Annotated in this window: 47 protein-coding genes and 1 tRNA gene (1 of these 48 only partly in view); 19 read left to right on the forward strand and 29 right to left on the reverse strand. The window is 65.7% G+C overall.

Annotation, left to right across the window (positions count from 1 at the left end; genetic code table 11):
- Positions 1-252: 252 nt before the first annotated feature.
- The gene (locus AB4Y36_RS09555; protein ID WP_165822956.1) at positions 253-426 is read right to left on the reverse strand and encodes a hypothetical protein; all 174 of its coding nucleotides are present in this window, start codon (positions 424-426) and stop codon (positions 253-255) included.
- Between the two features lie 130 nt (positions 427-556).
- On the opposite strand from AB4Y36_RS09555, the gene AB4Y36_RS09560 reads away from it, so the two are divergent.
- The gene (locus tag AB4Y36_RS09560; RefSeq protein WP_176732998.1) at positions 557-727 is read left to right on the forward strand and encodes a hypothetical protein; all 171 of its coding nucleotides are present in this window, start codon (positions 557-559) and stop codon (positions 725-727) included.
- A gap of 25 nt (positions 728-752) precedes the next feature.
- Here the strand turns inward: AB4Y36_RS09560 and AB4Y36_RS09565 are convergent, their stop codons facing one another.
- The 4 genes from AB4Y36_RS09565 to AB4Y36_RS09580 all read right to left on the reverse strand — a co-directional run bounded on the left by AB4Y36_RS09565 (position 753) and on the right by AB4Y36_RS09580 (position 4,867).
- Positions 753-2,105 carry an MATE family efflux transporter gene (locus tag AB4Y36_RS09565; protein WP_368682836.1) on the reverse strand — a complete coding sequence of 451 codons (1,353 nt, stop codon included), beginning with the start codon at positions 2,103-2,105 and terminating at the stop codon, positions 753-755.
- A complete protein-coding gene (locus AB4Y36_RS09570; protein WP_069268696.1) occupies positions 2,102-2,410 on the reverse strand; it encodes a DUF2288 domain-containing protein in 309 nt (102 codons plus the stop codon). The genes AB4Y36_RS09565 and AB4Y36_RS09570 overlap by 4 nt, the downstream gene beginning before the upstream one ends.
- Positions 2,411-3,067: 657 nt before the next feature.
- A complete protein-coding gene (locus tag AB4Y36_RS09575) occupies positions 3,068-3,784 on the reverse strand; it encodes a peptidoglycan DD-metalloendopeptidase family protein (protein ID WP_069268695.1) in 717 nt (238 codons plus the stop codon).
- A gap of 168 nt (positions 3,785-3,952) precedes the next feature.
- Complete coding sequence (locus AB4Y36_RS09580) at positions 3,953-4,867, reverse strand: aldose epimerase (protein ID WP_368682837.1); 915 nt, start codon at positions 4,865-4,867, stop codon at positions 3,953-3,955.
- A gap of 498 nt (positions 4,868-5,365) precedes the next feature.
- On the opposite strand from AB4Y36_RS09580, the gene AB4Y36_RS09585 reads away from it, so the two are divergent.
- Both AB4Y36_RS09585 and AB4Y36_RS09590 read left to right on the forward strand, forming a co-directional pair.
- Complete coding sequence (locus tag AB4Y36_RS09585; RefSeq protein WP_069268693.1) at positions 5,366-6,196, forward strand: undecaprenyl-diphosphate phosphatase; 831 nt, start codon at positions 5,366-5,368, stop codon at positions 6,194-6,196.
- Positions 6,197-6,312: 116 nt separating this feature from the next.
- A tRNA-Arg gene (locus tag AB4Y36_RS09590) sits at positions 6,313-6,389 on the forward strand.
- A gap of 82 nt (positions 6,390-6,471) precedes the next feature.
- On the opposite strand, the gene AB4Y36_RS09595 is transcribed toward AB4Y36_RS09590, so the two are convergent.
- Positions 6,472-7,143, reverse strand: coding sequence for a PH domain-containing protein (locus AB4Y36_RS09595; RefSeq protein ID WP_368682838.1), 672 nt, complete (start codon positions 7,141-7,143; stop codon positions 6,472-6,474).
- A 32-nt stretch (positions 7,144-7,175) separates the two neighbouring features.
- Entirely contained in the window at positions 7,176-8,759 is a 1,584-nt protein-coding gene (locus tag AB4Y36_RS09600) for an acid phosphatase (protein WP_368682839.1), read from the reverse strand.
- 381 nt (positions 8,760-9,140) lie between these two features.
- Between AB4Y36_RS09600 and AB4Y36_RS09605 the strand changes: the two genes are divergently transcribed.
- Positions 9,141-10,463, forward strand: coding sequence for a cytochrome-c peroxidase (locus AB4Y36_RS09605; protein WP_368683072.1), 1,323 nt, complete (start codon positions 9,141-9,143; stop codon positions 10,461-10,463).
- Positions 10,464-10,482: 19 nt separating this feature from the next.
- On the opposite strand, the gene AB4Y36_RS09610 is transcribed toward AB4Y36_RS09605, so the two are convergent.
- Positions 10,483-10,725 carry a hypothetical protein gene (locus AB4Y36_RS09610; RefSeq protein WP_368682840.1) on the reverse strand — a complete coding sequence of 81 codons (243 nt, stop codon included), beginning with the start codon at positions 10,723-10,725 and terminating at the stop codon, positions 10,483-10,485.
- A gap of 190 nt (positions 10,726-10,915) precedes the next feature.
- Here AB4Y36_RS09610 and AB4Y36_RS09615 point away from each other — a divergent pair, with 190 nt between their 5' ends.
- Positions 10,916-11,314, forward strand: a complete 399-nt coding sequence (locus AB4Y36_RS09615) for an RT0821/Lpp0805 family surface protein (RefSeq protein WP_368682841.1) — start codon at positions 10,916-10,918, stop codon at positions 11,312-11,314.
- 7 nt (positions 11,315-11,321) lie between these two features.
- Positions 11,322-11,771, forward strand: a complete 450-nt coding sequence (locus tag AB4Y36_RS09620; protein WP_069268690.1) for an NUDIX domain-containing protein — start codon at positions 11,322-11,324, stop codon at positions 11,769-11,771.
- Positions 11,772-11,858: 87 nt separating this feature from the next.
- Here AB4Y36_RS09620 and AB4Y36_RS09625 read toward each other — a convergent pair whose 3' ends face one another.
- Positions 11,859-13,577 carry a glutamine--tRNA ligase/YqeY domain fusion protein gene (locus AB4Y36_RS09625; RefSeq protein WP_069268689.1) on the reverse strand — a complete coding sequence of 573 codons (1,719 nt, stop codon included), beginning with the start codon at positions 13,575-13,577 and terminating at the stop codon, positions 11,859-11,861.
- A gap of 156 nt (positions 13,578-13,733) precedes the next feature.
- Here AB4Y36_RS09625 and AB4Y36_RS09630 point away from each other — a divergent pair, with 156 nt between their 5' ends.
- Entirely contained in the window at positions 13,734-14,291 is a 558-nt protein-coding gene (locus AB4Y36_RS09630; RefSeq protein ID WP_368682842.1) for an RBBP9/YdeN family alpha/beta hydrolase, read from the forward strand.
- 24 nt (positions 14,292-14,315) lie between these two features.
- On the opposite strand, the gene AB4Y36_RS09635 is transcribed toward AB4Y36_RS09630, so the two are convergent.
- Positions 14,316-15,536 (reverse strand): CaiB/BaiF CoA-transferase family protein, encoded by a 1,221-nt coding sequence (locus AB4Y36_RS09635; protein ID WP_069268687.1) that lies wholly within the window; start codon positions 15,534-15,536, stop codon positions 14,316-14,318.
- A 326-nt stretch (positions 15,537-15,862) separates the two neighbouring features.
- On the opposite strand from AB4Y36_RS09635, the gene alaS reads away from it, so the two are divergent.
- A complete protein-coding gene (gene alaS, locus AB4Y36_RS09640; RefSeq protein ID WP_368682843.1) occupies positions 15,863-18,487 on the forward strand; it encodes an alanine--tRNA ligase in 2,625 nt (874 codons plus the stop codon).
- 82 nt (positions 18,488-18,569) lie between these two features.
- On the opposite strand, the gene AB4Y36_RS09645 is transcribed toward alaS, so the two are convergent.
- On the reverse strand, positions 18,570-19,508 hold the full coding sequence (locus AB4Y36_RS09645) for a LysR substrate-binding domain-containing protein (RefSeq protein ID WP_069268685.1): 939 nt from the start codon (positions 19,506-19,508) through the stop codon (positions 18,570-18,572).
- A gap of 97 nt (positions 19,509-19,605) precedes the next feature.
- On the opposite strand from AB4Y36_RS09645, the gene AB4Y36_RS09650 reads away from it, so the two are divergent.
- The 3 genes from AB4Y36_RS09650 to AB4Y36_RS09660 all read left to right on the forward strand — a co-directional run bounded on the left by AB4Y36_RS09650 (position 19,606) and on the right by AB4Y36_RS09660 (position 21,950).
- Positions 19,606-20,832 (forward strand): YbfB/YjiJ family MFS transporter, encoded by a 1,227-nt coding sequence (locus tag AB4Y36_RS09650; RefSeq protein WP_069268684.1) that lies wholly within the window; start codon positions 19,606-19,608, stop codon positions 20,830-20,832.
- 94 nt (positions 20,833-20,926) lie between these two features.
- Positions 20,927-21,457, forward strand: a complete 531-nt coding sequence (locus AB4Y36_RS09655; RefSeq protein WP_342945969.1) for an NUDIX domain-containing protein — start codon at positions 20,927-20,929, stop codon at positions 21,455-21,457.
- Positions 21,458-21,509: 52 nt separating this feature from the next.
- Positions 21,510-21,950, forward strand: coding sequence for a thioesterase family protein (locus AB4Y36_RS09660; protein ID WP_069268682.1), 441 nt, complete (start codon positions 21,510-21,512; stop codon positions 21,948-21,950).
- 85 nt (positions 21,951-22,035) lie between these two features.
- Here the strand turns inward: AB4Y36_RS09660 and AB4Y36_RS09665 are convergent, their stop codons facing one another.
- From AB4Y36_RS09665 to AB4Y36_RS09675, 3 genes are all read right to left on the reverse strand, one after another.
- On the reverse strand, positions 22,036-22,947 hold the full coding sequence (locus AB4Y36_RS09665; RefSeq protein ID WP_368682844.1) for a DUF4922 domain-containing protein: 912 nt from the start codon (positions 22,945-22,947) through the stop codon (positions 22,036-22,038).
- Between the two features lie 6 nt (positions 22,948-22,953).
- Complete coding sequence (locus tag AB4Y36_RS09670) at positions 22,954-23,439, reverse strand: adenosine-specific kinase (RefSeq protein ID WP_069268680.1); 486 nt, start codon at positions 23,437-23,439, stop codon at positions 22,954-22,956.
- A 213-nt stretch (positions 23,440-23,652) separates the two neighbouring features.
- A complete protein-coding gene (locus AB4Y36_RS09675; RefSeq protein ID WP_368682845.1) occupies positions 23,653-24,915 on the reverse strand; it encodes an MFS transporter in 1,263 nt (420 codons plus the stop codon).
- Between the two features lie 418 nt (positions 24,916-25,333).
- On the opposite strand from AB4Y36_RS09675, the gene AB4Y36_RS09680 reads away from it, so the two are divergent.
- Positions 25,334-27,016 carry a methyl-accepting chemotaxis protein gene (locus tag AB4Y36_RS09680; protein WP_368682846.1) on the forward strand — a complete coding sequence of 561 codons (1,683 nt, stop codon included), beginning with the start codon at positions 25,334-25,336 and terminating at the stop codon, positions 27,014-27,016.
- Positions 27,017-27,099: 83 nt separating this feature from the next.
- Here the strand turns inward: AB4Y36_RS09680 and iolB are convergent, their stop codons facing one another.
- The 7 genes from iolB to AB4Y36_RS09715 all read right to left on the reverse strand — a co-directional run bounded on the left by iolB (position 27,100) and on the right by AB4Y36_RS09715 (position 36,156).
- Positions 27,100-27,903, reverse strand: a complete 804-nt coding sequence (gene iolB / locus AB4Y36_RS09685; protein ID WP_069268677.1) for a 5-deoxy-glucuronate isomerase — start codon at positions 27,901-27,903, stop codon at positions 27,100-27,102.
- Positions 27,900-28,814, reverse strand: a complete 915-nt coding sequence (iolE, locus tag AB4Y36_RS09690; protein WP_368682847.1) for a myo-inosose-2 dehydratase — start codon at positions 28,812-28,814, stop codon at positions 27,900-27,902. Before iolE ends, iolB begins: the two co-directional genes overlap by 4 nt.
- A gap of 33 nt (positions 28,815-28,847) precedes the next feature.
- Positions 28,848-30,821, reverse strand: a complete 1,974-nt coding sequence (gene iolD, locus AB4Y36_RS09695; protein ID WP_368682848.1) for a 3D-(3,5/4)-trihydroxycyclohexane-1,2-dione acylhydrolase (decyclizing) — start codon at positions 30,819-30,821, stop codon at positions 28,848-28,850.
- Positions 30,818-32,833 (reverse strand): 5-dehydro-2-deoxygluconokinase, encoded by a 2,016-nt coding sequence (iolC, locus tag AB4Y36_RS09700; protein ID WP_368682849.1) that lies wholly within the window; start codon positions 32,831-32,833, stop codon positions 30,818-30,820. The genes iolD and iolC overlap by 4 nt, the downstream gene beginning before the upstream one ends.
- Before the next feature lie 37 nt (positions 32,834-32,870).
- Positions 32,871-33,680 (reverse strand): ATP-binding cassette domain-containing protein, encoded by an 810-nt coding sequence (locus tag AB4Y36_RS09705; protein ID WP_069268674.1) that lies wholly within the window; start codon positions 33,678-33,680, stop codon positions 32,871-32,873.
- Between the two features lie 13 nt (positions 33,681-33,693).
- On the reverse strand, positions 33,694-34,857 hold the full coding sequence (locus AB4Y36_RS09710) for an ABC transporter permease (RefSeq protein ID WP_342945963.1): 1,164 nt from the start codon (positions 34,855-34,857) through the stop codon (positions 33,694-33,696).
- Between the two features lie 237 nt (positions 34,858-35,094).
- A complete protein-coding gene (locus tag AB4Y36_RS09715) occupies positions 35,095-36,156 on the reverse strand; it encodes a sugar ABC transporter substrate-binding protein (RefSeq protein ID WP_069268672.1) in 1,062 nt (353 codons plus the stop codon).
- Positions 36,157-36,431: 275 nt separating this feature from the next.
- On the opposite strand from AB4Y36_RS09715, the gene AB4Y36_RS09720 reads away from it, so the two are divergent.
- The 4 genes from AB4Y36_RS09720 (at position 36,432) to AB4Y36_RS09735 (ending at position 39,770) form a co-directional block, all read left to right on the forward strand.
- The gene (locus AB4Y36_RS09720) at positions 36,432-37,322 is read left to right on the forward strand and encodes a MurR/RpiR family transcriptional regulator (protein WP_368682850.1); all 891 of its coding nucleotides are present in this window, start codon (positions 36,432-36,434) and stop codon (positions 37,320-37,322) included.
- Positions 37,315-38,337 (forward strand): inositol 2-dehydrogenase, encoded by a 1,023-nt coding sequence (gene iolG / locus AB4Y36_RS09725; RefSeq protein WP_368682851.1) that lies wholly within the window; start codon positions 37,315-37,317, stop codon positions 38,335-38,337. Before AB4Y36_RS09720 ends, iolG begins: the two co-directional genes overlap by 8 nt.
- A gap of 31 nt (positions 38,338-38,368) precedes the next feature.
- The gene (locus tag AB4Y36_RS09730) at positions 38,369-39,424 is read left to right on the forward strand and encodes a Gfo/Idh/MocA family oxidoreductase (protein WP_368682852.1); all 1,056 of its coding nucleotides are present in this window, start codon (positions 38,369-38,371) and stop codon (positions 39,422-39,424) included.
- Between the two features lie 118 nt (positions 39,425-39,542).
- A complete protein-coding gene (locus AB4Y36_RS09735) occupies positions 39,543-39,770 on the forward strand; it encodes a sulfurtransferase TusA family protein (protein WP_028208042.1) in 228 nt (75 codons plus the stop codon).
- 82 nt (positions 39,771-39,852) lie between these two features.
- Here AB4Y36_RS09735 and galU read toward each other — a convergent pair whose 3' ends face one another.
- Positions 39,853-40,734, reverse strand: coding sequence for a UTP--glucose-1-phosphate uridylyltransferase GalU (galU, locus tag AB4Y36_RS09740; RefSeq protein WP_368617752.1), 882 nt, complete (start codon positions 40,732-40,734; stop codon positions 39,853-39,855).
- Positions 40,735-40,812: 78 nt separating this feature from the next.
- Positions 40,813-43,680: a valine--tRNA ligase gene (locus AB4Y36_RS09745; protein ID WP_368682853.1), complete on the reverse strand. Its 2,868-nt coding sequence runs from the start codon at positions 43,678-43,680 to the stop codon at positions 40,813-40,815.
- Between the two features lie 271 nt (positions 43,681-43,951).
- Between AB4Y36_RS09745 and AB4Y36_RS09750 the strand changes: the two genes are divergently transcribed.
- Together AB4Y36_RS09750 and AB4Y36_RS09755 are read left to right on the forward strand one after the other, a co-directional pair.
- On the forward strand, positions 43,952-46,333 hold the full coding sequence (locus AB4Y36_RS09750; RefSeq protein ID WP_069268667.1) for a UvrD-helicase domain-containing protein: 2,382 nt from the start codon (positions 43,952-43,954) through the stop codon (positions 46,331-46,333).
- 43 nt (positions 46,334-46,376) lie between these two features.
- Positions 46,377-47,195, forward strand: a complete 819-nt coding sequence (locus AB4Y36_RS09755) for a 5'-methylthioadenosine/adenosylhomocysteine nucleosidase (protein ID WP_342945958.1) — start codon at positions 46,377-46,379, stop codon at positions 47,193-47,195.
- A gap of 19 nt (positions 47,196-47,214) precedes the next feature.
- Here the strand turns inward: AB4Y36_RS09755 and AB4Y36_RS09760 are convergent, their stop codons facing one another.
- The 6 genes from AB4Y36_RS09760 to AB4Y36_RS09785 form a co-directional block, all read right to left on the reverse strand.
- Positions 47,215-49,113: a propionate--CoA ligase gene (locus AB4Y36_RS09760; protein WP_368682854.1), complete on the reverse strand. Its 1,899-nt coding sequence runs from the start codon at positions 49,111-49,113 to the stop codon at positions 47,215-47,217.
- A gap of 176 nt (positions 49,114-49,289) precedes the next feature.
- The gene (locus tag AB4Y36_RS09765) at positions 49,290-49,886 is read right to left on the reverse strand and encodes a hydrogenase maturation protease (RefSeq protein WP_368682855.1); all 597 of its coding nucleotides are present in this window, start codon (positions 49,884-49,886) and stop codon (positions 49,290-49,292) included.
- A 304-nt stretch (positions 49,887-50,190) separates the two neighbouring features.
- Positions 50,191-51,054 (reverse strand): HlyD family secretion protein, encoded by an 864-nt coding sequence (locus tag AB4Y36_RS09770; protein WP_069268663.1) that lies wholly within the window; start codon positions 51,052-51,054, stop codon positions 50,191-50,193.
- 40 nt (positions 51,055-51,094) lie between these two features.
- Positions 51,095-51,295: a DUF1656 domain-containing protein gene (locus AB4Y36_RS09775; RefSeq protein WP_042271036.1), complete on the reverse strand. Its 201-nt coding sequence runs from the start codon at positions 51,293-51,295 to the stop codon at positions 51,095-51,097.
- Positions 51,285-53,528 carry an FUSC family protein gene (locus tag AB4Y36_RS09780; RefSeq protein WP_368682856.1) on the reverse strand — a complete coding sequence of 748 codons (2,244 nt, stop codon included), beginning with the start codon at positions 53,526-53,528 and terminating at the stop codon, positions 51,285-51,287. The genes AB4Y36_RS09775 and AB4Y36_RS09780 overlap by 11 nt, the downstream gene beginning before the upstream one ends.
- 11 nt (positions 53,529-53,539) lie before the next feature.
- Entirely contained in the window at positions 53,540-55,168 is a 1,629-nt protein-coding gene (locus AB4Y36_RS09785) for an efflux transporter outer membrane subunit (protein ID WP_368682857.1), read from the reverse strand.
- 156 nt (positions 55,169-55,324) lie between these two features.
- Here AB4Y36_RS09785 and AB4Y36_RS09790 point away from each other — a divergent pair, with 156 nt between their 5' ends.
- Positions 55,325-56,142, forward strand: partial view of a LysR family transcriptional regulator gene (locus tag AB4Y36_RS09790; RefSeq protein WP_069268660.1) — the 5' portion only. The gene runs 121 nt beyond the window's last position; the window shows 818 of its 939 coding nt (coding positions 1-818); it begins with the start codon at positions 55,325-55,327; the stop codon falls past the right edge of the window.

Genomic DNA, 56,142 nt, shown 5'->3' on the forward strand with positions numbered 1-56,142 from the left:
GAAACAGCTCCACGCCGATGATAGTGCGGATTGCCCGTGTGAAAGTAGGTAATCGTCAGGCTCCTTATGCTGTAACGTCCAGAACCCCGGTGTCTCCGAAAGAGAACCGGGGTTCTGGCGTTTGGGCGCGGGGAAAATAGAAGGCTATCTGCTCGTTCACTGAACGACGCAGCAAAGCCACCTCACGGCCAGCTCGACTGGCCGCGGTGAGAATGAGGCAAGGGGCGCGCCGACGCAGTGCCGGCGCTGGGTTCAGTGCCTGCGGCGAACCCGGTCGAGCACGTGATGCTCGGCCAGCCAGTGATGCATCATGCCTTCGCCGTCGTGCTCTTTCCGGTAGGCGCGCGATTCGAAAATCGATAGCCCGAGCAGAACCAGCAGACCTACAGCAAGACCGATCAGACCCGCAATAGTTTCGGCATCCATGGCAGCCTCCTGTCGATTGCAGCCATGTCCGTATCTTAGAACAGTGTCGCAACGGAAAAAATAGCGAATTCAGCCGCTTCGCTACTGGCCGGGGCGCCGCTGGATCACCATTCAGAAAGGATTTGAGGCGATGTACCGTGTTTATCTGGCCCTTGCAATGGCCGCTTTGCTCTCGGCGTGTGCCGACAACGCACCGACTCACCGCCACGGCACCCCGCCGCAGGATCCGCCCGACTACCACGGTGTGCCGACCGACGACCGGCCGCCGATGATGATCGACAACCCGCCGCCTGCACAGTAAGAGCCGACGCCTGGCGCGAGCGCCGTCAGTGCAACTGCACAGCCACAGGTACGATCGCGCCGCTGATGCGCGGTAGCAACGGCGAGAGCGTCAGCCCGCGCGCGGCCATGAAGACGAGCAGAGCGATCCACAACCCATGATTGCCGAGCGGCCCGACCAGCGCCCATGACGCGCACAAAAACACAGCCAGCGACACCGCCATGGCTTGCATGAGTTCGCGTGTGCGCGTCGCGCCGATGAATACGCCGTCCAGCAAAAAGCCCCAGACGGAGATGAGCGGCGAAAGCGCGGCCCATGGGAGGAATGCCTGAGCAGCGGCACGCACGGCCGGCTGGTTGGTAAGCTTCTCGATGATCCAGGGGCCGCAGGCCCAATAAACGAACGAAAAACCGAAGGCACCCAGCGCTGCCCAGAACAGGTTGACCTTCACGGCCTGGCGGAACGCATCGCGATTACCCGCGCCGATCGCCGCGCCTACCAGCGCTTCGGCCACATGGGCGAACCCGTCGAGACCGTAGGCCATGAAGGTCTGGAAGTTGAGGAGCAGGGCGTTCGCGGCAAGGATCGCGTCGCCTTGCTTCGCGCCCAGATGCGCGAACCACCCAAACGAGCCCAGCAGGCAAAGCGTACGCAAAAAGATATCGCGATTGATCGCGACGAGGCGTTTGAGCGCTGCCGGCTCGAGTACAGTTTGTAACGCGAGCGGCGCGAGCCCGCGAGGACGAAGCCTCCACAGTACGCCGGCACCGAACACAAAACCGAGCGTATCGGCCGTAGCCGTCGCCGCACCGATCCCGGCGATGCCCCACTGAAGCCCGTACACATAGGCGAGCACCGCAACGACGTTCGTCAGATTGATAAAGATCTGCGAAAGCAGCGCAATGCGCACGCGCTGAGTGCCGAGCAGATATCCGAGCACGACGTAATTCGCCAAAGCGAAAGGCGCAGAGCCGATACGCGCAAGACAATAGACCCCAGCGTTGTGTTGCACGTCTGCGCTGCCGCCGATGGCCGCAAGCGTGTACCGGATCAAAGGCGATTGAATCAGCAGGATCGCGGCGCCAATAGCGAATGCCAGTAGCAGGGCGCGCACGACATTCGCGCGCAATGCGGGGAGGTCGCGCGCGCCGTAGGCTTGCGCGACGAGCCCCGTCGTCCCCATGCGCAGGAAGCCGAAACCCCAAAACACGAAGTTGAAGAACAGGCCGCCTAGCGCGACGCCGCCAAGATCGGCCGCGCTGCCGAGGTGGCCTGCTACTGCCGTGTCTACGGCGCCGAGGATCGGTTGCGTGAGATTGGCGAGGACGATGGGGAACGCGAGCGTCAGCACGCGTCGATGCCAGCCTCGCTGGTCAGGCAGGGCCTCAGCGCCGCTCAAGCGCGTTCCTGCACGCACACCCACGGCGAGACGACGACCGCCCACAACTCCGGCTTGCGCGCCGAGTAATCGGCTGCGGTTTCTGCCGGCATACGTGCGACGAGGCCCGAAGACAGCCATTGCATGACGACCGCCCTGTCGTCGTTGGCGATCGCCTCCGCCACGCTGACGAGGTCGAGGTCGCGCGCCACGCTCAGCAACTTGCCTTGCGCGAAGAAACGTTCGAGATCCTGCCAGTCGATCTTGGCGGTTTCGCCGAGCAGCTTGGCGTACGTCGAACTGGGGTTGGCGTCTTCGATAGTCATGGTGATTGGAAATTCGTTGCGGCAGATACTATAAACGATAGTCTGCCAGCAGACCGGTGGTCGGTTAGCGAACGCTGGATCCGCGGTATTAATCACATTAATAAGTTGATATCCATGCTCGCGGCGCCAAAACGTAGACAATAAGCCACATTAAATCAGCAAACATCTGATCTAAGCGTGCGGCGCATTTGTGTTTCAAATCTGTACGTCACATCGAATAAATGCATTGTTGCGTGCGTTTGCACACTAACGCCGGCTGCTTCGAAAATGCGAAAAGCGCCGTGCTTTAAACCGACGATCGAGGCTCGCAAAATCCCTCGACAGGACCCTGTTGTTCAGCCTGAACGTCCCGCCCAGCAAGCCTTTGCGCTGGCTGGTGACTTGTCGTTGCGTGTCATTGAAACATGCGATCTTACGAGCAGCCGCAGATGATTCGGCATCCTCATTCGGTGCTGAAAAGTGATGCGACACATAATCCGTGCGCCGTAGCACATTTTCGCGCTAATTAAGTGATTGCGCCGCCGGAAGCCCGTTGATAGATTGCGATTCGGCGCATGGTAAACCGGTCCTTTGCCGATATGCGCCAAACCCCCGTTAGCCCGGCGCCATGCCGGGCTTTTTTTCGTCCATTGATTTGGCTGGCCGTAGCGGCCTTTCTCAACGTGCGGGAAGTTCTCGAGTCGGATCGATCGAGCGCCCCTGGTACCGTAGCTCGAAATGCAGCATCACGCGATCGTTGTCGGTGCTGCCCATTTCCGCGATCTTCTGCCCTTGCGCGACGCTCTGACCTTCCTTCACGAACAATGCCTGATTGTGCGCATAGGCCGTCAGGTAATCGCCGTTGTGCTTGATGATCAGCAAGTTACCGTAGCCACGCAGACCATTACCGGCATAGACCACGGTGCCGGGCGCCGCGGCGACGACGGGCGTGCCGGCCGCATTGGCGATGTCGATGCCTTTCGAGTTACGGCCGTCAAAGTTGCGGATGACCTGGCCGCTGGTCGGCCAGACGAGCGAAATCGACGGCGCAGCCGCCGCCGAAGGTGCGGATGAAGGCGCGGATGCGGTATCGGTTGTTTCGGCGCTCTCGCGCGGGGCAGTTGCTGCGCTACGCGGCGGCGCGGTGCGGGTGCTCGCTGTGCCGGCGGGCGGTTCGACGCGCAGGACCTGGCCGACTTCGATGGCGTCGGGGTTCGACAGATTGTTCCAGCGCACGATGTTCTGCACGGACTGGCGAGTGCTGCGCGCGATCTTGTACACGGTGTCGCCGCGTTCGACGCGATAAAAGCCGGGGCCGACCGGAGCCGATCCGCACGCCGCGAGCAGCGCAACGAGCGCTGCACATGCAATCCGTCTGATTCCTGGTGCCAACATTGAACCTCGCATGACCTTGCCTCGACGGACCACGGTCCGCCGCGCTGGCAAAACGCCTGATTTTAGCGGGTTTGCCAGCGCAACTGGGGTTTTGCCTGACGAATGACTGACGAAGTCGGCAGCATCCATACCGGCGCCGGCCCAGCACGGCGCCGCCGGTGCGCGCGATTAGCCGCCGAGCGCCTCGACGCCGATACGCAGCGTCGCCGTCTCCGTTTGACCCGGTGCGAGCCAGCGCAGGCCGAGGCCGTTGTGGATCGCGTCGGGCAGACCCAGCCAGGGTTCGACGCAGTAGAAGTCGGAGTCCGCGGCTTCCGTCCACGTCGTGACGGCGTACCAGGGAAGCGAGCCGGGCCGGTTCAGGTCGATCGTCACCGCGCGGCCGAGTCCTGGCGCCACGAGGTGCACCGGCGAGGCGGGCGGCGTTGGCTCGAGCACATGGAAGCGGTCGATGATGCTTGCGTCGTCGAGCCTGTATTGCGCTTTGCCGGGTTCGGGCGCACTGATCGAACCGTCCGCGAGCTGATGGCGGCGCTGGCTAGCCGGCAGGTCGAGCGTCGTCTGCGCGCGCTGGGCGTGGGGCAAGGCGAAGTAGAAGTGATGGCCCGCGTACCAGGGGAGCTGATTCGGGCCGGTATTAGTCGCGGCGAGCGTCACGTCGAGCGTATGCGCGTCGGCCAGCCGGTAGACCGCTTCGAAGCGAAAGGCGAACGGGTAGCCGGTGCGGGTGGCGTCGGAGTCGACGAGCGTCATCTGCAGGCCGTGCCCGTCGTCGTCGACTTGCGCCGCGAACGGCAGGTCGCGCGCGAAGCCGTGCATCGGCAGATCGCGGACGACGCCTTGAGCGTCGCGCCAACGCCCGATCTGGCCGTCGACACGATGGCGGCCAAGGAAGGGGAAGAGCAGCGGATTGCCGCCGCGCACACGTGCCGGCTCCGCCCAGTTCGCATTTTCCGGCCATACGATGACCGGCTGGCCGCCGACGTGCCACGAGAGCAAACGGCCGCCGGCCCACGGCGCGAAGCGCAGCGTCGAGGCACCGCGGCTGAGGGTGAGGATGTCCTGCTCTGGATGTGCGTTCATGGGCGGGCCTGGCGTGGGTGGAAGAAGGGTGGCGCGGATGCGCCGGACAGAGGCGGATTTTGCGCCGCTTTCTCATGCGTGAAAACCCTTGTCGGGAAAGCGTGGGTGTCGTTGGCGGACAAGAGTCAGCATAATCCGCATGACCGTGCGTTAGCGCACAGAGCATTTTCGCAGGAGACCTCCCCATGGACCTCGCAATGGCAATGAGCATGGCTCTGTTCAGCCTCTTTGTCGGTAGCAGCGCCTATTTCTTCTACAAGATGGCGCGCTGATCGCGCCGCGTTCCGTCCCCCTCGACCGGATTCCCGAGAGCGCGACACGCAGTTTCGCGCCAGGATCCCTGCATCCGCAGCCAACTTTGTTGCGACGCAGTAACTTTTCTGACAAATCCATCTCCAAGCTTGGCGCTGCAATACGGCCCAGGCATAATCGGTGCGCTTTGCCGCACCGGCTCCGCAACGGTCCGGCCCCTTACACCACCATTACGAGGATCCGCGCGTGAGTCTCTGGTTTCTATTCTTCCTGAGCGTGTTGCAAGGCGTCACCGAACTGTTCCCCGTGAGCAGCCTCGGCCATACACTGCTCGTGCCGGCACTGTTCGGCATGCACATCGACAAGCACGCGCCGCAATTGCTGCCGTTCCTCGTCGCATTGCACCTGGGGACCGCAGTTGCGCTGCTCTGGTATTTCCGCGAGCGCTGGGTCGCGTTGATCAGGGGCTTCTTTGCCTCGCTGGGCGGTCGCAAGAACGACGACGGGCACATGATGTGGGCGCTCATCATCGGTACGATTCCGACGGGTATCGTCGGCCTCGTGCTCGAAAAGCGCATCGAAGCCATCTTTCACGATCTGCGCATCGTCGCGGCTGCGTTGATGGTCAATGGCGTGCTGCTCTGGTTCGGCGATCGCCTCCAGCGTGCCCGTGCGCATCGTCCGCCGGAGAAACTCACGTTCCGCCAGGCCTTTCTCGTCGGCCTCGCGCAGATCGGCGCGCTCATTCCCGGCTTTTCACGCAGCGGCCTCACGATGATCGCCGGCAATGCAGCGGGCCTCACGGCAGAAAAGGCTGCGGAGTTCTCGTTCCTGCTCGGCACGCCGATCATCTTCGCGGCTGGCGTGCTCGAACTGCCCAAGCTGTTTCACGCGCGAGATCAGTTGATGACTGCGGTCGTTGGCGGCGTGCTCACGGGTATTGCGGCCTGGCTGAGCGTGAAGTTCCTGATGAGCTATTTCGAGGGACGCGGGCGCCTCGCATCGTTCGGTGCGTACTGCCTGATCGCGGGCGCGATTTTCCTTGGCTGGTTCGCGTTGCATCAGCAGCCGGTTTGATTTGGGCGCGAAGGCCCTTGGCAAGCGCGATGAGCGAGGCGCGACCGCGTGAGACGATCGCGGTATAATCCAGCCCCGTCTTCGCGAGGCCCGCTTGCGGCCTTGCGCACGTTCACGCGACAGTAGCTCAGCTGGATAGAGCATCGGCCTTCTAAGCCGAGGGTCGGGGGTTCGAGCCCCTCCTGTCGCGCCAGATCAAATAAACAAAAAGCCCGGCCTTCACTGCTGGGCTTTTTGCTTTTTCACACACCACGAATCCAGGCCGATTCAAACCTTCACGCCACGAGCCGCAACGGCACCGGCTCCTCGGCCGCCTGCGCGAGAAACACCAAACGGCGGAACTCGTTCGGATTCGAAATGCCGGGAATCGGCGTAGCGATCAAGCCACCGCCGCCCACGACGAGCGAGCCATAGTCGAATATCCGGCCGATCAGGCTTTGCTCGATCCGCACGCTCTCTATCTTCGCTAGCGTCAACTCCACCGTGTGACGACGGACCGCACCGAACCTGGCCACCACGCGCTTGTTGGTCACGGCGAATTCTGTCGTCCACCAGGCGAGTAGCGACGCACCGAACAGTCCCAGCCCTGCGGCAAAAAAACTCACCGCTGCGAGCGGCGACGTCCCCATGGTGCCGACGAGCACGCCCCAAATCATGAGCAGAAGGCTGAATGTGATACGCGGCCCCATCGCCCAGAAGCAGGGGTGTCCCTCGCAGACGATCCTTTCGCCTGGTAGGAGAGTCGATTCGACGTATTTCACAATGACCTCCGTCAAGATTTGTGCAGTAATTAATTTGTAAGGTAGTGCATCCTGCGGCGTAGGATCCGTGGTCAAACGTCGCGGCTCGACGCCCGGCGGACGCGCGGAGCGGGCAGGGGCGACGAATTCGCGGCGCAATAAAAAAGGGCAGCCCGAGGGCTGCCCTTCAAACCGGATGAGCAACATCCGGCAATCGATGGTCCGATGGCTTGTCGCGCTTAGAGCTTGACGTCGAGCGCGTTGGTCAGATCGCCCATCGGCTGGGCGCCGTTGGTCTTGAGTGCGGCGTCGCGGTTGGCAAGCCCCGGCAGCGTGGGCAGCGAGAAGCGGCGCGTGATGAGGCGCAGGATCGAGGTCGTGTCGTACTGCGTGTGGTCGACGTAGCCCTTTTTCGCGTACGGCGAAATGACGAGCGCCGGAATGCGCGAGCCCGGGCCCCAGCGGTCGCCCTTGGGCGGCGCAACGTGATCCCAGAAGCCGCCGTTTTCGTCGTAGGTGACGACCACGACCATGTTGTTCCACTGCGGGCTCTTCTGCAGATGCGCGATGACGTCCGCGATGTGCTGGTCGCCGCTCGCCACGTCCGTGTAGCCCGCGTGCTCGTTCAGGTTGCCCTGCGGCTTGTAGAACGCCACGGCAGGCAGCGCGCCTGCATCGATCGCCTTGATGAACTCGGTGCCGTCCATGCCGCCGTCGAGCAGGTGCTTCGCACGTGCGTCGGTGCCCGGCGCGTAGTTCGCGAAGTAGTTGAACGGCTGGTGGTGCGGCTGGAAGTTCGGCGCCGTCATGTTCGCGCCGTAGATCACGCCCGACGTGCTGTTCTGCGCCGCGCTCACGGCCGCGCCCCACGCGCCGCCGTACCACGCCCACGTCACGCCCGCGTTCGAAAGCAGATCGCCGATGTTCTGCGCCGTTTGCGCGGGCAGTGTGGAGGCGTTCGACGGGTCGGCCAGGTTCGTGTCACCGCCCGAAGCCGCTGCGTTGCCGCTCGGCTGATACGGCGGCTGCATTGTGTTGACCGCATAGAAGTCCGGCGTCAGATTGCCCGACTTCACGAATTTCGGCGCGCCGTCGAGCGCCGACTTCGGCGAGTTCGATGCGAGCGTGAGCGAGACGCCGTCGGCGTCCACGGTCGAGATCGTCGGCTTGGCCGGGTTCGTGTCCGCGTTCGCGTAGTACGGCGTGCACGCGCAGATCAGCCACTGGTGATTCAGGAACGAGCCGCCGAACGCGCCCATGAAGAAGTTGTCGGCGAGCGTGTATTGCTGGGCGATCTTCCAGAGCGGGAGCTTTTCGGCGCTCGTCGTGTAATGCCCCATCACGAGACCGCCGGAGTCGCCGTAGGCCGCGAACATGTCGTTCTTGCCGCCGTGGATCTGCATCTGGTTCTCGTAGAAACGGTGATACAGGTCGCGCGTCGTGACTGAGAGCGGCACGTTGTAGCCCTTCGCGTCGTCGATGGCGAACGGCGCATTCGGCATGTTCTCCGTCATCGCCGCGGTCACGACGGGCGTGACGCCCGTTTGCGTGAGACCGTTCCAGACGGTCGGCAGCGTGGCCAGCACGGAGCCGTCGCGATCGAGCTGCTGCGCGCTTTGCGCGCTCACGTTCTGCAGGCCGTTGGCGTTCGGGAAGCTGCCGTACAGGTTGTCGAAGCTGCGGTTTTCCGCGTAGATCACGACGATATTCTTCACCGACGAAAGGCCGGGCTTGCTGCTGTCGTTGCCGCCGCAAGCCGCGACGGCCAATACCGACGCCGCTATCGCGATCGGCGTGGCATAGAACCATTTTCTGTTGATCATTTTTCTCTCTCGCGTTGGGGGCCCGCATGGAGGCCGGCGCGAATGACACCGGCCTTCGGGCGAGGCGCAGTGTCGCAACGGAATTTGACAGCGATATGTAAAAAATTACATTTAGCTTTTTCGCGGCCTTTGTTTGCATGACATCTTACTTACGTCATGTCATTGGAGCGTCACATCGCCGACATACGCTTTCGCGACTTCGATGTGCGGCTGAGCGCATCGGTATTCGCACTGCAGCGGCGCGCCGCCACGCGCGCCGCGCTCAAGCTTCGGGGATCAGGCATGTTGCGTAGATTGGCGCGTCATTCGGCGCGAACGGAAGGTGAGACGCGGGCTCGAGCGCTCGGCGGCGCATGCCGCAACGCGGGCCTCCTCCTCGTGATGGCGGCGGGGCTGTCATTGCTGCTGACGGCATGCGACGGCAGCACGCCCGCTTCCGCAGACGCCGATACGACGACAGGTGCATCCGGCAGCGCCTCGCGTGCGAACGACGCCAATGCGAACGCACGCGCCGTACAGGGCGTGAAGCTCATGAAGATCGCGACGCCTGCACAAGGCGGCCAGACGCGTGCCGAGGTCTATGCGCAGGTGCGCCGCATGACGGCGCTCGGCAAGCAGATGTTCTTCGATCCGTCGCTCTCGGGTTCGGGCAAGATGGCATGCGCGTCGTGCCACAGCCCGGACCACGCGTTCACGCCGCCCAACTCGCTCGACGTGCAGATCGGCGGCGCCGACATGCGACGCCAGGGCATGCGCGCCGTGCCGACGCTCAAGTATCTGCAGGCGGTGCCGGCGTTCGCCGAGCACTATCACGACTCCGATGACGAAGGCGATGAAAGCGTCGATGCCGGTCCGACCGGCGGCCTCACGTGGGATGGCCGCGTCGATCGGGGCTCGGACCAGGCGCGCATCCCGTTGCTCTCGACGTTCGAGATGGCGAGTTCGCCGAAGAAGGTCGCCGAAGCCGTGCGCGCGGCACCCTACGCAGGGGCGTTCAGGGAGGCCTTCGGCGCGCGCGTCCTCGCCGACGACGACGCGACTTTCAAGGCCGTACTGAAGTCACTGGAGACATTCGAGCAGTCACCCGAGGTGTTCTATCCGTACACGAGCAAGTACGACGCGTACCTGGCCGGCAAGGCCACGCTCAGCGCCGCCGAACTGCGCGGGCTGCAGCTTTTCAACGACGAGAAGAAGGGCAATTGCGCGAGCTGCCATATCAGCCAGCGTGCAAAGGACGGCTCGCCGCCACAGTTCAGCGACTTCGGTCTGATCGCCGTGGGCGTGCCGCGCAACCGCACACTTGCCGTGAATCGCGACCGCAAGTTTTTCGATCTCGGCGCATGCGGTCCGGAGCGCACGGACCTCGACCATCGCGCGGAATTTTGCGGGCTCTTCCGCACGCCGACGCTGCGCAACATAGCGCTCAAGAAGTCGTTCTTCCACAACGGCATCTACCATTCGCTGGAAGACGTGCTGCGTTTCTACGCACGGCGCGACACGAATCCGGAAGCGTTCTATCCGATGGTGAAGGGCCGGGTGCAGAAGTTCGACGACTTGCCGCGACAGTATTGGGTGAATCTCAACACGGATCCGCCGTTCGATCGCAAGCCGGGCGACGAGCCGGTGTTCAGCGACGCCGAAATCAAGGACGTGCTTGCGTTTCTCGACACGCTCACCGACGGCTGGCAGCCGGGCGCGCACTGAGCGTGGACTGGGCGCAGCGTCAGACGCCTGCGATCAACAGGCAGGCGCCGGTGAGCACGAGGAAGGACGCGAGCAAGCCGACCGTGCCGATGCGCACCGTGGCGTCCGGCCAGCGCGGCGCGTGCTCGGGATGGAGCGTGAAGTTCGGGCCGCGCGCCTGATGTTTCGGCGTGTGCGTGTAGTGCGCGACGAAAGACATCAAGCCGACGCAGATGAGGGCCAGCAGGACCGCAAAGACCCTCAATGCGATGGCGTAGGTCATGTCAGATAAACCGCATGGGCTGTAAGTGGGCGAGGAAAGCTATCGTATTGATCGGCCCTCTCCCTCACCATCGGATCAATCCGAAAAGGACTCGCCCGCCCGCGCCCGTTCGGCCTTGCTGAACGAGCCAAAAAAGGGGCGCGTGTTATGCTTTTCGTCGATGCTTTCAGTCCGCCGAGGAGAACACATAATGTCCAGAATGCCCCGAACCCTTCACACGCTGAGCGCCCTGGGCGCGGCGCTCATTGTCGCCATTGGCATGGGCAGCGCGCATGCCGCCAACCTGGGCTTCCTGAACAACACACCCATGTCGTTCATGACCCAGGCGGACTACAACTCGCTCCAGAACGCCGTGCGCGATGCCGTCGAGCACAAGGCCGATGGCGAGAGCGCGTCATGGTCGAACGAAGGCTCGCGCAACGGCACGCGCATCACCTCGACCATCACGCCGTCGAATACGCAAAAGGAAGGCGCCAAGACGTGCCGCGATACGGAGGTCGTCATCAACGCGAAGGGCCAGTCGATGACACTGCGTCCGCACTTCTGCCGCACGGGCGAAGGCGCCTGGGTTTTCCAGAAGCAGCACTGAGCGCGCGGTGAACGGCAAGATCGTTTCGTGCGGCATTGTGCTGCTCGATCCTGAAGGCCGCGTGCTGCTTGCGCACGCTACCGGCACGAATCACTGGGACATTCCGAAGGGGCAGGGCGACCCCGGCGAGACCGAATCGCAGAGCGCGTGCCGCGAGATGGTCGAGGAGACCGGCATCGAAATCGCGGCGTCGCGCCTCGTCGATCTCGGGCGCTACCTGTACCGGCGCGACAAGGATCTGCATCTCTTTGCCGCGCGCGCGAGTGCCGATGAGCTCGATCTTTCGCGTTGCGTTTGCGTATCGCTCTTTCCGCGACGCGAGGACGGCGTGATGATTCCGGAAATGGACGCCTGGCGCTGGACCGTACCCGTTGAAGTGGATCGCTACGCGAGCCGCAGTCTCGCGCGGCTCTTTAGCACGTCGCTCTCGCTCGCGGATCTGCATCGCAGACTTTGAGCCGCTCCCGCCAGCCGCCGCCAAAATGAAAAAAGCCCGCACGAATCCGAGCGGGCTTTCTGTTTGCCGGCAGGCGCGGCGCGAGCCTTACTTGCCCCAGCTGTCGCGCAAACCGACGATGCGGTTGAATACCGGCGCACCCGGCTTCGAATCGTAGCGGTCGGCGACGAAGTAGCCATGGCGCTCGAACTGATAGCGGTCTTCCGGCGCGGCGTCGCGTGCGCCCGGTTCCAGATACGCTTGCACCACGCGCTTCGAATCCGGATTGAGCGCTTCGAGGAAGTCGCGGCCGCCCGCGTCGGGCTGCTCTTCGCGGAACAGGCGATCGTAGAGGCGCACTTCCGCCGGGCACGCATGCGCTGCGCTGACCCAGTGAATGTTGCCCTTGACCTTGTAGTTGTTCGCGCCTTCCGTGCCCGACTTGCTGTCCGGGAAGTAGTTGCAGTGCACGGCGATCACGTTGCCGTTCTCGTCCTTGTCCGCGCCCGTGCATTCGATCACGAAGCCATAGCGCAGACGCACCTTGTTGCCCGGGAACAGGCGGAAATAGCCCTTCGGCGGCGTTTCGTTGAAGTCTTCGCGCTCGATCCACAACTCGCGCGAGATCGGGAACGTGCGCAGGCCGCGCTCCGGATGATGCGGATGCACGGGGGCCGTGCAGTCTTCGCTCTGGCCTTCCGGATAGTTGTCGATGATGAGCTTGAGCGGGTCGAGCACGGCGGCGGTGCGCGGCGCCTTGTCGTCGAGGTCGTCGCGCAGCGCGCCTTCGAACACGCTCATGTCGATCCACGAATCGACCTTCGTCACGCCGATGCGCTCGCAGAACAGCTGGATCGCTTCGGGGGTGAAGCCGCGGCGGCGCACGCCGACGATGGTCGGCATACGCGGGTCGTCCCAGCCTTCCACGTGGCCTTCGGTCACCAGTTGCAGCAGCTTGCGCTTGCTCGTGATCGCGTAGGTGAGGTTCAGGCGCGAAAACTCGATTTGCTGCGGCAGCGGGCGCGTGAACACGCCGGCATCGGCCAGTTCATTGAGAACCCAGTCATACAGCGGGCGATGGTCTTCGAACTCGAGCGTGCACAGCGAATGCGTGATGTTTTCCAACGCGTCCGAAATGCAGTGCGTGTAGTCGTACATCGGGTACACGCACCACTTGTCGCCGGTGCGGTAGTGATGCGCGAAGCGGATGCGGTAGATCACCGGATCGCGCATATTGAAGTTCGGCGACGCCATGTCGATCTTCGCGCGCAGCACATGGGCGCCTTCCTCGAATTCGCCCGCCTTCATGCGGCGGAAGAGGTCGAGGTTTTCGTCGACGGAGCGATCGCGGAATGGCGAGTTCTTGCCGGCTTCGGTGGCGGAGCCGCGGTTCGCGCGCATCTCTTCCGGCGACTGGCTGTCCACGTACGCCTTGCCGCGCTGGATCAGCAGTTCGGCGAACTCGTAAAGCTTGTCGTAGTAGTCGCTCGCGTAGAAGAGGTATTCCTGATCTTCTTTCTTCCACTCGAAGCCGAGCCATTCGACGGCGTCGATGATCGAGTTGACGTATTCGACATCTTCCTTCTCCGGGTTCGTGTCGTCGAAGCGCAGGTGGCACACGCCGCCGTAGCTTTTCGCGACGCCGAAGTTCAGGCAGATGCTCTTCGCGTGGCCGATGTGAAGGTAGCCATTCGGCTCCGGCGGGAAGCGCGTTTCGACGCGCTGCGCCCACTTGCCCGAGCGGTTGTCGTCGTCGATGATGTTGCGGATGAAATTGGATGCCGCAGGCGCGTCCGTGCGGTCGGCGTCTTTACGTTCGGTATTCATGCGAAAAGGGAGTCGTTCGAGGGCGCCCGTCAAAAGGATCAAAGCGCGTAACTGGGCACCCGATGGTGTCTTCCATTCTACCTGACGCGACCCGCCGCGCCAGTCCCGGTGCCGGATCGTCGCGCGGACTACAACAAGCGAGGGGAAAACGTGACGATGAGCGAAACGGCTGTGCTGGTGCTGCCGGGCTACATGGATTCGGGGCCGGGGCACTGGCAGACGCGCTGGGAAGCCGCGCACGCGGGCTTTGCACGGGTGCAGATGCCCGACTGGATGCACCCGGACTGCGAGGCATGGTGCGCGGCGCTGGAGGCTGCCGTCCAGCGTGCGCCGGCTGGCGTGCGCTTCGCCGCTCACAGCCTCGGCTGCCTGAGCGTGGCGCACTGGGCCGCGCATCACGCGAGCGCGGCGACGCGCGCGAAGGTGGCCGGCGCGCTGCTGGTGGCGCTACCCGATCCGCACGGTCCCGAATTTCCGCGCGACGCGCGGGGCTTCGATCCGGTTCCGCTCACGGCGCTGCCGTTTGCGAGCATCGTCGTCGCCAGCAGCGACGATCCGTATGGCGGTGTGGCGTTTTCGCAGCGCTGCGCGCAGGCGTGGGGCAGCCGCTGGATCGAGATCGGCGCGCGCGGGCACATCAATGCGGACAGCGGGCTCGACGACTGGTCGCAAGGGCTGGCGTGGCTGATGTCGATGGGGAAAGAGGGCGGCTGAGCGGCCGCCCCGGGGGCCTTGCGGTTACACCACGCCCTTGCCGCGCAGCGCCGCCACGTGTTCCTCGCCGTAGCCGAGCACTTCGCGCAGTACCGCATCGGTATGCTCGCCGAGCGTGGGCGGATGGCTCGCCACGCGCGGCGGCGTTTCGCTCATGCGGATGGGGTTGCCCACCAGCCGCGCCGTGCCGCCCGAAGGGTGGGGCACGTCCACCTGCAGCCCGCGCGCGATCACCTGCTCGTTCTCGAACACTTCCGCGAGGTTGTTGATCGGCCCGCACGGCACGCCTGCCGCTTCGAGCGCGCCGATCCAGTCGGCTTTCGTGCGCGTGCGGATCAGGTCGGCGACGATCGGCACGAGCGTGTCGCGATGGCGCACCCGCGCCGGATTGGTCGCGAAGCGCTCGTCGTCGGCCAGCGCGGGCTGGCCCGCCACCTCGACGAACTTGCGGAACTGCCCGTCGTTGCCGACGGCGAGGATGATCCAGCTATCGGCCGTCTGGAAGGCCTGATAGGGCACGATGTTGGGATGCGCGTTGCCCCAGCGCGCGGGCGGATTGCCGCTCGCCAGGTAGTTCGAATTCATGTTCGCGAGCATCGCCACTTGCACGTCGAGCAGCGCCATGTCGATGTACTGGCCCACGCCCGTGCGGTCGCGGTGCGCGAGTGCCGTGAGCACGGCAATGGTCGAATACATGCCGGTCATGAGGTCGGCGATCGCGACGCCGGCCTTTTGGGGGCCACCGCCCGGCAGCGCGTCACGCTCGCCGGTGATGCTCATGAAGCCGCCCATGCCCTGCACGATGAAGTCGTAGCCCGCGCGCGAGGCGTAGGGCCCGGTCTGGCCGAAGCCGGTGACCGAGCAGTAGACAAGGTCGGGCTTGACCTCGCGTAGCGACGCGTAGTCGAGGCCGTATTTCTTCAACTGGCCCGCCTTGTAGTTCTCCAGCACGACATCGCTTTGTGCAGCCAGCTCGCGCACGATGCGCTGCCCCTCGGGCGTGGCGATATCCACCGTGACCGAGCGCTTGTTGCGGTTCGCGGCGAGGTAGTAGGCGGCCTCGGCGGTGTCCGCGCCATCGGGCGTCTTCAGGTACGGAGGGCCCCAGTGGCGGGTGTCGTCGCCGGCGCCGGGGCGCTCCACCTTGATCACGTCGGCGCCGAAGTCGGCGAGAGTCTGTGCACACCACGGTCCGGCAAGGACGCGGGTGAGATCGAGTACGCGGATATGGCTGAGTGCGCCCATGCTGTGTCTTCCAATGTCGTTCTAAGGCGGGCCGCGAGCGCGCGTGGTGCGCTGGCCGATGCCGCCCATAGTAAGCGAAAAGGCGCGGCATACGCCAATATTCGGTACAAAGTTCCGCACTGCGGAACAAAATCGATCGACGCATCGTGCTGCCTCGGGCCCTGTCGCGCCCATGCAAACCACGCCGGACGCGCCGCCGCGAGCGCGCGACGATCCCGTATAATCGTTCGATTCAGCACCGGGGTTTTCGCGAGTAATGTGGGCTCCGGGCGCGACCACGACAAAGATTCAGCACCGTACGCCCCAGGAAGGACCCAACGCACGCCATGAAAGCCGCCGACATCCGCGAGAAATTCCTCAAGTTCTTCGAATCGAAGGGCCACACGATCGTGCGCTCGTCGAGCCTCGTGCCGGGCAACGACCCCACACTGCTCTTCACCAACTCGGGCATGGTGCAGTTCAAGGACGTGTTCCTCGGCACCGAAAAGCGCCCGTACTCGCGCGCCACGACCGCGCAGCGCAGCGTGCGCGCAGGCGGCAAGCACAACGACCTCGAGAACGTCGGCTACACGGCGCGTCACCACACGTTCTTCGAGATGCTCGGCAACTTCTCGTTCGGCGACTACTTCAAGCGCGACGCGATCCACTACTGCTGGGAGCTGCTGACCAAGGTCTACGCGCTGCCCGCGGACAAGCTCACGGTCACCGTGTACAAGGAAGACGACGAAGCCTTCGACATCTGGGCGAAGGAAATCGGCGTGCCGGTGGAGCGCATCATCCGCATCGGCGACAACAAGGGCGCGCGCTACGCCTCGGACAACTTCTGGCAGATGGCCGACACCGGCCCCTGCGGTCCGTGCTCGGAAGTGTTCTACGACCACGGCCCGGAAATCTGGGGTGGCCCCCCGGGATCGCCTGAAGAAGACGGCGACCGCTTCATCGAGATCTGGAATCTCGTGTTCATGCAGTTCAACCGCGATGCCCAGGGCAACATGACGCCGCTGCCCAAGCAGTGCGTCGACACGGGCATGGGCCTCGAACGTCTCGCCGCGGTGCTGCAGCACGTGCACAGCAACTACGAGATCGACCTGTTCCAGAATCTCATCAAGGCGGCTTCGCGCGAAACGAATACGCCCGACCTCACGAACAACTCGCTGAAGGTCATTGCCGACCATATCCGCGCGTGCTCGTTCCTGATCGTCGACGGCGTGATCCCCGGCAACGAAGGCCGCGGCTACGTGCTGCGCCGTATCGTGCGCCGCGCGATCCGCCACGGCTACAAACTCGGCCAGAGGAGCGCGTTCTTCCACAAGCTGGTAGCGGATCTCGTCGCGGAAATGGGCGCTGCCTACCCGGAACTCGCCGAAGCGCAGCAGCGCGTGACGGACGTGCTGCGCCAGGAAGAAGAGCGCTTCTTCGAGACCATCGAGCACGGCATGTCGATTCTCGAAGCCGAACTCGCCGACCTCGAAGCCAAGGGCGGCAAGACGCTCTCGGGCGAACTCGCATTCAAGCTGCACGACACCTACGGCTTTCCGCTCGACCTCACGGCCGACGTTTGCCGCGAGCGCAACGTCACGGTCGACGAACCGGCGTTCGACGAAGCGATGGCGCGTCAGCGCGAGCAGGCGCGCGCGGCGGGCAAGTTCAAGATGACGCAGGGCCTCGAATACTCGGGCGCGAAGACGACGTTCCACGGCTACGAGGAAATCGCGTTCGACGACGCGAAGGTCGTCGCGCTCTATGTGGACGGCGCATCGGTCACCGAAGTGAAGACGGGCCAGGACGCCGTGGTCGTGCTCGACCACACGCCGTTCTACGCGGAATCGGGCGGCCAGGTGGGCGACCAGGGCGTGATCTCGAACGCGAGCATCCGTTTCGCCGTGGCCGACACGCTGAAGGTTCAAGCCGACGTGAGCGGTCACCACGGCACGTTGGAACAGGGCACGCTCAAGGTTGGCGACGTCGTGAAGGCGGAAATCGACGCGATCCTTCGCGCCCGCACGGCGCGCAACCACTCGGCCACGCACCTGATGCACAAGGCGCTGCGCGAAGTGCTCGGTTCGCACGTGCAGCAGAAGGGCTCGCTCGTCGATGCAGATAAAACCCGCTTCGACTTCGCGCACAATGCGCCGATGACGGACGACGAAATCCGCCGTGTCGAGCAGATCGTCAACGCGGAAGTGCTCGCGAACGCGCCCGGCATCGTGCGCGTGATGTCCTACGACGACGCAGTGAAGGGCGGCGCGATGGCGCTGTTCGGCGAGAAGTACGGCGACGAAGTGCGCGTGCTCGACCTCGGGTTCTCGCGCGAGCTGTGCGGCGGCACGCACGTCACGCGCAGCGGCGACATCGGCTTCTTCAAGATCGTGATGGAAGGCGGCGTGGCCGCGGGCATCCGCCGCGTGGAAGCGATCACGGGCGACAACGCCGTGCGCTTCGTGCAGGAGCTCGACGCGCGCGTGAATGCGGCAGCGGCGGCGCTCAAGGCGCAACCTTCGGAACTGACGCAGCGTATCGCGCAGGTGCAGGACCAGGTGAAGTCGCTCGAAAAGGAACTGGGCGCGCTCAAGTCGAAGCTCGCTTCGAGCCAGGGCGACGAACTCGTGGGGCAGGCCATCGAAGTGAACGGTGTGCACGTGCTGGCCGCGACGCTCGATGGCGCCGATTCGAAGACGCTGCGCGAGACCGTGGACAAGCTCAAGGACAAGCTCAAGAGCGCAGCCATCGTGCTGGCGGCTGTCGATGGCGGCAAGGTCAGCCTGATCGCGGGCGTGACCGCCGAGGCGAGCAAGAAGGTCAAGGCCGGCGAGCTCGTGAACTTCGTTGCCCAGCAGGTCGGCGGCAAGGGCGGCGGCCGTCCCGACATGGCGCAGGCAGGCGGCACCGAGCCGGCCAATCTGCCGGCCGCGCTCGCGGGCGTGAAGGGCTGGGTCGAAGCGAAGCTGTAATACGACGCGTCGCGGCGTGAACGCCGCTTTGCGACGAAGAAGGGCTGTCCGTGAGGGCAGCCCTTTTTGTTTCCTGCGCGGCTTATACGTGAAGGCCTGCGGGCGTAACTGCCGCTTCGGCTGCCAATGGCGCCGCCATGCTGCCCGTGCGTTGCGCATCCTCCAGCAGCGCTTCCTTCAACGCACCAAGCGCAGGCGAATAGTGGCCACGCCGCCAGGCGAGCAGCGTCTCGATCTGACCGAGCTTGCCAAGCGAATGAATCGTGACGTCGTCGGCGCTGCGTGGCAGTTCGAGCACCGAGCGCGGCGCGACGGCCACACCCGCGCCTGCCGCCACGCACGCAATGATCGCGTGATACGAGCCCAACTCCAGCACGCGGGACGGCCGGATGCCATGCTCCACATACCAGCGCTCGACATAGGCCCGATACGCGCAGCTGCGTTCGAACGCGACGAGCGTGGAGAGCGCGATATCGCCGGGCTGTCGGATCGGCCGGTGGCCGCGCGGCGTGATCATCACGAGTTCTTCGCGATAGACCGGCACGTGCTCGAATACCTCGGGGTCCGGCACCCCGTCGAGCGGCGTGGCGATCAGCGCCGCATCGATTGCGTATTCGCGCAGGCGCTCGATCATCGTGCCGGTCGTGCCCGTTTCCAGTTCGAGCGTGACCTCGGGCCACGTCTGGTGATAGCGCGCGAGCAGGCCGGGCAGACGGCTTGCTGCAGCGCTCTCCATGGTGCCCAGCCGCAGGCGTCCCGCCGGGCGACCGGCCTTGAGCGCATGGCGCGCCTCGTCCGCGAGCGCGAGCAGGCGCTCGGCGTAGGGCAGCAGGGTTTCGCCAGCGGGCGTGAGAATGAGGCGGCGGCCCTCGCGCGTGAAGAGCGGCGTGCCGAGTTGATCTTCGAGCTGCTTGATGCGCGTGGTCACGTTGGACTGCACGCGGTTGAGCTTGGCGGCGGCCCGCGTCACGCCGTTTTCCCGCACCACCGCCCGGAAAATCGCCAGTTCGGCGAGGTCCATAGTTCTCTCCTTGGGATGCATCGATTCATGATAATTCATTTTTCGTGAACGGTAGAATCGCCTACGATGGTAGGCAGTTGCTTAATCTGCTGATCTCATGAACGACTACGTCCCCGGCACCGTCCACGTTTCCGAAGCCCGCCCGCATGCCGGTCGGCGCGCGGCGTTGGCCTGCATGGTGAGCCTCGCCGTCGCGCTGGGTGTCGGGCGCTTCGCCTTCACGCCGCTCCTGCCGCTGATGCTGCACGGCGGCGCGCTCGACCTGCGTCACGGCGGCTGGCTCGCGTCGCTGAACTACGCGGGCTACTTCGTGGGCGCGATCAGCTGCGTCGCGCTGCGCATGGCCCCCGCGAAGATCGTGCGCGCGGGCCTCGTGGTCACGGTGCTCCTCACGCTCGCGATGGGCCTCACGCAGCAGTTCTGGATCTGGGCCGTGGTGCGCTTCGTGGCGGGCGCGGTGAGCGCGTGGACCTTCGTATTCGCCTCGCAGTGGGGCCTGCGGCGGCTCGCGCAGCTCGGCGCGAACGAGTGGGGCGGTGTGATCTACACCGGTCCCGGCGTCGGCATCATTGCGACCGGGCTGTTCGTGAGCGCGGCCGGCGGTCTCGGCGCGCGCACGGGCTGGATCGGCTTCGGGCTGATCAGCGCGCTGCTCGCCGCCGTCGTCTGGTCGACGTTTGGAGCAGACATGCGCGCGCTGGCGCCGCGTCCCGCCGCGCGTGCCTCGGCAAGCGTCGCGCACGCGCAGCGCGAAGGGCGCCGTGCCGACGCCTTCTGGCTCGTGCTGCTCTACGGCGTGCCGGGTTTCGGCTACATCATCACGGCGACGTTCCTGCCCGTGATCGCGCGCCATGCGCTGCCCGGCTCGGCCTGGCCCGACCTGTTCTGGCCGATGCTCGGCGCCGCGCTGATCGCGGGCGCGCTGCTGGCTGCGCGCCTCCCGCTCCACTGGGACAACCGCCTGATGCTGGCGGGCGCCTACGTGCTGCAGGCCGTGGGCATCGCGCTCGGCATCGTCTGGCCCAACGCCGCGGGCTTCTCGTTCGGCAGCGTGTTGATCGGGCTGCCGTTCACGGCGATCACGCTCTTCGCGATGCGCGAGGCGCGCCTGCTGCGCGGCGAGCATGCCGCCGCGCTGATGGGCTATGCGACGGCCGCCTACGGCGTCGGGCAGATCGCGGGGCCGCTCGTGGCCGCGCCGCTTGCGGCTTCCACAGGCTCGTTCTCGCCTTCGCTGTGGCTCGCGGCGGGTGCGCTCGTGGCCGGCGCAATCGGGCTCGTCTGGCGGGCCTGGCACACGCGCGAGGCCGCACGCGGACGCTGATAGCACACTAAAATGGACGCTTTCGCGGGCGCCGCGAGCGTGTCCACCGGGCCGCGCGGCTGGTTCCCAGCGCCATCGACCCTGCCTTTTCCCCATGAGCGAATACCAGTTTTGCCCGCGCTGCGCCACGCGTCTGACCGAGCGCGCCGATCCCGCCCACGAAGGCGGCCGCGTGCGTCTCGCTTGCCCGGACCACGCCTGCGGCTACGTCCACTGGAACAATCCGCTGCCCGTCGTGGCGGCGATCGTCGAGTACGAGGGCCGCATTCTGCTGGCCCGTAACGCGGCCTGGCCCGAAGGCATGTTCGCGCTCATTACCGGCTTTCTCGAAAACGGCGAGACGCCCGAGGAGGGCATCGCGCGCGAAGTGCACGAGGAAACCGCGCTGCGTGCAGAGAGTGTCGAACTCGTTGGCGTCTACGAGTTCATCCGCAAGAACGAACTCATCATCGCGTATCACGTGAAGGCGTCGGGCACGATCGCGCTCTCGCCGGAACTGCTCGAATACCGCCTCGTCGAGCCCGCGAAGCTGCGGCCCTGGCGCGCGGGCACGGGCCAGGCGCTCGGCGAATGGATGCGCCGGCGCGGCTTGCCGTTCGAGTTCGTCGAGCGTCCCGGCCAGTGATGGCCGCGCGCCGAGCGACGCTTTCCCGCCCCGCCTTCCCTGGATCTCTTCGATGAACCGACCCGTTACCGTCGCCCGCTCCGGGTATCGTCATTTCCTGCCGATCGGCACGCGCTGGATGGACAACGATGTCTACGGCCACGTGAACAACGTCGTCTACTACAGCTACTTCGACACCGTGGTGAACGAGTATCTGATTCGCGCGGGCGCGCTCGACATCGAGCACGGCACGACCATCGGGCTCGTCATCGAAACACAGTGCAATTACTTCGCGCCGCTCGTGTTCCCGGAGCGCGTGGAAGCGGGGCTGCGCGTTGCGCGCCTCGGGTCGTCGAGCGTGCGCTACGAGGTCGGGCTCTTTCGCGAAGGCGAGGACGCGCCCGCGGCGCAGGGGCATTTCGTGCACGTCTACGTCGATCGCGCGACGCGCCGGCCCGTGAGCGCGTTGCCCGATGCGCTGCGCGCGGCGCTCGAGCCGCTCGTCGTCGGCTAGACGCGGTCGGCTAGACGCGGTCGGCCAGACGCGGTCGGCCAGAAGCGGTCGGCCAGACGCGGTCGGCCAGACGCGCCTCGGCGCCTCAACGCGCCACGCTCACGCGTTCGAGCGCCGTCATCGGGCCGAGCTGTGCGAGCGTCTGCAGCTGTGCGGCATTGCGCACGAAGAACGAGCCGGCAAAGCCGAGCGAGTTCACCGAAATCCCTTCGACACATTCCGTCGTGCGGGGCACCACCAGCATCCATCGGCGCGTGACGAGCAGGTTGTACGGCGCGCCCTGATGCGCGACGCCGCCCACGTCGATCGCGGGCACACCCGCCGCGTCCAGCAGCGCGCGATAGCAGCCGAGTGCGACTTGCGCGGCATCTTCCGCCGTGCCGATACTCGGGCCGAGATCGAGGCGCGCGAACGCATGGCGAAACGCGAGCCCCGGCACGATCGCGATGGGACGCGCCCCGTGGACCGCCTGCGCGCCGCCGAGCAGCGCTTCGAGCGGCGCGGCGTGAGGCCCATCGCCTGCGAGCGGCAGCGGCACCATCTGCAAATGCTTGTGCGGCTGGCTCGCACCCGCTACCGCACCACCGTTGTAGAACCCGAGTCCGTCGATCTCGCGCAGCACCGCGATCAGCGCGGTGAAGTCCGCCGCGTCGAGCAGCGCGTCCTGTGGCTCGTAGCGGCGCGTCACGATCAGCAGATGCCGGTCGATCACATTGAACTTGTTGAGCAGCGCGATATGGGTGGGCGAGAGGTCGCCGACGAACAGATCGGACTCGTAAGGCAGGAACGGATTGCGCGGGGGCTGCGGAGCGGACGCAATCGAAGTCTGCGGCGTGAGCCGCGCCGCCTCCTTGCGCGCGAGGTTCTCGGCCACGCGCACGGAGAAACGCATGCCGCCATCGTCGATGAAGGTATGCGCCGTCTCGATGGGATGGAGCGCGCCGCACGCGAGCGCGTGTGCCGTCTGCCGCTCGATCGCCGCGCGCAGCGTCGTCATCGGCGCTCAGGCCTTGTAGCCGATGGCGCGCAACAGGTCCTTGCGCCAGCGCACGTCGTCCTCGGCCTCGACGCCCAGCGGCGGCATGCCGTCCACCACGCCGACGATGCCGCGTCCCTGATCCGTTTCGGCGATCAGCACCTGCGTGGGGTTCGCGGTGGCGCAGAAGATGCGGCAGACCTCGGGCACGGCCTTGATCGTATTGAGCACGTTGACAGGGAAGAAGCCGTCGCCGAGAAAGACGATGAAGCAATGCCCTGCGGCAATGCGCAGCGCGTTCTGCGTCGCCATCTCGATGAGTGCGTCCTGCGTGCCCGAACGCCGCACGAGCCGCTTGCCCGACGCCTCGCAGAACGCGAGGCCGAACTGGATGCCCGGCACCGTGCCGTAGAGCGCCTCGTGCAGATCCTCGACGGATTTGATGAAGTGGGTCTGGCCAAGGATGAAGTTGGTGGCTTCAGGTTTTTCGATCTCTACCGTGGACAGTTGCATGGCGAACCTCGTGCGCGGGCGTCTCGAAAGCGCCGCCTTGCGCCGGGCCCCAGGGGCTGGCTGGCGGACGGGAGGCGGCGGCCAACCACAAGCCTAGTACGAAGTCGCGGCGAGGCAAAGCGTGTGCAGACGCACAACGAACAACGGCCGGAGCCTCGAGGGGCGTCCGGCCGTTTTGCCGAGCGGCAAAGTGATGCCGCTGCGCCGCTGCGCTTAGGCGGTTTTCTTCGCGCGCTTGCCTTCCACGTCGGGCAGCAACACGGTGAGGATGCCGATGAGCGGCAGGAACGAGCAAACCTTGTAGACGAAGCCGATGCTCGTCGCATCCGCCAACTGGCCGAGCACCGCCGCGCCGATGCCGCCCAAGCCGAACGCGAAGCCGAAGAAGAGACCCGCGACCATGCCCACCTTGCCCGGAATCAGCTCCTGCGCATAGACGAGGATGGCCGAGAACGCCGAGGCCAGCACCACGCCGATGATCACCGTGAGCACGCCGGTCCAGAACAGGTTGGCGTAGGGCAGCAGCAGCGTGAACGGCGCCACGCCGAGAATCGAGACCCAGATCACGTACTTGCGGCCGATGCGGTCACCCACCGGGCCGCCAATGATCGTGCCGGCGGCCACGGCGGCGAGGAACACGAACAGATGGATCTGCGCGGCCTGCACGGAGAGGTGGAAGCGGTCGATCAGATAGAACGTGAAGTAGCTGTTGATGCTCGCGAGATAGAAGTACTTCGAGAACACGAGCAGCACGAGCACGCCGATGGCGCCCGCGACGCGTCCACGCGAGAGCGCGACGTGCGGCACCTCGGCGCGCTTTTTCTTCATCGCGGGATGGGCTTTATACCAGCGGCCGATCTGCGTGAGCACGACCATACCGACGAGCGCCGCCGCCGAGAACCACGCAATGCTGCGCTGGCCGTGCGGAATGACGATCGCGGCGGCGAGCAGCGGCCCGAGCGACGTGCCCGCGTTGCCGCCCACCTGGAAGAGCGACTGCGCGAGACCGTGACGCCCGCCCGACGCCATGCGCGCCACGCGCGACGATTCCGGATGGAACACCGACGAGCCGCAGCCCACCAGCGCGGCCGCCACGAGCAGCACGCCGAAGGTCGGCGCGACCGACATCAGCAGCAGGCCGCACAGCGTGAAGCCCATGCCGACGGGCAGCGAATACGGCAGGGGCCGCTTGTCGGTGAAGAAGCCCACTAGCGGCTGCAGCATCGACGCCGTGATCTGGTAAGTGAGGGTGATGAGGCCGATCTGCGTGAACGACAGCGAGAAGTTGTCCTTGAGCATCGGGTAGATGGCGAGGATCAACGACTGGATCATGTCGTTGAGCAGGTGCGAGAAGCTGATCGCACCCAGCACCGAGTAGACGGTGCGTTGCACCGCGCCCGCGGCGGGGGCGGAAGCGGCCGCGGACGAACCCGCGGCAGCGCCCGGCAGGGCGCGCTTGTCGAGACTGGTTTCCATGTTGTCGGTAGCAGCAGAGAGTATTCAGCGGGCACCACGCCAGACGGGCAGCGGCGACGGCATGAAAGGACATGTATAAGAGTTATGAGCGCAGTGTAATGTGTCTTGCTCGAACTGTACGGACAAGATTTGTCGAGAATCGGACAGGAGTGGCGCGCCGTTACCCTGCGGCCCGATGCCGCAAGGGGCTGTTACGAATACTCAAAATTGATGCGGGATTTTTGGCATCTCATTTTGGCCGTGTATAAACCGCCGATATGCGCGCCCACGAGGTGCGCAAAACGGGGCTGGAGTACGGGCCGCACCGCGCGCGCGAAGGCGTTAAAGAATGCGCGGTGGTGTGCCGTAGACCGGGGTTGAGGCGTAGCGCAAATCAGGAACGATGGCGCTGAGCCTGACAACAATGCTGGGGACCAAAATGAAAGCAGTATCGCAAGGCGGCGGGCACGCAGGGTTCGTGCCGCAGGATCCGGCAGGCAGCGCGGCGCACGCGCAGCAACGCAAAACGGGACGCGCCGGCGCGGCGACGCGCCGCTCGCGGCTTTCCGTGAAGGCCACACTGCGTCTCGCCTTCGCGCTGGTGCTGATCGGCACGCTCGCCATCGGCGCCATTTCGCTCGCGCAAATCAGCCGCCTGAACGGCTCGACGCAATCGATCTACGAACAGGGCTACGTCGCGAGCCGCGCCGCCGAGGAGGCGCGCGGCCACGTGCTGCGCGCGAGCCGCGCGCAGAAGATGCTGCTCACCGCGACCACGGCGCGCGAGCGCGACGAACTAGGCCAGGACATCGACAAGGATCTCGGTGCGCTGGAGCGCGGCATAAGCCAGCTGCAGCAGTACGCGCAGGAGCAGGGCGGCGACGCGCTCGCCCTGCAAAAGAAGCTCGCCGATGCGACGACGGTGTGGAGCGGCCATCTGCGCGACTTCGTGACGCTCGTGAAGCAGCAGCCGCTCGATCTCTCGCAGATGAGCTGGCAGGTGGGCACGCAGGACGTCTCGCTGCTCGTGGAGACCGGCAAGCTCGAAACGCTCGTCAACGACCTCGTCGCGCAGCGCGGGACGGCCGCGAAGGCGACCATCGAAAAGGCCGAGTTCATCTTCAAGTCGTCGTTCGTGATGATGGCCGTGGCGACCGTGGCCATGTTCGTGCTCGCGTTCTTCGTGAGCGAATGGGTCGTGCGTCGCATCGCGCGGCAACTGGGTGGCGAGCCCGCGCATGCCAAGGCCATCGCGGCCCGGATCGCGGCCGGCGATCTCGCGCAGCCCGTCACGGTTCACGCACGCGACGCGGCGAGCATGCTGGGCGCGCTGCGCGACATGCAGAAGGGTCTCTCGACCACGGTGGCCGAAATCGCCGCAAGCGCCGAGGCGATCGCCTCGGCCTCGGGCGAGATCTCGACCGGCAATCTCGATCTGTCGCGCCGCACCGAAGAACAGGCCATGGCGCTCGAGCGCACGGCGAGCAGCATGGAGCAGCTCACATCCACGGTGCGCCTGAATGCCGAAAACGCCGAACAGGCCAGCACGCTCGCAGGCAATGCCTCGGCAATCGCGGAGAAGGGCGGCTCGGTGGTCGGGCGCGTGGTCGCGACGATGCAGGAGATCAACGACAGCGCGAAGAGTATCGCGGACATCATTGGCGTGATCGAGGGCATTGCGTTCCAGACCAACATCCTCGCGCTCAACGCCGCCGTGGAAGCGGCGCGCGCGGGCGAGGAAGGGCGCGGCTTCGCCGTGGTGGCGGGCGAGGTGCGCAGCCTCGCGCAGCGCAGCGCGGCGGCGGCCAAGGAGATCAAGACGCTGATCGGCGCATCGGTCGAGCGCGTATCGAATGGCTCGACGCTGGCGCAGGACGCGGGCTCGACGATGGACGAAGTCGTGAAGGCCGTGCGGCGCGTGAACGACATCATCGGCGAAATTTCGGCGGCGTCGCGCGAGCAGCGCTCGGGCATCGAGGAAATCAGCCGCGCGGTCACGCAGATGGACGCCGGCACGCAGCAGAACGCGGCGCTCGTGGAAGAGGCGACCGCCGCCGCACAATCGCTCGACGATCAGGCAAAGGTGCTCAAGCGGCTGGTCGGGAAATTCCGGCTGGCTTGAAGCGCTTGCGGTTCGTTGCTCGTTGCGGGCACGATGAAAAACGCCGCCGCGTGGTTTCACACGCGGCGTTTTTTATGGACGCGTCACTTCGCGTCGCGCTCGATGATCCACGCGTGCGCCGGGTCGTTGTGAAAGTGCCATTCGCGTGTCGGGCCCGCCATCACGTTCAGGTAGTACGAGTCATAGCCATACGGGACGACGACCGGGTGATAGCCGCGCGGCACCATCACGACGTCGTGATTTTCCACGGCCATCGTTTCGTCCAGATCGCGCGCGTCAGTGTACACGCGCTGGAACGCGAAACCCTGCTGCGGATTGAGCCGGTGATAGTAGGTTTCTTCGAGCGCGCTTTCGTGCGGCAAGCGGTCGGCGTCGTGCTTGTGCGGCGGGTAGCTCGACGAATGGCCCGAAGGCGTGCGCACCTCGACCACGAGCAGCGATTCCGCGGGCGCGTCTTGCGGCAGGATATCGCAGACGTAGCGCGTATTCGCTCCCTTGCCGCGCGTGGAGCGCTTCATCTGCGCGGGCTCGATGAGGCGAGCGGGCAGCGTGCCTTTGGCGGGCGCGCTCGCCACGCCCACTTCGGCATTGCGCTTGGCGCGCACCGTCGCTTTCACGCCGGGCGGCACATAAACGGCATAAGGCGCGGCGTCTTCGAAGACGCTGTCGCGCGAGCCGAGGCTCGACCAGCGCTCGCCGCCCGCCTCGATATCCACCGAGCCCGAGAGCACGACGATGCAGCTCTCGCGATCGGGCTCACTGACATAGACGAGTTCATCCACTTCGAGCCGGTATGCGGCGAAGCCGACATAGCGCCAGCCCGCGGTGTCGGGCGTGACGCGCGCGATCGTCTGACCTTCGCGCGCGGCCTTGACCAGCAGAGTCATGCTGCCTCCTTCGATGGGGTGTCCGTCGCATCGACGAGCGTGCGCAGCGTACGGTAACCCTTTTGCGCATATTCGTACGACGGTGCGATTACGGGGTCCTGCTCGGCTTCGACGACGAGCCAGCCGCGATAGCCGTGACGCTTCAGGCGCGCGATGATCGCGGGAAAATCGATGGCGCCGTCGCCCGGTACGGTGAACGCGCCTGCGAGCACGGCGTCGAGAAAGCTCCAGTTGCGGTTGCGTGCGAGTTTCATGACTGCCGGGCGCACGTCCTTGCAGTGCACATGACATACGCGTGCAATGTGCTTGTCGAGTTCGGCGACGGGGTCGCCGCCTGCAAACGTCATATGGCCTGCGTCGAACAGCAGGCCCACGGCGTCGCTCGTGCGCGCCATGAGCTTGTCGACGTCGGCGGGCGTTTCGACATAGGCGCCCATGTGATGGTGGTACGCGAGCCGCACGCCGCGCGAGAGCGTATGGCGCGCGAAGGCGTCCACGCGCGCGGCGTATTCGTCCCACTGCTTGTCGCTGAAAAAGCGCGGGCGCTGGTAGAGCGGACGCGGCGCGCCCTGGATCGAATCGGCGACCTCGCCGTAGACCATCACGGTCGCGCCGTTCTGTGCGAGCAGGTCCAGATGCTTCTCGACCGCGGCGATCTCTTCTTCCACGCTGCGTCGCGCGAGCATGCCCGAATACCAGCCGGAGACGAGCGATAGATCGTGTTGCGCGAGGAGCGACCTGAGCGCCTGCGGCTCGCGCGGAAACTTGTTGCCTAGCTCGAAGCCCTCGTAACCGATCTCGCGGCCCTCGGTCAGCGCCTGCGATAGCGGCGTCTCGCCGCCGAGCGAGGGCAGGTCGTCGTTCATCCACGACAGCGGGTTGATGCCGATGCGTACTTCAAATGCGCTCATGTGCGCTCCTCGATGTCTGTGTCGTCAGAGCCGTTATGCGTTGCCGGATTCGTCGTCGCTGGATTGCGCGCGTCCGCTGCGCTGCGCGACCTGCTCTTCATAGCGCTCGCGCGCCTCGCGCACGGTGGCGCGCGTGGACACCTCGGGCACGGCGACCTCCCACCACCAGCCGCCTTCCTCCGTCGTGCGCGCGGGGTCGGTGTCGATGGAGACCACGTAAGTGCGCGACGAAGCGCGCGCGCGTTGCATCGCCGCTTCGAGTTCCGCGACGTTCGCCACGTGCTCGGCCTGCGCGCCGAGCGAGCGCGCATGCGAGGCGAAATCGATGCGAGGGGCGCCGAGCGGCCCTTGCGCGCAATCGTCGAACAGGTTGTTGAACGGCGCGCCGCCGCAAGCCTGCTGCAACCGGTTGATGCAGCCGTAGCCGCGGTTGTCGAGCACGACGATGATGAGCTTCGCGCCCAGCATGACCGAGGTGGCGATCTCGCTGTTCATCATCAGATAGCTGCCGTCGCCCACCATGACGATGACCTCGCGATCGGGCCGCGCAAGCTTCGCGCCCAGGCCGCCCGCGATCTCGTAGCCCATGCACGAGTAGCCGTATTCGACGTGATAGGCGCCGGGCTGGCCCGCGCGCCAGAGCTTGTGCAGCTCGGCGGGCAGCGTGCCGGCCGCGCAGACGACAATGTCTTCGGTGTACGAACGACTCGACGAGCGCTGCACGGCGCCGATCACATCGGCGTCGTAGGGCAGGCGGTTGCGTTCCTGCGGCGCGTGCGTGATGCGCTCGATGCTCGCGCGCCAGTCGCCCGCGAGGCGCTGGGCGCGGGCGGTCCAGTTCGCGTCGGCGCGCCAGTTGATCAGTTCGTCGTTGAGCGCAGCGAGCGCCTGGCGCGCGTCGGCCTGCACGGCGAGGCCGTCGTGCTTGAGCGCGTCGAAGCCGTTGGCGTTCACGCCGATCACATGCGCGTTCGCAAAGAGCGAGTTCGAGCCGGTCGTGAAGTCCTGCAAACGCGTGCCCACGGCGAGCACGCAGTCGGCGTCGCGCGCCAGTTCGTTGGCGGCGGGCGAGCCTGTCACACCGAGCGCGCCGACGTTGAGCGGATCGTCCCACGCGAGCGAGCCTTTGCCCGCCTGCGTTTCGGCCACGGGTATGCCGCGCGAGGCCGCAAGCGTCTGCAAGGCCTGCGAGGCGCGCGAATAGAGCACGCCGCCGCCCGCGACGATGAGCGGGCGCTTCGCGCGATGCAACTGCATAAGCGCCGCATCGATCTCGGTCTGAATAGGCGCTGGGGCGTGGAATGTCACGAGGCGCGGCGTGAAGAAGCTCGCCGGATAGTCCCATGCCATGGCCTGCACGTCCTGCGGCAGCGCGAGCGTGACGGGGCCGCAGAGCGCGGCGTCGGTGAGCACGCGCAGCGCGCGCGGCAGCGCCGTGAGCAGCTGCGCGGGATGCACGATGCGGTCGAAGTAGCGCGAGACGGGGCGCAGCGCGTCGTTAGCGGAGAGGCCGCCGTCGTGCAGGTCCTCGATCTGCTGCAACACCGGATCGGGTTCGCGCGACACGAAAATGTCACCGGGCAACAGCAGCACCGGCAAGCGGTTCACGTGCGCAAGCGCGGCCGCCGTGACGAGATTCGTCGCGCCGGGGCCAATCGAGGTCGTCACCGCCATCATGCGGCGGCGAAAATGCGCCTTGGCATAGGCGATCGCGCTGTGCGCCATGGCCTGCTCGTTTTGCGCGCGCAGCGTGGGCAGTTCGTGCCGATACTGATAAAGCGCTTCCCCGATGCCAGCCACGTTGCCGTGACCGAAGATCGCGAACACGCCGCCGAATAGCGGCTCCGTACGGCCTGAGCCGTCCTCGCTCGCCACGCGCTGCGCAGCGAGATAGCGCACGAGCGCCTGCGCCGCCGTAAGCCGCACGGTGCTCGTGTGTGCCGCGGGTACTGCGTTCTGCGCGCTTTCCTGCGCGGCGTAGTCGCCAGGAGCAATGCGTTGATTCATGCCGCCTTCTCCTCATGATTGTCGTGCGCACCTCGAGCGTCGGTGCGCGCAGCGCGCCACGCGCCGATCAGCGTTTCGAAGGCGCGGCGCGCGCGGGCGATCACCTCGTCGTCGCCGATTTCGCCTGCGAGCCAGGCGAGGCTCGGTTCATAGAAGATCGAGCGGCCCACTGTGAAGCCCCGGCACGTATTCGAGACGGCCGCCGCGCGAAAGCCCTCCACGAGCTGGTCGATCGGCGCGGAGAGTCCGAGCAGCACGACGCCGCGGCAATACGGGTCGCGTTCGGCGATCAGCGCGTCGATCTCGCGCCATTGCGCGGCGCCCGTCGGTTCGAGCTTCCACCACTCCGGATAGAGGCCGATGTTGTAGAGCCGCTTGAGCGCGCGATAGACCGTATCGGGTGCATTCGGCTTGCCGTTAAGCTTCGGCGGAATCACTTCGAGCAGCAGTTCGTGGCCGCTCGCCTGGGTGGCGTCGTAAAGTGCGCGCAGCTGCGCTTCCTGTTCGAGACGCTGTTCGATGGGCTCGTCGGGATGGAACTGCACGAGACACTTCACCGTGTGGTCGATGGGCCAGGACGCGAGCGTCGTGCCGATCGAGCGGCCATGGTCGAACACGAGCGGCACGGAGCCCGGCAACTCGACCGGGCGGCCGATCCACCAGCCGCGGCCGGTTGCGGCGTTGAGCGCATCCTGGCCGTAGCGGTCATCGATCAGGACACCGATGCGTCCCTGCAAGCCGAGCGTGCGTTCGGTCTGCGCGACCGCTTCGACGAAGAGATTCTTCAGATACGAAATGCGCGCTTCGCTAGCGCCGGTTTGCTGCGCGAGATCGAAGAACTGGTTGCGATGATCGAACGCGAAGCCGAGCACTTCGTCGTGCCGCTTGCGCGCGGGTGTCACGCGATGCAGGCGCGCGAGCGTCGCGTCACGGTCGGGGCGGCGCATGCGTACGGGGTCGGCGGCCGCTTCGCGCAGGAAGTAGTCGAGTTCCACGGGCGTCGGCATGGCGGGCGCGCAGCCGTGCCGCGAGACGACGAGGGCGCCGCACGCGTTGGCCGAGCGCGCGCAGTCTTCGAGCGAGGCGTCGCGCAGCCAGCCCGAAAGAAAGCCGGAGGCGAAAGCGTCACCCGCCCCGAGCACGTTGAGTACTTCGACTTCCACGCCGCGCTGCATGGGCAAATCGTCCATCGAGACGGGCACCGCGCCTTCCACGATCTGGCAGCCGAGCGGCCCCCGTTTGACGAGCAGCGTCGCTTCCGTGACTTCGCGCACGCGCTTGAGCGCATCGACGAGCGATTCCTTGCCGCCTGCAATGCGGAACTCTTCCTCGGTGCCGATCACGAGATCGAAATGCGGCAGGATGCGCTGCAAATGCGCGCTCACCCCTTCGCTCGCGACGAAGCGCGTCTCGCCGTCCGCCTTGCCGGTGAGGCCCCAGAGCACGGGACGGTAGTCGATGTCGAGCACGGTGCGCACGTTGTTGCGGCGCGCGTAGTCGAGTGCGGTGAGGCTCGTGCGATTCACCTGTTCGGTCGAGAAGTGCGTGCCGGTAATGAGCAGCGCTTTCGAGGAGGCGATGAAGGCTTCGTCGAAGTCGCCCGCATCGACGGCCATGTCGGCACAGTCCTCGCGGTAGAAAATCAGCGGGAACGTGTCGCGGTCTTTCAGGCCCAGCAGCACGAGCGCCGTGAGGCGTTCATGGTCCACGCGCACATGGCTCGTGTCGCAGCCTTCCTTCGTGAGCGTTTCGACGAGGAAGCGCCCCATATGGTCGTCGCCCACGCGCGTGAGCATGGCCGACTTCAGGCCAAGGCGCGCGCAGCCGAAGGCGATGTTCGCCGAGGAGCCGCCCAGATACTTCGCGAAGGTGGAGACGTCTTCGAGCCGCGCGCCCACCTGTTGAGCGTAGAGATCGACGCCCAGGCGTCCGAGGCAGACGATGTCGCGGCTGCGGCCGGCGGCGAAACGGCCTGGGGTGGAACGGGGCGGGGTTGAATGAGTCAGGGCCATGTGTATTCCTGTTGGGAGCTGTGCCGTGCGCTCGTGCTCAGATGGTCGCGCCGTCGAGTTCGGCGATCATCTTCTGCATCTCCGCACCGCCCGCCATCATGTCGAGCACTTCGTTCTTGCTGATCGTGTCTTTCGTGTAGGTTCCGAGCGAGCGACCGCGATTGAGCAGCGTGAACGAGTCGCCGATGGGGTAGGCGTGGTGCACGTTGTGGGTGATGAAGATCACCGAAATGCCCTTTGCGCGTGCGGCGTGAATCAGCTTGAGCACATTGAAGCTCTGTTTCACGCCGAGCGCGGCGGTCGGCTCGTCGAGAATCAGCACGCGTGCGCCGAAGTGAATGGCGCGTGCGATCGCGAGACACTGCTTCTCGCCGCCCGACATCGTGCCGATGGCCTGATGCGGGTCGCGCACGTTGATGCCCATTCCGGCGAGGCGGTCCTTCGCGATCGCGGCGCTCGAATCGAGATCCATCACGTTGATGAAGCCGAACAGCTTCTTTTGCGGCTCGCGGCCCATGAAGAAGTTGCGCGCGACCGAGAGCAGCGGCACGAGCGCGAGATCCTGGTAGACGGTGGCGATGCCGAGATCGAGCGCGTCTTTCGGCGAATCGAACATTACGGGTTTGCCGTCCACGAAGTACTGGCCGGAGGTCGGCTGGTGCACGCCGGCGAGTGTCTTGATGAGCGTGGACTTGCCCGCGCCGTTGTCGCCGAGCAGGCAGTGCACCTCGCCGCGTTTCAAGCGCAATGTGACGCCGTTCAGTGCGATGACCTTGCCGAAGTACTTGCTGACATTCTCGAGCGCGAGAATCGTGTCGCCGTCTGCGGTGTTTTGAGTGTCGGACATTTGAGCCTCCGGCTTACGATTGCGCGACGCGGCGGCGCACATAGTGATTGAAGAGCACGGCAATGAGCAGCATCACGCCGAGGAACACGCGGAACCAGTCCGAATCGATGTTCGTGTAAGTGATGCCGATCTGCACGACGCCGAAGATGAGTGCGCCGAATGCTGCGCCGATCACCGAGCCGTAGCCGCCCGTGAGCAGCGTGCCGCCGATCACCGCGGCGATGATCGCTTCGAATTCTTTCTGCAGCCCGCGGTCGGCAGCGGCCGAACCGATGTCGCACACCTGCAGCACGGCGAACAGGCACGAGCAGAACGCGGTGAGCATGAAGAGCGAAATCTTCACGCGCTTCACGGGCACGCCCACGTTCTTCGCGGCGTTGGCGTCGCCGCCCACGGCGAGAATCCAGTTGCCGTAGCGCGTCTTGGCGAGCACGAATGCGCCGATCGCCACGAGCGCGAACCACCAGAGAATCACCTTGGGCACGCCGGGCACGAGCGGCTGACCGTTTTCGAGCATCCTGCCGATGCCGATATGCGCAAGCGCGACGAAGAGGCCCTTGAACGCCGTGCCATGAAAAAGCAGGTTGGTCACGAAGTCGGCTTTGGCCACGTCGCCCACGCCCGAGACGATCGTGCGGTCCGCGAACATGATCGAGAGCGCAAGCGTGAGGCCGCGCAGGATGAAGAGGAACGCGAGCGTGACGATGAACGAAGGCAGCCGCGTGCGCATCACGAGGTAGCCGTTGAGCGCGCCGAGCGCGGTGCAGCCCACGAACGCGAACAGAATGGAAAGCGCGATGGGCCAGTGGAAGTACATCGTGGGGATCGCCACCATCATGCCGGCGAAGCCGATCATCGAGCCGATGGAGAGGTCGAACTCGCCGGCGATCATCAGCAGGCACGCGCCGACGCTCAGGATGCCGAGGTAGGCGGCGACCTGGGACCAGTTCATCACGCCGTCGAGATCGAACATGCCCGAGCCGCCCGCGCCGATCGCGAAGACGGCGAAGACCAGCACGGTGCCGGAAATCGCGGCGAATTCGGGGCGGCCGAGCAGATGGCCGAACCACGATTCGCGGCGCACGCGTTCGTCGCTGGCGCCTGGCTGCGGCGCGGGCGCGTCTTGCGCGCCGTCTTCCTGAGCGTGCGAGGGGAAGTGTTTGCCGGCTACACCCATGATGTCTCCTGTATCGACCAGAGTTGGTGCTTTAGCGCCTTACGCTGGTCTCGTGCAAGGCGATCGGCCGTGGCGGGCGCATTCGCGTCTGCGTTGGCTCAAATACCCGAGCGCATTCCCCACAAGCGACTGCCTTGCAGTAGAAGCAACCCGGTGAATGGCGCGCGGCGAGGCTGGCGAGAGGCGATGGGCATCGGAAGATGCTAGCCACCGCCGCGCGTGGCTGACAAAAAATGCTTAGCGATACTGACCTGCGTACTTCACGACCTTGTCGAGATTCTCCTTGGTGATGAAGCCCGGACCCGAGCGGATGTTCTTCGGACCGTACGAGGGCTGCAGGCCATAGGTTTCAAGGCGCTGCTTGAACTTCGGATTCGCTTCGAGGATCTGGCGGATCTTCTGCGGGTCCGTGGTGTGCTCCTTCTTCACGATCGCGAGCACGGCCACGGGGATGTAGCCCTGCAGGTACGGCTGCTGGTCGATCGCGAACTGGATGGTGCCTGCGCGGATCGCCTTGGCAATGTCATCCGAGAAGTCGAACGTGCAGAAGTAGATCTTGCCCGCGAGGCCCATCTGGTCGATCGCCTTGAGCGTGGCGGCCGCCGGCACCGGGCCGAGCGTGAGGATCGCGCCCGTGTTCGGATGGTTGCGCAGATACGCGCTCACCTTCGACTGGATTTCCGTCGGGTCCTGGCCGGAGTCGATTGTCGAGCTCTTGTAGTCCACGCCGAGCGCATCGGCAAATCCGCGGCAGCGTTCGAACGACACGGCGTTGGTCGCGAAGTGATTCACGCACAGGAACGACTTCACGCCCGCGGCCTTGGCCTTTTCGCCGGCTGCGTGGCCCGCCACGTATTCGGGCTGACCCACGTGCATGATCGCGCCGAGCTTCTCGCTCTGTTCCTCGGTGCCCGAGTTGATCGTCACGAGCGGAATCTTCTTTTGCGTGACCTTGCCGATCGAGCTCTTGAGCACGTCGTAGTCGGCGATGGTCACGATCACGCCGTCGTAGTTACGCGCGGCGGCCTGTTCGATCAGGCGCGACATGTCGGCGATGTCGCCGTTGGGTGGATTGCGGTAGTCGGTCTCGACGTTCCAGTCTTCGTCGGCCTGCTTGATGGCGTTCTTGATCGTGTTCCACCACGAGTCGGAATCGGGCGCGTGGCTGATCAGCACGAAATGGCCGTCGGCGGCTTGCGCCGTTTGCGCGCTGAGCACGCTCGCACCTGTGACGCCCGCTGCCAGCGCGAGCACTGCGGCCAACCTCCGGAGCATGGTCTTGCCCTTGCGTTGAGTCATTGTCTCCACCTTTCTCGGTCTGTCGTTCGTTCTTGGGGTGAATGCCGCAGCCGCGCTTTTGACATGCCGCTTGTTACCTGCACCAGCTGCCGCGCTCATCGACAAGAGTAGGACATCGCCTCGCGACTTGCAACGAAAATTTCATTGCAAATAAAAATGGAAAATCTGTTCCATTCGTGTGACGCGCTGCCTATAATCGGCTCCGTCGGCATGCCGTGGAATCGAAGCCTGGTAAGGCTTTGCGGCAGTGCGGCAACCAGCCGAGGAAAACAATCATGGCGGATGACACAACCGACGCCGTAACAGGCGTAGACGAATTGATGCAGCGCATCGCCCACGATTACGAGGCGCTGCCGCGTCAGCTGAAAAGCATCGCGACCTACATCGAGCAGCACCGCGCGAGCGTGATGATGGACCGTACGAGCGACATTGCCGCGAGCTGCGGCGTGCATCCTTCGGCGGTGGTGCGCTTTGCGCAGCGCTTCGGCTTCTCGGGCTTCTCCGACCTCCAGGCCGTGTTCCGTCAGGCCTATGCGGGGCAAGGCGCCTCGGCCACGAGCTATCAGCAGCGCATTCGCCAACTGATCGACGCCAAGGAAGGCGAAGCGAGCCCGGACATGGGCGGCGCCGTGGCACGCGAGTTCATCGGCGCGTGCCGCAGCGGGCTCGACGAACTCGAAGCCGGCCTGGACGGCGCGCAGTTCGACGAAGCCGTGAAGATGCTCGAGCAGGCGGACAACATCTACGTGATCGGCGTGCGCCGCTCGTTTCCGGTGGCGAGCTACATCGTCTATGCCTTGCAGCACACGCGCAAGCGCGTGCACCTCGTCTCGGGGCTCGGCGGCATGTACCACGAACAGATTCGCGGCGTGAAGAAGGGCGACGTGGTGATCGCCATCAGCTTCGCACCCTACGGCAAAGAAACGCAGTACTGCCTGCGCGTGGCGCAGCAGCACCACGCCAGGACGCTCGTCATCACCGACAGCCAGCTTTCGCCGCTCGCGCGCCACGCGAACGCGCAGCTCTATGTGAAGGAAGGGAGCGCGTTCGCGTTCCGCTCGCTTACCAGCACCTTCTGCCTGTGCCAGGCGCTCTTCATTGCGCTTGCGTACCGGCTCGAACTCAACGTGGAAGAATCGACCGACACCGGAGGATACGATGACTAGTGCAGCAAGCGGCGCAGCGACAACGCTGGATGTGGCGGTATTCGGCGCGGGGCGCATTGGCCGCATTCATGCGGGCAATCTCGCGCGCCAGCCGGGCGTGCGTCTGAAGTACGTGATCGATGTCAATCGCGAAGCCGCCGCCGCGCTCGCCGCACAGCACGGCGCGCAGGTCGTGGATGTGGACGCCGCGTTCGGCGACGCTTCGATCGGCGCCACGGTAATTTGCTCGAGCACCGATACGCACTCCGAACTGATCCTCAAGTCGGCGGCAGCGGGCAAGCATATCTTCTGCGAAAAGCCCGTCGATCTGACCATCGAGCGCGCGCGCGCCTGCGCAGAAGCCGTTCAGCGCGCGGGCGTCGTGGCCATGATCGGCTTCCAGCGCCGCTACGATCCCACGTTCGCTGCGCTCAAGACGCGCCTCGATGCTGGCGAGATCGGCACGCCGGAAATGCTGATCGTCACGAGCCGCGACCCGGGCGCGCCGCCCGTCGAATACATCAAGCACTCGGGCGGCATCTTCAAGGACATGCTGATCCACGACTTCGACATCTTCCGCTGGATCCTCGACGACGAGGCGGTGAGCGTGCATGCCACAGGCAGCTGCCTGTCCGACCCGGCGATTGCCGACGCGGGCGACATCGATTCGACGGCGGTGACGATCCGCACGAAGCGCGGGCGTCTTTGCCAGATCAACACGGCGCGGCGCGCGGCCTATGGTTACGACCAGCGCTTCGAGGTGCTCGGCAGCGAGGGCATGCTGCAGGCGGGCAACATGAAGCCGACCGAGGTGGTCGCGTGGTCGAAGACCGCTGTCGCGCAGGACGTGCCCGAGGCGTTCTTCCTCGAACGCTATCGCGCGGCCTATGCGCGCGAAATGGCGCACTTTCACGAAGCCGTGACGCAGGGCGTGCCGGTGCGCACCTCGGTCGCCGACGGCCTGAAAGCGCTGGAGTTGGCCGAAGCTGCCTCGCTGTCGCGGCGCGAGGGCCGTGTCGTGACGCTGGGCGATTGAAGCGAGCGCAGATCAAGCGAGGAGAGCAAGGATGCAGGCAATCGATCGTGCCCAGCCGTTGCGCGTGGGCGTGGCGGGACTTGGGCGGTTGGGGCGGCGGCACGCGCAGAACCTGGCGTATCGCGTGCCGGGTGCAACGCTCGCGGCCGCGTGCAGTCCGCTGGAAGCGGATCTCGCGTGGGCGCGCGAGGCGCTGCCCGCCGCGCGGCTGTATGGCGAGTACGCCGATTTGCTGGCCGATCAAGCGGTCGATGCGGTGTGGCTCGTCACGCCTTCGGCATTGCACGCCGAGCAGATCGTGCAGGCGCTCGAAGCGGGCAAGCACGTGTTCTGCGAGAAGCCGCTCTCGCTCGACGTGGCCGAATGCGAGCGGGTGGTGAACGTCTCGCGTCGTCATGCCGACCGGCAGGTGACCATCGGCTTCATGCGCCGCTTCGATCCAAGTTATCAGGATGCCTACGCAAGCGTGCAGGCGGGGGCGATCGGCAAGCCTTTTCTGGTGCGCTCGCAGACCTGCGATCTGAACGATCCCGAAGGCTTTTTCGTGCGCTTCGCGCCGACTTCGGGCGGCATTTTCCTCGACTGCACGGTTCACGACATCGACGTTGCGCGCTGGCTGCTCGGCAAGCCGCGCGCCACACGCGTGTACGCCGCAGGCGCAATCGCGCTGCACGAAGGGCTGCGCGAATCGGGCGACGTGGACAACGGCGTGGCGATCTGCGAGTTCGAGGGCGGCCGTCTCGCGATGTTTTACGCCTCGCGCACGATGGCGCACGGCAACGACACGTCGAGCGAGGTGATCGGCACGGCGGGGGCGCTCGCGATCGGCCGCATCCCGCGCGCGAATCGCGTCGATGTCTACGATGCGACCGGCGTGCGCAGCGTTTGCACGCCCACGTTCTTCGACCGTTTCGAAGAGGCGTTCCTGAACGAAGCGCAGGCGTTCGTCGCCGAAGTGGCGGCACGCAAGGCGGGGCGGACGCAGGCGGGGAGCCTTGGCGCGACGCTCGAAGACGCGCTGGAAGCCACCCGCATCGGCCAGGCGCTGCGCGAATCGCTGCATACGGGGGCGGCGGTCACCCTGTGAGCCGTGCCGTGATCGGGACGCAAGCGGCGGCTGGCGTGGCTGCGGTAAAATCGACGCTATTGCCAGCGCCGTCTCACGCCGTGACGGTGCGCCACCGAAGGATCCAACCCCGATGCAGATTCAGGTTCACAAGGAAGTGGATGCACGCGGGCTGAACTGCCCGCTGCCGATCCTGCGCGCCAAGAAGGCGCTCGCCGACATGGAAAGCGGCCAGATCCTCAAGGTTCTCGCGACCGATCCCGGCTCGCAGCGCGATTTCGCCGCCTTCGCCAAGCAAACCGGCAACGAGATCGTGGAAAGCTCGCAGCAGGACAAGACGTTCGTGTTCCTGATGCGCCGGCGCTAGGCGCATCGGTAGATAAAAAAATGGCCCGCATGAGAATGCGGGCCATTTTCATTTGCCTGAGCGGGAGTCTCAGCGGGGGCCCCTAGCCTTCCAGCACCGGCTTGCGCGTACGCAGATACTCGTCGAAATCCGCGCCGACTTCCGGGTGGCGCAGCGCGAACTCCACCGTCGCCTTCAGGTAGCCGAGCTTGCTGCCGCAGTCGAAGCGCGTGCCGTGGTACTTGTAGGCGAGCACCTGCTCGTCGGCGAGCAGCGACTGGATCGCGTCGGTGAGCTGCAGCTCGCCGCCCGCGCCCGGCTTGATCGACTTCAGATGCTCGAAAATGCGCGGTTTGAGCACGTAGCGGCCGACCACGCCGAGGTTCGACGGTGCGACTTCCGGCGCCGGCTTCTCGACGATGCCCGAGAGCTTGACGATCGAGTCTTCCCACTCCTTGCCGTCGACGATGCCGTACGAGCGCGTTTCCGAGGCCGGAATCTCTTCCACGCCGAGCACCGAGCTATGGTAGTGGTCGAACACCTCGACCATCTGCTGCATGACGGGCGGCGTGCCGTAGAGCAAGTCGTCCGCGAGAATCACGGCGAACGGGTTGTCGCCCACGAGCTTTTCCGCGCACAGCACGGCGTGGCCAAGGCCGAGCGCCTCGGGCTGACGCACGTAGAAGCAGTCGACGTTGTTCGGCTTGATGTTGCGCACCAGTTCGAGCAGCTTGGCTTTGCCGCGCGCTTCGAGTTCGGCCTCGATCTCATACGACTTGTCGAAATGGTCCTCGATCGCGCGCTTGCTGCGCCCGGTCACGAAGATCATTTCAGTGATGCCCGCAGCCACGGCTTCTTCGACCGCGTACTGGATGAGCGGCTTGTCGACCACGGGCAGCATTTCCTTCGGGCTGGCTTTCGTGGCCGGAAGGAAGCGCGTGCCGAGGCCCGCTACCGGGAATACCGCTTTTGTCACTTTCAGCATGTCTTTGTCCCTGTCCTGGTGCTCGTGTGACGCCGCGGGTGCGGCGCGACGCGTTACAGCCTTTGGCCGATATGGCGCTCAGGCCGGCAACCGCGTGAGTTGCGCGGTCAGCTTGTCCAGCGTTGCCTGGTATTCTGCCAGTCTTTTCTGCTCCTGCTCAACGACTGCGGGCGGTGCTTTCGCTACAAAACTCTCGTTTCCGAGTTTGGCCGTGCACTTCGTTACCTCGTTGCCGAGGCGGGCGATTTCCTTCGACAGGCGTTCGCGTTCGGCGGCGACGTCGATCTCCACCTTCAGCACGAGTTTGTCCGTCCCTACGATAGCAACTGGCGCGCCTGCCGAGGCCGCGTCGAGCGTTGCTTCGTCGGCGATGATCTGGACCTCCGAAAGCTTTGCAAGCGCCTGCGCATAGGGCGCGAACGTCGCAAGCCGCTCGGCGTTGCCCGTGGCGAGCAGCGGCACCTTCGTGGCGGGCGAGAGGCCCATTTCGCCACGCAGATTGCGGCACGCGTCGATCACGGCCTTCAGATCGGCGGCCCACTGTTCCGCGGCTTCGTCGATCTTCTTTGCTTCTGCCACCGGGTAACGCTGCACCATGATCGATGCTGCGCCTTCGGCGGCACCCTCGGGGTACGCGTCGGTGAGCGGCGCCACCTTCTGCCACAGCGCTTCGGTGATGAACGGAATCACCGGGTGCGCGAGGCGCAGCACCGTTTCCAGCACGCGCAGCAGCGTGCGGCGCGTGGCGCGCTGCTGCTCGGGCGTACCCGTCTGGATCTGCACCTTGGCCAGTTCCAGGTACCAGTCACAGTATTCGTCCCAGACGAACTTGTATATGGCGTTGGCCACGTTGTCGAAGCGATAGTCCGCGAAGCCCTTCGCGACTTCGGCTTCCACGCGTTGCAGGAGCGAGACGATCCAGCGATCGGCCTGCGAGAAGTCCGTGTAGCCGCCGGGGCCGCAATCGCCCGGCTGGCATGCGCCCGGCTTGCTGAAACCGCAATCGTGGCCTTCGCAGTTCATCAGCACGAAGCGCGTGGCGTTCCAGAGCTTGTTGCAGAAGTTGCGATAACCTTCGCAGCGCGCGAGGTCGAAGTTCACGTTGCGGCCGAGCGTGGCCATCGAAGCCATCGTGAAGCGCAGCGCGTCGGTGCCGAACGCGGGAATGCCCTCCGGGAACTCCTTGCGCGTCTTCTTTTCGATGGTCGCGGCCTGCTTGGGATTCATGAGGCCGGTGGTGCGCTTGGCGACCAGCGCTTCGAGGTCGATGCCATCGACGATATCGATCGGGTCGAGCGTGTTGCCCTTGCTCTTCGACATCTTCTGGCCTTCGGCGTCGCGCACGAGGCCGTGCACGTACACCGTATCGAACGGCACCTTGCCGGTGAAGTGCGTGGTCATCATGACCATGCGCGCTACCCAGAAGAAGATGATGTCGAAGCCCGTGACCAGCACGGAAGAGGGCAGGAAGGCCTTCAGTTCGGGCGTATCCGCAGGCCAGCCGAGCGACGAGAACGGCACGAGCGCCGACGAGAACCACGTGTCGAGCACGTCTTCGTCGCGCTTCAGTGCGCCCGTGTAGCCCTTTGCTTCAGCCTGCGCGCGCGCCTCTTCCTCGCTCTTCGCGACGAAGATCTCGCCGTTCTCGCCGTACCACGCCGGGATCTGGTGGCCCCACCAGAGCTGGCGCGAAATGCACCAGTCCTGGATGTTCTCGAGCCACTGGTAGTAGGTCGTGGTCCAGTTTTCCGGCACGAACTTGATCTGGCCGCTGCGCACCACGTCGAGCGAAGTTTCGGTGATCGACTTGCCGGGATTGAAGGTGCCCTCGGGCGCGGGCTTCGTCATCGCGACGAACCATTGGTCCGTGAGCATCGGCTCGATCACCACGCCCGTGCGGTCGCCGCGCGGCACCATCAGCTTGTGCGGCTGGACCGAGTCGAGCAGGCCGAGTGCCTCGAAGTCGGCCACGACCTGCTTGCGCGCCTCGAAACGGTCGAGGCCGCGGTATTTGGCGGGCGCGTTGTCGTTGACCTTCGCGTCGAGCGTGAGAATCTCGATCATCGGCAGACCGTGGCGCAGGCCCACCTGGTAGTCGTTGAAGTCGTGCGCGGGCGTGACCTTCACGACGCCCGTGCCGAACTCGCGGTCCACGTATTCGTCGGCGATGATGGGGATCTCGCGATCGGCCAGCGGCAGCGTCACGGTCTTGCCGATCAGGTGCGCGTAGCGCTCGTCTTCCGGATGGACCATCACGGCCGTGTCGCCGAGCATGGTTTCCGGGCGCGTGGTCGCAACCGTGAGGTGGCCCGAACCGTCCGTGAGCGGATAGCGCAGGTGCCACAGGTTGCCGTTTTCCTCTTCGCTCACGACTTCGAGGTCCGAAACGGCGGTGCCCAGCACCGGGTCCCAGTTCACGAGGCGCTTGCCGCGGTAGATCAGGCCCTGTTCATAGAGGCGCACGAACACGTCGCGCACGGCGGTCGACATCTTGTCGTCCATCGTGAAGTACTCGCGCGACCAGTCGATCGACGCCCCCAGGCGCCGCACCTGGCCCGTGATGGTCGAACCCGACTGCTGCTTCCATTCCCACACGCGCTCGACGAACTTCTCGCGGCCCAGGTCGTGGCGCGAAATCTTCCGCGCGTCGAGCTGGCGCTCGACCACGATCTGCGTGGCGATGCCCGCGTGGTCCGTACCCGGCACCCACAGCGTGTTGTCGCCGAGCATGCGGTGGTAGCGCGTGAGGCCGTCCATGATCGTCTGGTTGAACGCGTGCCCCATGTGCAGCGTGCCGGTGACGTTGGGCGGCGGCAACTGGATCGAGAAATTGTTGCGGCCGGGCTCGAAGGTCGCGGCGGCGTAGCCTCGACGCTCCCATTCGGGGCCCCATTGGGCCTCGATCGTCTGGGGCTCGAAGCTTTTCGCTAGCGTGCTGTCGCTCATGGGTGGAATCTGCCGAAAAAAGGATGCGGAAACGTTCGATTATAAGGGGAAGTCCTGCCGGAGCCGACGCGCCGGCCGAGCTGGAGCACTGGGCGGACCGTGGTGCGGGCCGTCGTGCGGGCGTTCTGCGCGCGAGGCGTGCCGCTTGGGTCACCCAAGCCGCAGCGTGCGTGCGCACTTATAATGGCGGTCTGCCATTCAACGACGGCGCGCCTGTGCCGCGCGCCACGTCCCCGGGGTCCCGCCCTGGGGTCACGCTCCTTTTCAGCCCATGCCCGAACTGCTCGCGAACCTGAACCCCGAACAACTCGCCGCCGTCACGTTGCCCAACGAACCGGCGCTCATTCTGGCCGGGGCCGGCAGCGGCAAGACGCGCGTGCTGATCACGCGCATTGCGTGGCTGATCCAGCAGGGCATGGCCTCGCCCTCGACCATCCTGGCCGTGACCTTCACGAACAAGGCCGCGCGCGAAATGGTGGGGCGCCTCCAGGCGCTTTTGCCCATCGACACGCGCGGCATGTGGATCGGCACGTTCCACGGCCTGTGCAACCGCATGCTGCGCGCGCATTTCCGCGACGCCGGTCTGCCGCAGACCTTCCAGATCCTCGACACCGCAGACCAGCTTTCGGCCATCAAGCGTCTGATGAAGGGCCTGAACGTCGACGACGAGAAGTACCCGCCCAAGAACCTGCAGTATTTCATCAACAACGCGAAGGAGCAGGGCCTGCGTCCGAAAGACGTGGATGTGAGCGACGATTTCAACCGCAAATTCGTCGAACTCTACGAAGCGTACGACCAGCAGTGCCAGCGCGAAGGCGTGGTCGATTTCGCGGAGCTGCTGCTGCGCTGCTACGAACTGCTCGCGTACAACCCGCCGCTGCGCGCGCACTATCAGAGTCGCTTTCGCGACATTCTGGTGGACGAGTTCCAGGACACCAACAAGCTCCAGTACGCGTGGCTCAAGCTGCTCGCGGGGCCGGGCAATGCGATCTTCGCGGTGGGCGACGACGACCAGTCGATCTACGCGTTCCGCGGCGCGAACGTCGGCAACATGCGCGATTTCGAGAACGAGTTCCGCGTGAAGCACATGATCAAGCTGGAGCAGAACTACCGTTCGCACGGCCATATTCTCGATGCGGCCAACTACCTGATCGCGCATAACTCGCGGCGTCTGGGCAAGAATCTGCGCACCGATGCGGGCCACGGCGAGCCGGTGCGCGTGTACGAGGCGGCCACCGACTCGCAGGAAGCCGGCTGGATCGTCGAGGAGATTCGCGCGCTCATCAACCAGGGGCTCGCGCGCAACGAGATCGCCATCCTTTATCGCAGCAACGCGCAGTCGCGCACGATCGAGCACACGCTCGTGAACGCGGGCGTGCCGTACAAGGTGTATGGCGGCTTGCGCTTCTTCGAGCGCCAGGAAGTGAAGCATGCGCTCGCGTATCTGCGTCTCATCGACAATCCGAACGACGATACGGCGTTCGCGCGCGTCGTGAATTTCCCCACGCGCGGCATTGGCGCGCGCTCGATCGAGCAGCTGGCGGATGCCGCGCGCCTCTACAACTGCTCGATGGCCGCGGCCATTCCGTACGTCACGGGCAAGGCGGGCTCGAGCCTGGGTTCGTTCGCCAATCTGGTCGCGAAGATGCGCGCCGAGACCGCGCAGATGAGCCTGCCGGAAACGGTCGAATACACGGTACGCATGAGCGGTCTCGCCGAGTTTTATCAGAACGAGCGTGAAGGTCAGGATCGCCTCGAGAACTTGCAGGAACTCGTGACCGCGGCCACGGCGTTCGTGAGCGAAGAGGGCTATGGCCTCGACACGCCCGCGCGCTCGATTCCGCTGCGCCCGGGCGCGAGCGCGGTGCCCGAGATCGTCTCGCAGGACGGCGAGATCGAAGTGCTCGATGCGCCCACGATCACCGACCCCGCGCAGAACCCCGACGTCATGACGCCGCTCGCGGGCTTCCTCTCGCACGCGTCGCTCGAAGCCGGCGACAACCAGGCGCAGGCAGGCCAGGACGCCGTGCAGTTGATGACGGTGCACGCGGCGAAGGGCCTCGAATTCACGGCGGTCTTCATCACCGGTCTCGAAGAGGGCTTGTTCCCGCACGAGAACAGCGCGATGGAAGCCGACGGCCTCGAAGAAGAGCGCCGCCTGATGTACGTGGCGATCACGCGTGCGAAGGAGCGGCTCTATATCTCGTTCGCGCAGAGCCGCTTGTTGCACGGCCAGACGCGCTACAACGTGCGTTCGCGCTTTTTCGACGAGCTTCCGCAGGAATCGCTCAAGTGGCTCACGCCCAAGGTCGAGGCCGGTTCGCGCTGGGGCGGGCGTTCCGACAACGCCGGCTGGGGCCGCGACTGGTTCGCGCGTCCGGGCGGCGGCAGTGGCGGCAGCAGCGAAGGCGGCCGTCGCGAGCGCGACGCCTATATCGCCGACAAGAGCCCGGCGCCCGCGTTCGCCAACGAGCAGCGCGCCGCCGAGACGGGCTTCCGTGTGGGCCAGGGCGTGTTCCACACGAAGTTCGGCGAAGGCACGATCACGGCGCTCGAAGGCAGCGGCACCGACGCCAAGGCGCAGGTGCGCTTCAAGCGTCACGGCGAGAAATGGCTCGCGCTGGCGGTGGCCAAGCTGCAGCCGGTGGAGTGAGCGCGCGCAAGCCTCAAACGACTCAGACGGAAATCATTCGAAGATGAACCTCTCGACTCACGCGGGCGGCAGTGCCGCCCGTCCGCTCGGCGTGCTCGCCGCGCTGCCCCAGGAACTCGGCGATCTGATCGCGGCCATGCAGGCCGAATCGGGGGTCGTCACGCGCACGTTCGGCCGGCGTGACTATCACCTGGGCACCGTGCACGGCGCGCCGTGCGTGGTGACGCTCGCGCGCGTCGGCAAGGTGGCGGCGGCCGCCACGGCCAGCGCGCTGATCCATGCGTTCGATGTGGAAGCGATCGTCTTTACGGGCGTGGCCGGCGGCGTGGGTGCGGGCGTCCACGTGGGCGACGTGGTGGTGGGCGAAACGCTGCTCCAGCACGACATGAACGCCGAGCCGCTGTTTCCGCGTCACGAAATCCCGCTGCTCGCGCGCTCGCGTTTCGATGCCGACCACGCGTTGGCTCAGGCGCTCGCCGCCGCATGCGAGCGTTTCATCGCGGAGGAGGGGCCGGAGTTGACGGCGCGCTTCAAGGCCGCGCTGCCGCGCCTCGAAACCGCGTTGCCGCAGGTGCATCGCGGGCTCGTGATCAGTGGTGACCAGTTCGTGGCGAGCGCCGCGGCCGTGGGCGCGCTGCGCGCGCTGTTGCCCGATGCGCTCGCCGTCGAGATGGAAGGTGCCGCGATCGCCCAGGTCTGCCACGAGTACGACGTGCCGTGCGCGATCGTGCGTACGATCTCCGATACCGCCGACGAGCACGCGAGCACCTCGTTCTCGAGCTTCCTCGCCGATATCGCGGGCACGTACTCGACGGGCATCCTCAAGCGCTTCCTGGCCGCTTACCGCCCGCTCGCACGTTGAGCGTACGCACGCGCAGGCCTCAGCTTTCGCCTGCGCTCACCGCCTCGCGAATCGACTGCAGCGCCGAGGCATCCTCGATGGTCGGCAGATCGCCCGGGTCGCGCCCTTCGGCGAGCGCCGCGATCGCGCGGCGCAATAGCTTGCCGGAGCGCGTCTTGGGCAGCATCGGCACGAAGTGCACGCGCGCGGGCCGGCCGATCGCGCCGAGCTGGCGGTCCACCGTCGCGGCGAGCGAAGCCGCGAGCTTCTGTGCATCGGCGGGATTCGCTGCCGCATTCGCGTCGCGCAGCACGACGAACGCCAGCGCCGCCTGACCCTTCACCGCGTCGTTCACCCCCACCACGGCCACTTCCGCGACGGCCGCGTGCGACGAGATCGCCTCTTCGATCTCGCGCGTGCCGAGACGATGGCCCGCCACATTGATCACGTCGTCGGTGCGGCCGAGGATCGTCACGTAACCGTCGCTGTCCTGCACGCCCCAGTCGAAGGTCGAATACACCTGCTGGCCCGGCACGCTTTCCCAGTACGTGTTCACGAAGCGCGCGTCGTCGCCCCACACGGTCTGCATACAGCCTGGCGGCAACGGGTAGCCGAGCGTGATCACGCCTTTCTCGCCTTGTGCGCAGGGCTCGCCCGTATGTTCGTTGCGCAGCACGAGGTCGTAGCCGTAGCAGGGCACGCCCGGTGAGCCGAGCTTTTGCGGCAGCGGATCGACGCCGCGCTGGATCGCCAGCATCGGCCAGCCGGTCTCGGTCTGCCAGTAGTTGTCGACGACGGGTTTGGCGAGTGCATCCGAGATCCATTCGGCTGTGGGCTCGTCGAGCGGTTCGCCCGCGAGAAAGAGCGTGCGCAGGCTCGACAGATCGGCGCAGTGCAGCAGCGCCGGGTCCTGCTTCTTGAGCACGCGAATGGCCGTCGGCGCCGTGAACATCAGGTTGATGCGGTGCTGCTCGACGAGGCGCCACCAGATGCCACCGTCGGGGCGCACCGGCGTGCCTTCGTACATCACCGTGGTCATGCCCGCGAGCAGCGGCGCATAGATGATGTAGCTATGGCCCACCACCCAGCCGATGTCCGACGCCGTGAACATGGTGTCGCCGGCGTGTCCTTCGAAGATGTATTCCATCGATGCGGCGAGCGCCACCGCGTAGCCGCCCACGTCGCGCTGCACGCCCTTGGGCTTGCCCGTCGTGCCCGAGGTGTAGAGGATGTACGAAGGCTCGTTCGATTCGAGCCATTCGCAGGGAATCTGCACATCGTAGTGTTGCTCGCGCAGCGGCTCGTAGTCGACGAGATACGGCGCGTTCAGCCGCTCGGGCGCGAGCTGGCGGTCGATCAGCAGCACCTTGGGCGGCGCGTACTCGGCGCGCGCCATGGCTTCATCCACGAGCGGCGTGTAGTCGATCACCTTGCCGCCGCGCGCCCCGGCGTCGGCGCTCACGAGCAGCACGGGCTTCGCGTCGTCGATACGCGCGGCGAGGCTCGGCGCGGCGAATCCGCCGAACACCACCGAGTGGATCGCGCCCAGGCGCGCGCAGGCGAGCATGGCAAAGACGGCCTCGGGAATCATCGGCAGATAGATCAGCACGCGCTCGCCGCGCGCGACGCCGAACGAGCGCATCACGGCGGCCATGCGGTTCACTTCGGCGTGCAGGTCGGCGTAGGTGTAGCGCCGCTCGATGCCGGTCTCGGTCGAGACGTAGACGAGCGCGTTCTGGTGAGCGCGCGACGAGAGGTGACGGTCCACGGCGTTGAAGCACAGGTTCGTGCGGCCGCCGCAGAACCAGCGCGCAAACGGCGGATTCGAGCGGTCTAGCACCTGGTCGAACGGCGTCTCCCAATGGATGCGCTCGGCCTCGCGGCGCCAGAAGTCGTCGGGGTTCGCGACCGACTCGCGGTGAAAATCGCGGTAACGCATGACTACCTTCCTCCCGTACTGATGGTGCAGCCGTTGGCCGATCTGGCGCAGTTTTTCAGGATAGTGCAGTGCAATGCGCGCGGGCAACGCGGGTTCTCCCGCGGATTCTCTCGCGGATTTCCGCGTACGGGCGCATGCGGCGCGCCCGCCGGGCGCGTGCAACCGCTGTGCGGCGCTCAGCCGCGGATGTCGGGATGCTCGAGACGCGGCAGCGGTGCGACGCGCCAGCGGCGCAGCCAGAGCCGGGCGGCATCGACAGTCGCATCGAGTTGCGCGCGCACCGTGCTCGACAAGCCCGCGCCGTAACAGTCGCTGCCTTGCGGCTGCACGCCGATCAGCACGATCTCGCGCGGCGAGCGGCCGCTCAGCTGCGCGCAGGCCAGCGCGTCGGCGAAACCCATGCCAGGCCGGCTCGGGCGGCGCGTGTAGAGATGTTCGGCGGCCGCATCGCCGGTGAGGATGCGCAGCGTGCCCGGTTCGAGCCCGAAATCGATTGATGTGAGCACGATCAAACGCTGCGTGGATTCGACGACGGGCAGCAGCGCGCGGCCGCGCGTACCGCCTTCCACGAGTTCGACCTGCGCGGGGCATTGCCAGGCCGCCTTCAGCCGCTCGAGCGCGAGCACGCCCAAACCGGCGTCGCCCCACTGAACGTTGCCGAGGGCGAGCACGACCACCCGTTGCGGCGCGAGGGCCTGACGCTTCGCGAGCCCGGCCAGTGCGCGGCGCGCGAACGCGCGCACCGCGCCGTCGTCGCGCGCCGTCCGCGGCATGGCGCCGATTTCGCAAGGTCGATGTAGGCGAAGGATCACGTTGAGGGCTGATTGGAAGACTGGGGAATAGGAATAATCCGAGTAATCCGACCAACATCCGTTGACATGGATCAAGCGAGAGAGGCTTTAACGTGATAAAGACATTGTTTTGCAATACTCATCGATTCGCTGTCGGCGCACTGTGCGGGAAGCGCTAACACTCCGTGGGCGCACAGCAACAAAAAAGGGAACGCCAAACTGGCGTTCCCTTTTTGCTTGCGCTGTTTGCGTAGCCCGGCTGGCAGTACGCGCCGTCACGGCGCCATCACGTGCCTGGTTTGACGACCACCGTGCAGGTCGTGCCCGCGGCGAGGACCATGTCGTCCGGCACCTTGTCGATGTGGATGCGCACCGGCACGCGCTGCGCGAGGCGCACCCAGTTGAAGGTCGGGTTCACGTCGGCGAGCAGTTCGCGGCTTTGCGGATTGTCGCGGTCGTAAATGCCGCGCGAGATGCTCTCGACGTGGCCCTGGAGTGTGCCGCCGCTCATCAGCTTGATGTCGGCCTTGTTGCCCACCTTCACGTGCGGCAGCTTGGTTTCCTCGAAGTAGCCGTAGACCCAGAACGAATGGCTGTCCACCACGGCAAGCTTGGCCTGGCCCGAGATCGCATAGTCGCCCTGGAACACCTGCAGGTTCGTGATGTAGCCGTCCACCGGCGAGACCACGCGCGTGCGTTCGAGGTTGAGCTTGGCTGCGTCGAGCGCAGCGATTGCCTGCTGGTACTGCGCCTGTGCCGAATTTGCCGTATGCGAGGCGTTCTCGCGGTTTTCGGCCGAGACCACTTCGCTGTCCATGTCGGCGCGGCGGCGCGCGTCGTCCTGGCGCATCGTCAGCTCGGCCTTGCGCGCGGCCACGGCGGCCTCGGCCTGCTCCACGGCGATCTGATAGTGCGACGGGTCGATCTGCATGAGCAGGTCGCCCTTGTGCACGAACTGGTTGTCCTTCACGGGCAGCTCGACCACGGCGCCCGAGACGTCGGGGGCGATGTTCACCACTTCGGCGCGCACGCGGCCGTCGCGGGTCCACGGCTCGTCCATGTAGTGAACCCACAGGACGCGCCCGACCAGAATGGCGACGACGAAGATGATGGCCGTCGCGATAAAGCCAATGAGGTTGCGGATTGTCATGATTCGGTTGATTCGTTCAGCGATGCATGCAGTGACGCATTCAGTGATAGACCGCGAGACCGAGCAGGCAGCACACGACCACGAGCAGGCTCACGCGAAAGAGGGACGGGTGCCACACGACGCGGTAGAGGCCGGTTCGGGCCAGTACGGAATCGAGCACCCAGGTGATCGCCGCGCCCAGAATGAAGAGCAGCACGATCGCCGGGATATAGGCGTCGAGAAACGCGACGTCACGAGGCATGGTTGGCTCCTTGGCTCGCGCCGGGGTTCGCGCTTTCGTTGCCCGCATACGCCGCGAGCGGCGATTGCGGGTCGATGAGCGCGGTGCGGATGAAATGCAGATGGCTCTGGATGCGCTGCAGCTGGTGGCGCTCTTCGCGCGGCGCGTCGCCACGCTCGGCTGCGCTCGTCGCTTCGGGTTGCCACATGCCTTGCAGCACGGCCTGGCTTGCGTCGATCGCGCGAGCCGTCGCGGCGAGCGCGTCGCGGTAACGCGCCTCGCCCGGGCGGTCGAAGAGCGCGCTCGCGGCTTTGAGCGTCGCGTCGATCGCCACGCGCCACGCCGTTCCCCGTGCGTACTGCGGATGCGCGGGCAGCGTGGCCAGTTCGTGGCGCAGATCGAGCGCGGCGTTGCCCACTTCGAGCGTCGAGAAGAGCCAGCGCATCGTGTCGCGGCGTTGCGCGTCGTCGTTGCCGGCGATCGCGGAGAGCTGGAACATCAGGTCGCGCGCGCCGCTCTCGAAGCGGTTGCGCAGTCCCTTCAGGCGCGCGCGGCAAGCGTGCACGGCGCCGCCGCGCAGGTCGGCCAGCAGTCGCCGGCGCAGCCACGGCGTGGAAGGCGGCAGGAGCACGGCGAACGCCAGCGCCGAGACCGCCATCGACGCGATGAGCGCGAGCGCGTCGTTCATGTAGCTGCTCGGGTTGTACTGCACGACGTTGTCCGGCCCCGCGAGAAAGCACAGGAAGATGCAGTAGCCCACGCCGTAGCCCGCGTACTTCGGGCGCGTCGTGAGGAACACGCCGAACGCGAGCGCGGGGGCGAGCGCGACGCACAGCATGACGAAGCCGTCGATGTGCGGAAACACGCCGAACGTGAGAATCATGCCGACGACCGATGCGAGCACAGTGCCGAGCGCCATCTGCGTCGCCATGCGCGAGGGCTGCGGCGCGGACGAGGCGAGCGCGCAGGTCGCGGCGGCATTGAGCACGAGGTTGGTGCCGCTCGGCCACGCGGTGGCGATCCAGAACGCGCCGAGCAGCGTCATCACGACGGCGGCGCGCAGGCCTGCCACGCCCGCTGCGATCAGGTTGGTCTTCGGCACGTAGCGCGAAATCCATTTCTCGCGCGAGTGCGTATCCACGGCGAGCGAGGCGTAGGTGGCCGTGTACTCGGTCATCTCGTGCACGAAGCGGTAGAGCAGCTCCGTGGCGGTGTCGAAGTCGAGCAGGCGCGCATCGCCTTGTGCTTCGAGTTCGGCGCGCGTGGCGCGCACGCGCCGCGGCAGCGCCGAGCGGTAGTCGTCGAGTTGCTGCGAGACGTGCGTTGCGTCGGCGGCCGTGAGCACAGGCTCGCCTGCTTTGGCGAACAGCGGCGCGATCTCGCGGAAGTACGGTTCGAGCGCATCGACGGTGGCAGAGGAGCCGTCCGCGCGCAGACGGTTCATCAACTGATGCAGCGCGTGAAAGCGCGTGGAGACCGTCATGAACTCGGTGTTCAGGCGCGCGAGGCGCCCCGAGCGCATGCGCGCGTCGGGCGACTCGAACACGGCCATGCTGCGGTTCGCTTCGAGACCCACGACGTCGGCGACGAACCGCGCATTGCTCGCTTCGATATGCGAACGATCGACACGCCCGGCAAGCGCCGCCGAAACGTAATCGACGAACGACGAGAAACGGCGCCGCACGTTCGAGCGCAGCAGCTCGCCCGTAAACTGCGGAAACACCGCGGCGCTGACGAAGCCCGAGCAAAGGATGCCGATCGAGATTTCGCCCACGCGCGTCATCGCCGACATGAACGCGCCGTCGGGATGCTGCGAGGCCGGAATGCCGATCAGCGCCGCCGTGTAGCCCGCGAGCACGAAGCCGTACGAGCGGAAGTTGCGGTTGCGCGCGGCGCCCGCGGTGCACAGGCCGACCCACAGCGCCGTCGAGACGATGAAGAGTTCCGGCTGCTGCGCGAAGAGGCCGATCAGCGCGAGCATCACGACGAGGCCCACGAGCGTGCCGCAAAGCCGATAGAAGCTCTTGGCGAACACGGGGCCGCTTTGCGGCTGCATCACGATGAACACGGTGGTCATGGCCGTGCGCGGCTGCGGCAGATCGAGCTTCATGGCGATGCCGAGCGCGAGCAGCGCGGCGGCGATCGCCTTGAAGAGATAGATCCACACGAGGCCGTCGGTACGCGCCCAGTCGGCGAGCGCGGCGTAGAGGCTTTGGCCGCCCGGCTGCGAAGCGGAGGAGGTGGACGCTTGCATCGTCGTCTGCCTCAGTGCGCCGTGCCGGCTGCGCCGGCATTGCCCGATGCGTTCGCATCGGCGGCGTCGGGGCCGGACGAAGCATGCGAGCCATGCGGCGCGAGCAGCGCCGCAGGCATGAGCGGCACGTCGCGCGTCTTCTTGCCGTGCGCGGGCAGTTGCTCGGCTTCGGTTGGGCCCTTTGCTGCGGCATCGCTCGATGCGTCGATCATGCCGCCGCCCAGCGCCGCCACGAGCGTGGCATGGGCGGCCAGCCGCTCGGCCTGGATGTGCGCGACGCCTTCCTGGGCGCGCAGCAACTGCGTTTGCGCAATCAGCACGTTCACATAGTCGGTCAGGCCGCGGCGGAAGCCTTCCTGTGCGAGATCGTAATTGCGCTGCGCGGCCGCGACCGAGCGGTGTGCGTCGTATTCCTGCGTCGCGAGCGAGCGCATGCGCACCACCTGATCGGCGATTTCCTTGAGCGCGGTGACGATCGTCTGGTTGTACTGATCGACGGCGATGTCGTACGCGGCGGACTGCGCGCCGAGCTGCGCGCGCAGGCGTCCGCCGTCGAAGATCGGCAGCGAGAACGCGGGGCCGCCCGCATAGCTGCCGCTCATCGACTTGAGGAACTGGAACAGCGGGCCGGCCGCCGCGTAGCCGCCCATCGAAACGAGCAGGTTCACGTTCGGATAGAAGTCGGCCTTCGCGACGTCGATGCCGCGCGCCTGCGCGGCGACGAGCCAGCGCGCCGCGACCACGTCGGGGCGATAGCCGATCAACTGGGCGGGCAACGCCGAGGGCAGACCTGCAGGCGCCGCGAGCGAGAGCGCAGGCCGCTCGATCGCTTCACCGGCGCCCGGGCCCTTGCCCGCGAGCGCCGCGAGCTGGTTCTTGCCGAGCGCAATGGATTCTTCGAGCGCGTCGATCTGGCGTTCGTATTCGGGCAGCGGCGTTTGCGCCTGGCTCACTTCGAGCTGCGTGCCGATGCCGCCGGCCAGGCGCTTTTGCGCGAGCGCAAGAATGCGTTGCTGCTGGCCGAGCGTTTGCTTCGCGATGTCGAGCAGCGCGTAGTTCATCGACATCTCGATGTAGGTGCGCGTGACATTGACTTCGAGTTCGAGCTGCGCCGCGCGCGCGTCGGCGGCGGTGGCGTGGGCTACGTCGAGCGCGCGCTCGGCATTGTTCTTGTCCTGGCCCCAGAGGTCGAGGTGATACGACAGGCCGAGCGTGGCTGTGTTGTTCCACGTGTTCGCACCCGCGAGCGGGCCCGGCCCGTAGTAGACGTTGTCGGACCATTGCTGGCGCTGGATGGACATGCTGCCGTTGATTTGCGGCAGGAGCCCGGCCTGGGCCACGCCGACCATCGAGCGCGCTTCGCGCACACGCGCCTGGGCGGCGGCAAGCGAGGGGTTGCCGGCCACGGAGGCTTCGATCCAGGCATTCAGCTGAGGGTCGTTATAGCCGCGCCACCAGTCGCTGGCGGGCCAGCCGGCGTCGGTGTTGGCCGCGCGGATCGCCGATCCGGCGTCGAGTTGCGCGGCTTGCGCCTGTTGCGCTTGCGGTGCGATGCCCCCGGTACTGGCGCAGCCCGCGATTATCAACGAGAACGTAAGAACCGTGAGTGCGGCTAGTCCTTTCGGTACCGGAGACTGCACGATTTACTCCTTATCTTGGCTATGAATCACTGCGTGTCATTATATTTTTTGAGCGATTGATGAATAACCGGTAAGGATGCAAGGCATTTTTACGAAACGTGAGACAATCGATCTTACGGATTATGAAACAATTCGTGTGTCAGAAAGAGGATTGGTATGGATACGCTTCAAAACATGCGTGTATTCGTCCGGGTGGTGGAGGCGGGCAGCTTCACGGGCGCGGCGCAATACCTGAACACGACCACGGCTTACGCTTCGCGCGCGGTTTCCGATCTGGAGGCGCACCTGCGCACGCGCCTGCTGAACCGCACGACGCGCCGCATTGCGCTCACCGAGGCGGGTGAGCGCTACCTGCAGCGCTGCGAGCAGATCCTCGCCTACGTGGATCAGGCCGAAGCGGAAGCCGGCGACGCGCATGCGCGCCCCTCCGGAAAGCTCAAGGTCCACGCGATGACGAGCTTCGGCCAGCACTATGTGGTGCCGGCGGTGGGGCAGTATCAGCAGCGCTATCCGGACGTGCACGTGGAACTCACGCTCGCCCAGCGCATGCCGGACCTGCTCGACGAGGGCTACGACGTGGCCCTCGTCGTCGCGACCGATCTGCCGGATTCCGGTTTCGTGTCGCAGCGGCTGACGAGCGCGTTCAGCATCGTGGTTGCCTCGCCGGCGTATCTGGAAAAGCGCGGCGTGCCGCAAAAGCCCGCGGATCTCGCGAACCACACCTGCCTGCAGATGGTGACGCCCGTGTTCCCGACCTCGCAGTGGCAGTTCACGGGCCCCGAAGGCGAGGCCACGATCGACCTCGGCCCGGCGACCTTCCAGGTGAACGTGGCGGAGGCGATGGCGGTGGCCGTGCGCGAGGGCATGGGCGTGGGCCTGCTGCCGATCTATTCGGCGATCAGCGGTTTGCGCAGCGGCGAGCTGCAATGGATCCTGCCGGAGTACAAGTCGCAGGAGATGAACGTCTTTGCAGT

Source organism: Paraburkholderia sp. BR10936 (genome assembly GCF_040965735.1).
Taxonomy (GTDB): Bacteria; Pseudomonadota; Gammaproteobacteria; order Burkholderiales; family Burkholderiaceae; genus Paraburkholderia; species Paraburkholderia nodosa_A.

What these genes read in the sequence shown, in the direction of transcription:
- AB4Y36_RS09555 (WP_165822956.1), bottom strand. Translation starts at nt 426, where the DNA reads ATGGATGCCGAAACTATTGCGGGTCTGATCGGTCTTGCTGTAGGTCTG.
- AB4Y36_RS09560 (WP_176732998.1), top strand. Translation starts at nt 557, where the DNA reads ATGTACCGTGTTTATCTGGCCCTTGCAATGGCCGCTTTGCTCTCGGCG.
- AB4Y36_RS09570 (WP_069268696.1), bottom strand. Translation starts at nt 2,410, where the DNA reads ATGACTATCGAAGACGCCAACCCCAGTTCGACGTACGCCAAGCTGCTC.
- AB4Y36_RS09575 (WP_069268695.1), bottom strand. Translation starts at nt 3,784, where the DNA reads ATGTTGGCACCAGGAATCAGACGGATTGCATGTGCAGCGCTCGTTGCG.
- AB4Y36_RS09580 (WP_368682837.1), bottom strand. Translation starts at nt 4,867, where the DNA reads ATGAACGCACATCCAGAGCAGGACATCCTCACCCTCAGCCGCGGTGCC.
- AB4Y36_RS09595 (WP_368682838.1), bottom strand. Translation starts at nt 7,143, where the DNA reads ATGTTGCTCATCCGGTTTGAAGGGCAGCCCTCGGGCTGCCCTTTTTTA.
- AB4Y36_RS09600 (WP_368682839.1), bottom strand. Translation starts at nt 8,759, where the DNA reads ATGATCAACAGAAAATGGTTCTATGCCACGCCGATCGCGATAGCGGCG.
- AB4Y36_RS09605 (WP_368683072.1), top strand. Translation starts at nt 9,141, where the DNA reads ATGGCGGCGGGGCTGTCATTGCTGCTGACGGCATGCGACGGCAGCACG.
- AB4Y36_RS09610 (WP_368682840.1), bottom strand. Translation starts at nt 10,725, where the DNA reads ATGACCTACGCCATCGCATTGAGGGTCTTTGCGGTCCTGCTGGCCCTC.
- AB4Y36_RS09615 (WP_368682841.1), top strand. Translation starts at nt 10,916, where the DNA reads ATGTCCAGAATGCCCCGAACCCTTCACACGCTGAGCGCCCTGGGCGCG.
- AB4Y36_RS09625 (WP_069268689.1), bottom strand. Translation starts at nt 13,577, where the DNA reads ATGAATACCGAACGTAAAGACGCCGACCGCACGGACGCGCCTGCGGCA.
- AB4Y36_RS09630 (WP_368682842.1), top strand. Translation starts at nt 13,734, where the DNA reads ATGAGCGAAACGGCTGTGCTGGTGCTGCCGGGCTACATGGATTCGGGG.
- AB4Y36_RS09635 (WP_069268687.1), bottom strand. Translation starts at nt 15,536, where the DNA reads ATGGGCGCACTCAGCCATATCCGCGTACTCGATCTCACCCGCGTCCTT.
- alaS (WP_368682843.1), top strand. Translation starts at nt 15,863, where the DNA reads ATGAAAGCCGCCGACATCCGCGAGAAATTCCTCAAGTTCTTCGAATCG.
- AB4Y36_RS09645 (WP_069268685.1), bottom strand. Translation starts at nt 19,508, where the DNA reads ATGGACCTCGCCGAACTGGCGATTTTCCGGGCGGTGGTGCGGGAAAAC.
- AB4Y36_RS09650 (WP_069268684.1), top strand. Translation starts at nt 19,606, where the DNA reads ATGAACGACTACGTCCCCGGCACCGTCCACGTTTCCGAAGCCCGCCCG.
- AB4Y36_RS09655 (WP_342945969.1), top strand. Translation starts at nt 20,927, where the DNA reads ATGAGCGAATACCAGTTTTGCCCGCGCTGCGCCACGCGTCTGACCGAG.
- AB4Y36_RS09660 (WP_069268682.1), top strand. Translation starts at nt 21,510, where the DNA reads ATGAACCGACCCGTTACCGTCGCCCGCTCCGGGTATCGTCATTTCCTG.
- AB4Y36_RS09665 (WP_368682844.1), bottom strand. Translation starts at nt 22,947, where the DNA reads ATGACGACGCTGCGCGCGGCGATCGAGCGGCAGACGGCACACGCGCTC.
- AB4Y36_RS09670 (WP_069268680.1), bottom strand. Translation starts at nt 23,439, where the DNA reads ATGCAACTGTCCACGGTAGAGATCGAAAAACCTGAAGCCACCAACTTC.
- AB4Y36_RS09675 (WP_368682845.1), bottom strand. Translation starts at nt 24,915, where the DNA reads ATGGAAACCAGTCTCGACAAGCGCGCCCTGCCGGGCGCTGCCGCGGGT.
- AB4Y36_RS09680 (WP_368682846.1), top strand. Translation starts at nt 25,334, where the DNA reads ATGAAAGCAGTATCGCAAGGCGGCGGGCACGCAGGGTTCGTGCCGCAG.
- iolB (WP_069268677.1), bottom strand. Translation starts at nt 27,903, where the DNA reads ATGACTCTGCTGGTCAAGGCCGCGCGCGAAGGTCAGACGATCGCGCGC.
- iolE (WP_368682847.1), bottom strand. Translation starts at nt 28,814, where the DNA reads ATGAGCGCATTTGAAGTACGCATCGGCATCAACCCGCTGTCGTGGATG.
- iolD (WP_368682848.1), bottom strand. Translation starts at nt 30,821, where the DNA reads ATGAATCAACGCATTGCTCCTGGCGACTACGCCGCGCAGGAAAGCGCG.
- iolC (WP_368682849.1), bottom strand. Translation starts at nt 32,833, where the DNA reads ATGGCCCTGACTCATTCAACCCCGCCCCGTTCCACCCCAGGCCGTTTC.
- AB4Y36_RS09705 (WP_069268674.1), bottom strand. Translation starts at nt 33,680, where the DNA reads ATGTCCGACACTCAAAACACCGCAGACGGCGACACGATTCTCGCGCTC.
- AB4Y36_RS09710 (WP_342945963.1), bottom strand. Translation starts at nt 34,857, where the DNA reads ATGGGTGTAGCCGGCAAACACTTCCCCTCGCACGCTCAGGAAGACGGC.
- AB4Y36_RS09715 (WP_069268672.1), bottom strand. Translation starts at nt 36,156, where the DNA reads ATGACTCAACGCAAGGGCAAGACCATGCTCCGGAGGTTGGCCGCAGTG.
- AB4Y36_RS09720 (WP_368682850.1), top strand. Translation starts at nt 36,432, where the DNA reads ATGGCGGATGACACAACCGACGCCGTAACAGGCGTAGACGAATTGATG.
- iolG (WP_368682851.1), top strand. Translation starts at nt 37,315, where the DNA reads ATGACTAGTGCAGCAAGCGGCGCAGCGACAACGCTGGATGTGGCGGTA.
- AB4Y36_RS09730 (WP_368682852.1), top strand. Translation starts at nt 38,369, where the DNA reads ATGCAGGCAATCGATCGTGCCCAGCCGTTGCGCGTGGGCGTGGCGGGA.
- galU (WP_368617752.1), bottom strand. Translation starts at nt 40,734, where the DNA reads ATGCTGAAAGTGACAAAAGCGGTATTCCCGGTAGCGGGCCTCGGCACG.
- AB4Y36_RS09745 (WP_368682853.1), bottom strand. Translation starts at nt 43,680, where the DNA reads ATGAGCGACAGCACGCTAGCGAAAAGCTTCGAGCCCCAGACGATCGAG.
- AB4Y36_RS09750 (WP_069268667.1), top strand. Translation starts at nt 43,952, where the DNA reads ATGCCCGAACTGCTCGCGAACCTGAACCCCGAACAACTCGCCGCCGTC.
- AB4Y36_RS09755 (WP_342945958.1), top strand. Translation starts at nt 46,377, where the DNA reads ATGAACCTCTCGACTCACGCGGGCGGCAGTGCCGCCCGTCCGCTCGGC.
- AB4Y36_RS09760 (WP_368682854.1), bottom strand. Translation starts at nt 49,113, where the DNA reads ATGCGTTACCGCGATTTTCACCGCGAGTCGGTCGCGAACCCCGACGAC.
- AB4Y36_RS09765 (WP_368682855.1), bottom strand. Translation starts at nt 49,886, where the DNA reads ATGCCGCGGACGGCGCGCGACGACGGCGCGGTGCGCGCGTTCGCGCGC.
- AB4Y36_RS09770 (WP_069268663.1), bottom strand. Translation starts at nt 51,054, where the DNA reads ATGACAATCCGCAACCTCATTGGCTTTATCGCGACGGCCATCATCTTC.
- AB4Y36_RS09775 (WP_042271036.1), bottom strand. Translation starts at nt 51,295, where the DNA reads ATGCCTCGTGACGTCGCGTTTCTCGACGCCTATATCCCGGCGATCGTG.
- AB4Y36_RS09780 (WP_368682856.1), bottom strand. Translation starts at nt 53,528, where the DNA reads ATGCAAGCGTCCACCTCCTCCGCTTCGCAGCCGGGCGGCCAAAGCCTC.